Annotated in this window: 68 protein-coding genes and 2 pseudogenes (1 of these 70 running past the window's edge); 55 read left to right on the forward strand and 15 right to left on the reverse strand. The window is 70.2% G+C overall.

Features of this window, described 5'->3' with window-relative positions:
- Positions 1-138 precede the first annotated feature (138 nt).
- From ACZ5NH_RS38615 to bldG, 3 genes are all read right to left on the reverse strand, one after another.
- Entirely contained in the window at positions 139-2,541 is a 2,403-nt protein-coding gene (locus ACZ5NH_RS38615) for a sodium-translocating pyrophosphatase (protein ID WP_468782125.1), read from the reverse strand.
- Positions 2,542-2,810: 269 nt separating this feature from the next.
- Entirely contained in the window at positions 2,811-3,239 is a 429-nt protein-coding gene (locus ACZ5NH_RS38620) for an ATP-binding protein (RefSeq protein WP_388623789.1), read from the reverse strand.
- 201 nt (positions 3,240-3,440) lie between these two features.
- Positions 3,441-3,782 (reverse strand): anti-sigma factor antagonist BldG, encoded by a 342-nt coding sequence (gene bldG / locus ACZ5NH_RS38625; protein ID WP_010986038.1) that lies wholly within the window; start codon positions 3,780-3,782, stop codon positions 3,441-3,443.
- 78 nt (positions 3,783-3,860) lie between these two features.
- Here bldG and ACZ5NH_RS38630 point away from each other — a divergent pair, with 78 nt between their 5' ends.
- On the forward strand, positions 3,861-6,368 hold the full coding sequence (locus ACZ5NH_RS38630; protein ID WP_468782127.1) for a DEAD/DEAH box helicase: 2,508 nt from the start codon (positions 3,861-3,863) through the stop codon (positions 6,366-6,368).
- A 79-nt stretch (positions 6,369-6,447) separates the two neighbouring features.
- Here ACZ5NH_RS38630 and ACZ5NH_RS38635 read toward each other — a convergent pair whose 3' ends face one another.
- The 6 genes and pseudogenes from ACZ5NH_RS38635 to ACZ5NH_RS38660 form a co-directional block, all read right to left on the reverse strand.
- Positions 6,448-6,891 carry an Rv3654c family TadE-like protein gene (locus ACZ5NH_RS38635; protein WP_468782129.1) on the reverse strand — a complete coding sequence of 148 codons (444 nt, stop codon included), beginning with the start codon at positions 6,889-6,891 and terminating at the stop codon, positions 6,448-6,450.
- A gap of 86 nt (positions 6,892-6,977) precedes the next feature.
- Positions 6,978-7,343 (reverse strand): TadE family type IV pilus minor pilin, encoded by a 366-nt coding sequence (locus ACZ5NH_RS38640; RefSeq protein ID WP_450983816.1) that lies wholly within the window; start codon positions 7,341-7,343, stop codon positions 6,978-6,980.
- A 22-nt stretch (positions 7,344-7,365) separates the two neighbouring features.
- Complete coding sequence (locus ACZ5NH_RS38645) at positions 7,366-7,569, reverse strand: DUF4244 domain-containing protein (protein ID WP_451009461.1); 204 nt, start codon at positions 7,567-7,569, stop codon at positions 7,366-7,368.
- A gap of 87 nt (positions 7,570-7,656) precedes the next feature.
- Entirely contained in the window at positions 7,657-8,436 is a 780-nt protein-coding gene (locus ACZ5NH_RS38650; protein ID WP_468782132.1) for a type II secretion system F family protein, read from the reverse strand.
- 179 nt (positions 8,437-8,615) lie between these two features.
- Complete coding sequence (locus ACZ5NH_RS38655; protein WP_468782338.1) at positions 8,616-9,461, reverse strand: type II secretion system F family protein; 846 nt, start codon at positions 9,459-9,461, stop codon at positions 8,616-8,618.
- 7 nt (positions 9,462-9,468) lie between these two features.
- Positions 9,469-10,071, reverse strand: a pseudogene (locus ACZ5NH_RS38660) (ATPase, T2SS/T4P/T4SS family); the annotation flags it as partial.
- A 42-nt stretch (positions 10,072-10,113) separates the two neighbouring features.
- On the opposite strand from ACZ5NH_RS38660, the gene ACZ5NH_RS38665 reads away from it, so the two are divergent.
- Entirely contained in the window at positions 10,114-11,607 is a 1,494-nt protein-coding gene (locus tag ACZ5NH_RS38665) for a recombinase family protein (protein ID WP_468782134.1), read from the forward strand.
- On the opposite strand, the gene ACZ5NH_RS38670 is transcribed toward ACZ5NH_RS38665, so the two are convergent.
- Positions 11,604-12,125 carry a hypothetical protein gene (locus ACZ5NH_RS38670; RefSeq protein ID WP_468782136.1) on the reverse strand — a complete coding sequence of 174 codons (522 nt, stop codon included), beginning with the start codon at positions 12,123-12,125 and terminating at the stop codon, positions 11,604-11,606. The two genes, ACZ5NH_RS38665 and ACZ5NH_RS38670, sit on opposite strands and share 4 nt — an antisense overlap.
- A 1-nt stretch (position 12,126) precedes the next feature.
- Positions 12,127-12,558 (reverse strand): helix-turn-helix domain-containing protein, encoded by a 432-nt coding sequence (locus tag ACZ5NH_RS38675; protein ID WP_468782138.1) that lies wholly within the window; start codon positions 12,556-12,558, stop codon positions 12,127-12,129.
- A gap of 171 nt (positions 12,559-12,729) precedes the next feature.
- Between ACZ5NH_RS38675 and ACZ5NH_RS38680 the strand changes: the two genes are divergently transcribed.
- The 50 genes from ACZ5NH_RS38680 (at position 12,730) to ACZ5NH_RS38925 (ending at position 46,184) form a co-directional block, all read left to right on the forward strand.
- A complete protein-coding gene (locus ACZ5NH_RS38680; RefSeq protein WP_468782140.1) occupies positions 12,730-12,972 on the forward strand; it encodes a helix-turn-helix domain-containing protein in 243 nt (80 codons plus the stop codon).
- Positions 12,969-13,091: a hypothetical protein gene (locus ACZ5NH_RS38685; protein ID WP_468782142.1), complete on the forward strand. Its 123-nt coding sequence runs from the start codon at positions 12,969-12,971 to the stop codon at positions 13,089-13,091. Before ACZ5NH_RS38680 ends, ACZ5NH_RS38685 begins: the two co-directional genes overlap by 4 nt.
- Before the next feature lie 17 nt (positions 13,092-13,108).
- Positions 13,109-13,429: a hypothetical protein gene (locus tag ACZ5NH_RS38690; RefSeq protein WP_468782144.1), complete on the forward strand. Its 321-nt coding sequence runs from the start codon at positions 13,109-13,111 to the stop codon at positions 13,427-13,429.
- Positions 13,426-13,611, forward strand: a complete 186-nt coding sequence (locus tag ACZ5NH_RS38695) for a hypothetical protein (protein ID WP_468782146.1) — start codon at positions 13,426-13,428, stop codon at positions 13,609-13,611. Before ACZ5NH_RS38690 ends, ACZ5NH_RS38695 begins: the two co-directional genes overlap by 4 nt.
- On the forward strand, positions 13,608-13,790 hold the full coding sequence (locus ACZ5NH_RS38700) for a hypothetical protein (protein ID WP_468782148.1): 183 nt from the start codon (positions 13,608-13,610) through the stop codon (positions 13,788-13,790). The genes ACZ5NH_RS38695 and ACZ5NH_RS38700 overlap by 4 nt, the downstream gene beginning before the upstream one ends.
- The gene (locus ACZ5NH_RS38705) at positions 13,787-16,441 is read left to right on the forward strand and encodes a bifunctional DNA primase/polymerase (RefSeq protein WP_468782150.1); all 2,655 of its coding nucleotides are present in this window, start codon (positions 13,787-13,789) and stop codon (positions 16,439-16,441) included. Before ACZ5NH_RS38700 ends, ACZ5NH_RS38705 begins: the two co-directional genes overlap by 4 nt.
- 366 nt (positions 16,442-16,807) lie before the next feature.
- Complete coding sequence (locus tag ACZ5NH_RS38710) at positions 16,808-18,427, forward strand: DEAD/DEAH box helicase (protein WP_468782152.1); 1,620 nt, start codon at positions 16,808-16,810, stop codon at positions 18,425-18,427.
- A gap of 130 nt (positions 18,428-18,557) precedes the next feature.
- Positions 18,558-19,076, forward strand: a complete 519-nt coding sequence (locus tag ACZ5NH_RS38715) for a hypothetical protein (protein WP_468782153.1) — start codon at positions 18,558-18,560, stop codon at positions 19,074-19,076.
- Entirely contained in the window at positions 19,073-19,378 is a 306-nt protein-coding gene (locus tag ACZ5NH_RS38720; protein ID WP_468782155.1) for a hypothetical protein, read from the forward strand. The genes ACZ5NH_RS38715 and ACZ5NH_RS38720 overlap by 4 nt, the downstream gene beginning before the upstream one ends.
- Positions 19,375-19,998 carry a hypothetical protein gene (locus ACZ5NH_RS38725; protein WP_468782157.1) on the forward strand — a complete coding sequence of 208 codons (624 nt, stop codon included), beginning with the start codon at positions 19,375-19,377 and terminating at the stop codon, positions 19,996-19,998. The genes ACZ5NH_RS38720 and ACZ5NH_RS38725 overlap by 4 nt, the downstream gene beginning before the upstream one ends.
- Positions 19,998-20,174, forward strand: coding sequence for a hypothetical protein (locus ACZ5NH_RS38730; RefSeq protein ID WP_468782159.1), 177 nt, complete (start codon positions 19,998-20,000; stop codon positions 20,172-20,174). Before ACZ5NH_RS38725 ends, ACZ5NH_RS38730 begins: the two co-directional genes overlap by 1 nt.
- Before the next feature lie 62 nt (positions 20,175-20,236).
- Positions 20,237-20,446 carry a helix-turn-helix domain-containing protein gene (locus ACZ5NH_RS38735; protein ID WP_468782161.1) on the forward strand — a complete coding sequence of 70 codons (210 nt, stop codon included), beginning with the start codon at positions 20,237-20,239 and terminating at the stop codon, positions 20,444-20,446.
- Positions 20,447-20,539: 93 nt separating this feature from the next.
- The gene (locus tag ACZ5NH_RS38740) at positions 20,540-20,698 is read left to right on the forward strand and encodes a hypothetical protein (protein ID WP_468782163.1); all 159 of its coding nucleotides are present in this window, start codon (positions 20,540-20,542) and stop codon (positions 20,696-20,698) included.
- Entirely contained in the window at positions 20,695-20,973 is a 279-nt protein-coding gene (locus tag ACZ5NH_RS38745) for a hypothetical protein (protein WP_468782165.1), read from the forward strand. Before ACZ5NH_RS38740 ends, ACZ5NH_RS38745 begins: the two co-directional genes overlap by 4 nt.
- Positions 20,970-21,338 carry a DUF6907 domain-containing protein gene (locus ACZ5NH_RS38750; protein WP_468782167.1) on the forward strand — a complete coding sequence of 123 codons (369 nt, stop codon included), beginning with the start codon at positions 20,970-20,972 and terminating at the stop codon, positions 21,336-21,338. The genes ACZ5NH_RS38745 and ACZ5NH_RS38750 overlap by 4 nt, the downstream gene beginning before the upstream one ends.
- Positions 21,335-22,171, forward strand: a complete 837-nt coding sequence (locus ACZ5NH_RS38755; protein WP_468782169.1) for a helix-turn-helix domain-containing protein — start codon at positions 21,335-21,337, stop codon at positions 22,169-22,171. The genes ACZ5NH_RS38750 and ACZ5NH_RS38755 overlap by 4 nt, the downstream gene beginning before the upstream one ends.
- Positions 22,168-22,341 (forward strand): hypothetical protein, encoded by a 174-nt coding sequence (locus ACZ5NH_RS38760; RefSeq protein ID WP_468782171.1) that lies wholly within the window; start codon positions 22,168-22,170, stop codon positions 22,339-22,341. The genes ACZ5NH_RS38755 and ACZ5NH_RS38760 overlap by 4 nt, the downstream gene beginning before the upstream one ends.
- The gene (locus ACZ5NH_RS38765; protein ID WP_468782173.1) at positions 22,338-22,679 is read left to right on the forward strand and encodes a hypothetical protein; all 342 of its coding nucleotides are present in this window, start codon (positions 22,338-22,340) and stop codon (positions 22,677-22,679) included. Before ACZ5NH_RS38760 ends, ACZ5NH_RS38765 begins: the two co-directional genes overlap by 4 nt.
- Before the next feature lie 2 nt (positions 22,680-22,681).
- Positions 22,682-22,888, forward strand: coding sequence for a hypothetical protein (locus ACZ5NH_RS38770; RefSeq protein WP_468782175.1), 207 nt, complete (start codon positions 22,682-22,684; stop codon positions 22,886-22,888).
- A 3-nt stretch (positions 22,889-22,891) separates the two neighbouring features.
- Positions 22,892-23,068, forward strand: coding sequence for a hypothetical protein (locus ACZ5NH_RS38775; protein ID WP_468782177.1), 177 nt, complete (start codon positions 22,892-22,894; stop codon positions 23,066-23,068).
- Between the two features lie 86 nt (positions 23,069-23,154).
- On the forward strand, positions 23,155-25,245 hold the full coding sequence (locus ACZ5NH_RS38780; RefSeq protein ID WP_468782179.1) for an ATP-binding protein: 2,091 nt from the start codon (positions 23,155-23,157) through the stop codon (positions 25,243-25,245).
- Positions 25,246-25,424: 179 nt separating this feature from the next.
- A complete protein-coding gene (locus ACZ5NH_RS38785) occupies positions 25,425-25,664 on the forward strand; it encodes a hypothetical protein (RefSeq protein WP_468782181.1) in 240 nt (79 codons plus the stop codon).
- A gap of 14 nt (positions 25,665-25,678) precedes the next feature.
- The gene (locus ACZ5NH_RS38790) at positions 25,679-25,879 is read left to right on the forward strand and encodes a hypothetical protein (RefSeq protein ID WP_468782183.1); all 201 of its coding nucleotides are present in this window, start codon (positions 25,679-25,681) and stop codon (positions 25,877-25,879) included.
- 126 nt (positions 25,880-26,005) lie between these two features.
- A complete protein-coding gene (locus ACZ5NH_RS38795; RefSeq protein WP_468782185.1) occupies positions 26,006-26,317 on the forward strand; it encodes a hypothetical protein in 312 nt (103 codons plus the stop codon).
- A gap of 23 nt (positions 26,318-26,340) precedes the next feature.
- Positions 26,341-26,691: an HNH endonuclease gene (locus ACZ5NH_RS38800; RefSeq protein WP_468782187.1), complete on the forward strand. Its 351-nt coding sequence runs from the start codon at positions 26,341-26,343 to the stop codon at positions 26,689-26,691.
- A gap of 203 nt (positions 26,692-26,894) precedes the next feature.
- A complete protein-coding gene (locus ACZ5NH_RS38805) occupies positions 26,895-27,377 on the forward strand; it encodes a phage terminase small subunit P27 family (protein ID WP_468782189.1) in 483 nt (160 codons plus the stop codon).
- Positions 27,374-27,568 carry a hypothetical protein gene (locus ACZ5NH_RS38810; RefSeq protein ID WP_468782191.1) on the forward strand — a complete coding sequence of 65 codons (195 nt, stop codon included), beginning with the start codon at positions 27,374-27,376 and terminating at the stop codon, positions 27,566-27,568. Before ACZ5NH_RS38805 ends, ACZ5NH_RS38810 begins: the two co-directional genes overlap by 4 nt.
- Entirely contained in the window at positions 27,565-29,082 is a 1,518-nt protein-coding gene (locus ACZ5NH_RS38815; protein WP_468782193.1) for a terminase large subunit domain-containing protein, read from the forward strand. The genes ACZ5NH_RS38810 and ACZ5NH_RS38815 overlap by 4 nt, the downstream gene beginning before the upstream one ends.
- An 11-nt stretch (positions 29,083-29,093) precedes the next feature.
- The gene (locus ACZ5NH_RS38820) at positions 29,094-29,282 is read left to right on the forward strand and encodes a hypothetical protein (RefSeq protein WP_468782195.1); all 189 of its coding nucleotides are present in this window, start codon (positions 29,094-29,096) and stop codon (positions 29,280-29,282) included.
- Entirely contained in the window at positions 29,279-30,532 is a 1,254-nt protein-coding gene (locus tag ACZ5NH_RS38825; RefSeq protein WP_468782197.1) for a phage portal protein, read from the forward strand. Before ACZ5NH_RS38820 ends, ACZ5NH_RS38825 begins: the two co-directional genes overlap by 4 nt.
- Positions 30,533-31,414, forward strand: a complete 882-nt coding sequence (locus tag ACZ5NH_RS38830) for an HK97 family phage prohead protease (RefSeq protein ID WP_468782199.1) — start codon at positions 30,533-30,535, stop codon at positions 31,412-31,414.
- Positions 31,415-31,579: 165 nt separating this feature from the next.
- Positions 31,580-32,914 carry a phage major capsid protein gene (locus tag ACZ5NH_RS38835; RefSeq protein WP_468782201.1) on the forward strand — a complete coding sequence of 445 codons (1,335 nt, stop codon included), beginning with the start codon at positions 31,580-31,582 and terminating at the stop codon, positions 32,912-32,914.
- Between the two features lie 66 nt (positions 32,915-32,980).
- Entirely contained in the window at positions 32,981-33,304 is a 324-nt protein-coding gene (locus ACZ5NH_RS38840) for a hypothetical protein (protein ID WP_468782203.1), read from the forward strand.
- A gap of 6 nt (positions 33,305-33,310) precedes the next feature.
- Positions 33,311-33,862, forward strand: a complete 552-nt coding sequence (locus ACZ5NH_RS38845) for a hypothetical protein (RefSeq protein WP_468782205.1) — start codon at positions 33,311-33,313, stop codon at positions 33,860-33,862.
- 18 nt (positions 33,863-33,880) lie between these two features.
- Complete coding sequence (locus ACZ5NH_RS38850; protein ID WP_468782207.1) at positions 33,881-34,777, forward strand: hypothetical protein; 897 nt, start codon at positions 33,881-33,883, stop codon at positions 34,775-34,777.
- Positions 34,777-35,253 (forward strand): hypothetical protein, encoded by a 477-nt coding sequence (locus ACZ5NH_RS38855; protein WP_468782209.1) that lies wholly within the window; start codon positions 34,777-34,779, stop codon positions 35,251-35,253. Before ACZ5NH_RS38850 ends, ACZ5NH_RS38855 begins: the two co-directional genes overlap by 1 nt.
- 10 nt (positions 35,254-35,263) lie before the next feature.
- Positions 35,264-35,443: a hypothetical protein gene (locus tag ACZ5NH_RS38860; protein ID WP_468782211.1), complete on the forward strand. Its 180-nt coding sequence runs from the start codon at positions 35,264-35,266 to the stop codon at positions 35,441-35,443.
- A complete protein-coding gene (locus ACZ5NH_RS38865; protein WP_468782213.1) occupies positions 35,436-36,398 on the forward strand; it encodes a phage tail tube protein in 963 nt (320 codons plus the stop codon). The genes ACZ5NH_RS38860 and ACZ5NH_RS38865 overlap by 8 nt, the downstream gene beginning before the upstream one ends.
- Positions 36,395-36,850 (forward strand): hypothetical protein, encoded by a 456-nt coding sequence (locus tag ACZ5NH_RS38870; RefSeq protein WP_468782215.1) that lies wholly within the window; start codon positions 36,395-36,397, stop codon positions 36,848-36,850. Before ACZ5NH_RS38865 ends, ACZ5NH_RS38870 begins: the two co-directional genes overlap by 4 nt.
- A 35-nt stretch (positions 36,851-36,885) precedes the next feature.
- Entirely contained in the window at positions 36,886-37,041 is a 156-nt protein-coding gene (locus ACZ5NH_RS38875) for a hypothetical protein (RefSeq protein ID WP_468782217.1), read from the forward strand.
- A complete protein-coding gene (locus ACZ5NH_RS38880) occupies positions 37,034-37,504 on the forward strand; it encodes a hypothetical protein (protein ID WP_468782219.1) in 471 nt (156 codons plus the stop codon). The genes ACZ5NH_RS38875 and ACZ5NH_RS38880 overlap by 8 nt, the downstream gene beginning before the upstream one ends.
- A gap of 28 nt (positions 37,505-37,532) precedes the next feature.
- Positions 37,533-40,118, forward strand: coding sequence for a phage tail tape measure protein (locus tag ACZ5NH_RS38885; protein ID WP_468782221.1), 2,586 nt, complete (start codon positions 37,533-37,535; stop codon positions 40,116-40,118).
- Positions 40,119-40,133: 15 nt separating this feature from the next.
- Positions 40,134-43,064, forward strand: coding sequence for a LamG domain-containing protein (locus tag ACZ5NH_RS38890; protein WP_468782223.1), 2,931 nt, complete (start codon positions 40,134-40,136; stop codon positions 43,062-43,064).
- Between the two features lie 13 nt (positions 43,065-43,077).
- A complete protein-coding gene (locus tag ACZ5NH_RS38895) occupies positions 43,078-43,608 on the forward strand; it encodes a hypothetical protein (protein ID WP_468782225.1) in 531 nt (176 codons plus the stop codon).
- Positions 43,609-43,621: 13 nt separating this feature from the next.
- A complete protein-coding gene (locus ACZ5NH_RS38900) occupies positions 43,622-43,867 on the forward strand; it encodes a hypothetical protein (protein ID WP_468782227.1) in 246 nt (81 codons plus the stop codon).
- A 73-nt stretch (positions 43,868-43,940) separates the two neighbouring features.
- Complete coding sequence (locus ACZ5NH_RS38905) at positions 43,941-44,378, forward strand: hypothetical protein (protein ID WP_468782229.1); 438 nt, start codon at positions 43,941-43,943, stop codon at positions 44,376-44,378.
- Positions 44,378-44,563: a hypothetical protein gene (locus tag ACZ5NH_RS38910; protein ID WP_468782231.1), complete on the forward strand. Its 186-nt coding sequence runs from the start codon at positions 44,378-44,380 to the stop codon at positions 44,561-44,563. The genes ACZ5NH_RS38905 and ACZ5NH_RS38910 overlap by 1 nt, the downstream gene beginning before the upstream one ends.
- A gap of 20 nt (positions 44,564-44,583) precedes the next feature.
- Positions 44,584-45,528 carry a glycoside hydrolase family 25 protein gene (locus ACZ5NH_RS38915; RefSeq protein WP_468782233.1) on the forward strand — a complete coding sequence of 315 codons (945 nt, stop codon included), beginning with the start codon at positions 44,584-44,586 and terminating at the stop codon, positions 45,526-45,528.
- A 5-nt stretch (positions 45,529-45,533) separates the two neighbouring features.
- Positions 45,534-45,788, forward strand: a complete 255-nt coding sequence (locus ACZ5NH_RS38920) for a hypothetical protein (RefSeq protein WP_468782235.1) — start codon at positions 45,534-45,536, stop codon at positions 45,786-45,788.
- 51 nt (positions 45,789-45,839) lie between these two features.
- On the forward strand, positions 45,840-46,184 hold the full coding sequence (locus ACZ5NH_RS38925; protein WP_468782237.1) for a hypothetical protein: 345 nt from the start codon (positions 45,840-45,842) through the stop codon (positions 46,182-46,184).
- A 731-nt stretch (positions 46,185-46,915) separates the two neighbouring features.
- Here ACZ5NH_RS38925 and ACZ5NH_RS38930 read toward each other — a convergent pair.
- Positions 46,916-47,674 (reverse strand): GntR family transcriptional regulator, encoded by a 759-nt coding sequence (locus ACZ5NH_RS38930; RefSeq protein WP_468782239.1) that lies wholly within the window; start codon positions 47,672-47,674, stop codon positions 46,916-46,918.
- A gap of 60 nt (positions 47,675-47,734) precedes the next feature.
- Between ACZ5NH_RS38930 and ACZ5NH_RS38935 the strand changes: the two genes are divergently transcribed.
- Positions 47,735-48,157 (forward strand): hypothetical protein, encoded by a 423-nt coding sequence (locus ACZ5NH_RS38935; protein ID WP_468782241.1) that lies wholly within the window; start codon positions 47,735-47,737, stop codon positions 48,155-48,157.
- Entirely contained in the window at positions 48,154-48,372 is a 219-nt protein-coding gene (locus tag ACZ5NH_RS38940) for a hypothetical protein (RefSeq protein ID WP_468782243.1), read from the forward strand. The genes ACZ5NH_RS38935 and ACZ5NH_RS38940 overlap by 4 nt, the downstream gene beginning before the upstream one ends.
- A gap of 401 nt (positions 48,373-48,773) precedes the next feature.
- Here the strand turns inward: ACZ5NH_RS38940 and ACZ5NH_RS38945 are convergent.
- Positions 48,774-49,391: pseudogene (locus ACZ5NH_RS38945) on the reverse strand (ATPase, T2SS/T4P/T4SS family); the annotation flags it as partial.
- Positions 49,388-50,494 (reverse strand): septum site-determining protein Ssd, encoded by a 1,107-nt coding sequence (gene ssd / locus ACZ5NH_RS38950; protein WP_468782245.1) that lies wholly within the window; start codon positions 50,492-50,494, stop codon positions 49,388-49,390. The gene ssd and the pseudogene ACZ5NH_RS38945, both read right to left, overlap by 4 nt.
- A gap of 591 nt (positions 50,495-51,085) precedes the next feature.
- Here ssd and ACZ5NH_RS38955 point away from each other — a divergent pair.
- Positions 51,086-51,916: an HAD family hydrolase gene (locus ACZ5NH_RS38955; protein WP_388623639.1), complete on the forward strand. Its 831-nt coding sequence runs from the start codon at positions 51,086-51,088 to the stop codon at positions 51,914-51,916.
- 361 nt (positions 51,917-52,277) lie between these two features.
- On the opposite strand, the gene ACZ5NH_RS38960 is transcribed toward ACZ5NH_RS38955, so the two are convergent.
- Positions 52,278-53,008, reverse strand: partial view of a Fic family protein gene (locus ACZ5NH_RS38960; RefSeq protein WP_468782247.1) — the 3' portion only. Its footprint extends 94 nt past the window's final position; only the last 731 of its 825 coding nucleotides appear in the window; its start codon lies off the right edge, out of view; the stop codon is at positions 52,278-52,280.

Genomic DNA, 53,008 nt, shown 5'->3' on the forward strand with positions numbered 1-53,008 from the left:
TTCCCATCACACGACCCCCCCCCCCCCCTCCCCGCCCCCCCCCCCCCCCCCACCCCCCCCCCCCCCCCCCGCCCCCCCCCCCCCCCCCCCCCCCCCCCCCCCCCCCCCCGCCCGTTGAGCAGGGCCTTCCCGGAAGATCTAGGAAACCACCGCCGTGTTCGGTGAGTTGGAGACCCGCTCGGCGCTCTCGTCGTCGCCGACGGCGATACCGCGCCGCTTGGAGACGTACACGGCGACGACGATCACGGCGAGCGCGAGCATCGCGATCGCGATCCGTACGCCGATGCTCTTGTCGCTGCCGTAGGAGAACTTGATCACCGCGGGCGCGATGAGCAGCGACACCAGGTTCATGACCTTCAGCAGCGGGTTGATCGCCGGTCCCGCGGTGTCCTTGAAGGGGTCGCCGACGGTGTCGCCGATCACCGTGGCGGCGTGGGCCTCGCTGCCCTTGCCGCCGTGGTGGCCGTCCTCCACCAGCTTCTTGGCGTTGTCCCAGGCGCCGCCGGAGTTGGCGAGGAACACCGCCATCAGCGTGCCCGCGCCGATCGCGCCGGCGAGGTAGGAGCCGAGCGAGCCGACGCCGAGCGTGAACCCGATGAAGATCGGCGCCATGACGGCGAGCAGACCTGGTGTGGCCAGCTCCCGCAGGGCGTCCTTGGTGCAGATGTCGACGACCTTGCCGTACTCGGGTTTCTCGGTGAAGTCCATGATCCCGGGCTTCTCGCGGAACTGCCGCCGCACCTCGAACACCACCGAACCGGCCGACCGCGAGACGGCGTTGATGGCCAGTCCGGAGAAGAGGAAGACGACCGCCGCGCCCGCGATGAGGCCGACGAGGTTGTTGGGCTGCGAGATGTCCAGGGACAGACTCAGCGGCGCGCCCGGCCCGGTGAGTTTCACCCCGACGTTCTGCACGTTGGTGGTGATCGCGTCGCGGTACGACCCGAACAGCGCCGACGCGGCGAGAACGGCGGTGGCGATGGCGATGCCCTTGGTGATGGCCTTGGTGGTGTTGCCGACCGCGTCCAGGTTGGTGAGCACCTGCGCTCCCGCGCCCTCGACGTCGCCGGACATCTCGGCGATGCCCTGTGCGTTGTCGGAGACCGGACCGAAGGTGTCCATGGCGACGATCACGCCGACCGTGGTGAGCAGGCCGGTGCCGGCCAGCGCGACCGCGAACAGCGCGAGCATGATCGACGTACCGCCGAGCAGGAACGCGCCGTACACACCGAGCCCGATGAGCAGCGCGGTGTAGACGGCGGATTCCAGTCCGACCGAGATGCCGGACAGGACGACGGTGGCCGGTCCGGTGAGGGAGGTCTTGCCGATGTCCCGGACCGGGCGGCGGTTGGTCTCGGTGAAGTAGCCGGTCAGCTGCTGGATGACGGCGGCGAGCAGGATGCCGATCGCCACCGCGACCAGGGCCAGGATCCGCGGGTCGCCCGCCTTGCCCCTGATCGCCGCGTCCGTCACGCCGTGCAGCGCGGAGTACTTCGAGGGCAGGTAGACGAAGACGGCGATGGCGACCAGCGCGAGCGAGATCACCGCGGAGATGAAGAAGCCGCGGTTGATCGCCGTCATGCCGCTGCGGTCGGCGCGCCGCGGGGCGACCGCGAAGATGCCGATCATCGCCGTGAGGACGCCGATGGCGGGCACGAGCAGCGGGAAGGCGAGTCCGGAGTTGCCGAAGGCGGCCTTGCCGAGGATCAGCGCGGCCACCAGGGTCACGGCGTACGACTCGAAGAGGTCGGCCGCCATGCCCGCGCAGTCGCCGACGTTGTCGCCCACATTGTCGGCGATGGTCGCGGCATTGCGCGGGTCGTCCTCCGGAATGCCCTGTTCGACCTTGCCGACCAGGTCGGCGCCGACGTCGGCGGCCTTGGTGAAGATGCCGCCGCCCACACGCATGAACATGGCGATCAGGGCGGCGCCGAGGCCGAAGCCCTCCAGCACCTTCGGAGCGTCGGCCGCGTACACCAGCACCACGCAGGAGGCGCCCAGCAGGCCGAGCCCCACCGTGAACATGCCGACGACGCCGCCCGTGCGAAATGCGATCTTCATCGCGGTGTGCGAGACGGTGGTGAGATCCTTTTCCGGTTCGCCCGGTGCCGGTGTGGCTTCCCGGGCCGCCGCGGCGACCCTGACATTGCTGCGCACGGCGAGCCACATGCCGATATAGCCGGTGGCCGCCGAGAACGCCGCTCCGATCAGGAAGAACACCGAACGTCCGGCACGCTGATTCCAGTCGTCCGCGGGCAGCAGCATGAGCAGGAAGAAGACGACGACGGCGAATACGCCGAGCGTGCGCAACTGCCGGGCGAGGTACGCCTTCGCGCCTTCCTGGACCGCCTCGGCGATCCGCTTCATGCTGTCGGTGCCCTCGCCCGCCGCCAGCACCTGGCGCACCAGGATCCCCGCGACCACCAGCGCGGCCAGGGCGACCGCCGCGATGACGGCCACCATGATCCGGTTGTCGGCGGTCAGGACTGCGGCTGCGAGGGATGTGAGGTGACCCGATTGAGGGGTAGAAAGCCCCGCCATTCGTCCTCCTTGACGCTTGGGCTGAGCTCAAGATGTGGGGATTCTAGGTACCTCAGTGTGATCTAAACAGAGCGCGGTAAACGGAATTCTCCTCCGCCGACCCATCAGTAAATGATCGAGACCCCGCCCCGACAACCCGAATGGAGTAATGCCCCGAGGGCATTCTTTGATCGTGAATTCATTCACGAATTCGGTCGGGTGCCGCCGCACGCTGGAAAAACACCGAGGGCCCTGCCAGGCAGGGCCCTCGTCAAGTGGTACGGCAGCGCTCAGACCAGCGCCGTGGCCGGGGGTGCGGTCGGCCAGGTCATGCGGATCAGGCCGCCGTCGTGTCCGGTGGTGACCTGGACGTCGTCGACGAGGCCGCTGATGACCGCGAGGCCCATCTCGTCCTCCTCGACCTCCGCCTCGCCGTCTCCGGCTCCGGGCGTGTCGCCGGGGGCGGCGTGCGGCGCCTCGTCGCCGACCTCGATGGAGAACTGTTTCTCCTCTTCGATCAGCGCCACCTTCACGGGCGCGGTGATGCCGCTGCTCTGGTGCAGTCCGACAGCACGGGAGCAGGCCTCGCCGACGGCGAGCCGGACCTCGTCCAGGACGGCCTCGTCCACTCCGGCCCTGCGTGCCACCGCGGCCGCCACCAACCGGGCGGTCCGAACGTGCTCGGGCAGCGCGCTGAAGCGGAGTTCGACGGTGGCCATGCATCCCCCTCGCGACTACGGGCGTGCGGTCGGGGGCGGGGCGGCCGAGAGCCCGCACCCCCTGCTGTGCTTCTGTGCCCGGGCCGCTTCGAAGCCCGGGAAGGACCCGGTCGACGAACCGGCCGCGAACGCAGCGAGCCGGACGTGACCGGCCGACGCCCGGACTCCGAAGGGAGCCCGGCGCCGGTGACCGGTCCAGGGTCAGTCGGTGGCCGCCACCGCTTCCTCGACCGAGGTGTGGATCGGGAACACCTTGGTGAGGCCGGTGATACGGAAGATCTTCAGAATGCGCTCCTGGTTGCAGACCAGGCGCAGCGAGCCCTCGTGGGCACGCACTCGCTTGAGGCCGCCGACCAGCACGCCGAGTCCGGTGGAGTCGAGGAAGTCCACGCCCTCCATGTCGACGACGAGGTGGAAATTGCCGTCGTTCACCAGCTCGACCAGCTGCTCGCGCAGCTTGGGCGCGGTGTATACATCGATTTCGCCACCGACCTCGACGACCGTACGATCGCCGACGGTACGGGTCGACAGGGACAGGTCCACGGATCCTCCAGCACCTTGCTATCGAGCGGACGCCCCTCGGGACACCTCGGCGGCCCCCGGGACGCATCGCCAGCCGCGATGGCATTCAATCACTTACCGGCAGGCGTGCACGACGCCTTGGCTCCATTGTCCGTCACGCCAGTGACACACTCGGTGCCGATGGCCAAGAATCACCGATCCGATCGATCCCCGGCGAACCCGGCGTCCCGCCCGTCTCCGGGCGCGGTCCTCGACCGGCTCGCCTCCGGGCCGAGCCGGTCTGCGCGCATCACTCATACGGAGCACTTGCCCCCGCGCGCGGGCCGCCATGCCGTCTGGCCTGACCGAATCCGGTCCGAGGTGATCGCGGCCGTCCAGGCGTGCGGCATCGAACATCCCTGGGCGCACCAGGCGCTGGCCGCAGAGCACGCCCTGGACGGCGACTCGGTGGTCGTCGCCACCGGCACCGCCTCCGGCAAGTCCCTCGCGTACCTCGTGCCGGTCCTGTCCACCCTTATGGACGGTTCCGAGGCGCCGAACGGCCGAGGGGCCACCGCCCTGTACCTCGCCCCCACCAAGGCACTTGCGGCGGACCAGTGCCGTTCGGTGAAGGAACTTTCACAGCCGCTCGGCACCTCGGTGCGCCCGGCCGTGTACGACGGCGACACCCCGTTCGAGGAACGGGAGTGGATCCGCCAGTACGCCAACTACGTCCTCACCAACCCCGACATGCTGCACCGCGGGATACTCCCCTCCCACCCGCGCTGGTCCTCCTTCCTGAAATCCCTCAAGTACGTCGTCATCGACGAGTGCCACACCTACCGGGGCGTCTTCGGCTCGCACGTCGCCCAGGTGCTGCGCCGGCTGCGCCGCCTGTGCGCCCGTTACGGCGCCTCGCCCGTCTTCCTGCTGGCCTCGGCGACCGCCGCCGAGCCCGCCGTCGCCGCCCGCCGGCTGACCGGCCTGCCGGTCACCGAGGTGGCCGACGACGCCTCTCCGCGCGGTGAGCTGGTCTTCGCCCTGTGGGAGCCCCCGCTCACCGAGCTGCACGGCGAGAAGGGCGCACCCGTACGGCGGACCGCCACCGCCGAGACCGCCGATCTGCTGACCGACCTCACCGTGCAGGGCGTGCGCTCGGTGGCCTTCGTACGGTCCCGGCGCGGCGCCGAGCTGATCTCGGTGATCGCCCAGGAGAAGTTGGCCGAGGTCGACCGCTCCCTGGTCCGGCGTGTCGCGGCCTACCGCGGCGGCTACCTCCCCGAGGAGCGCCGCGCCCTGGAGCGCGCCCTGCACTCCGGCGAGCTCCTCGGGCTGGCCGCCACGACGGCCCTGGAGCTCGGTGTGGACGTCTCCGGGCTGGACGCGGTGGTCATCGCTGGCTACCCGGGCACGCGCGCCTCCCTGTGGCAGCAGGCGGGCCGCGCGGGCCGTACCGGACAGGGCGCCCTCGCCGTGCTGGTGGCCCGCGACGACCCGCTGGACACCTTCCTGGTCCACCACCCCGAGGCCCTGTTCGACCAGCCGGTGGAGTCCACCGTCCTCGACCCCGACAACCCCTACGTCCTCGCCCCGCACCTGTGCGCCGCCGCCGCGGAACTCCCGCTGACCGAAGAGGACCTGGACCTCTTCGGCCCCGCCTGCGCGGACGTGCTGCCGCAACTGGAGGCCGCGAAGCTGCTGCGCCGGCGGACGAAGGCCTGGCACTGGACACGCCGGGAGCGGGCCGCCGACCTGACCGACATCCGCGGCGCGGGCGGGCGCCCGGTGCAGATCGTCGAGTCCGGCACCGGCCGCCTGCTCGGCACGGTCGACGCGGGCGCCGCGCACTCCACGGTCCACGAGGGCGCCGTCCATCTCCATCAGGGTCGCACCTACCTGGTGCGGCAGCTGGACCTGGAGGACTCGGTCGCCCTGGTCGAACAGGCGGACCCGCCGTACTCCACGGTCGCCCGCGACACCACCTCCATCTCCATCCTGGAGACCGACACCGAGATCCCCTGGGGCGCCGGCCGCCTCTGCTACGGCTCGGTCGAGGTCACCAACCAGGTGGTGTCCTACCTCCGAAGACGCCTCATCACCGGTGAAGTGCTCGGTGAGAGCAAACTCGACCTCCCTCCTCGTACCCTGCGCACCCGCGCGGTGTGGTGGACCGTCACCGACGACCAGCTCGACGAGGCCCGGATCACCCCGGAGATCCTCGGCGGCTCCCTGCACGCCGCCGAACACGCCTCCATCGGCCTGCTCCCCCTCTTCGCGACCTGCGACCGCTGGGACATCGGCGGCGTGTCGATCCCGCTGCACCCGGACACCCTGCTGCCCACGGTCTTCGTGTACGACGGCCATCCCGGCGGCGCGGGCTTCGCCGAGCGTGCCTTCCACACCGCCCGCACCTGGCTCGCCGCCACCCGCGAGGCCATCGCCTCCTGCGAGTGCGAGGCCGGCTGCCCGTCCTGCATCCAGTCCCCCAAGTGCGGCAACGGCAACGACCCACTGCACAAGAGGGGCGCGGTACGGCTCCTCACGGTGCTGTTGCGGGGGGCGCCGGAGGAGAAGCCGGACGAACGGGGGGCGGAGGCACCGGCTGCGGGGGGACAGTCGGCGGAGTAGCCGGCTCCGGGGGGGAACAGCCACGGAGGAACCCACTCCGGGCAGGCGCCGCGGGCTTGCGTGTGCTCGGAAGGGGGCTCTACGGCGTGGGGGCTCGCCGTACGGAGGGTCTCGGCGCCGGTCCTCCCGGTGCGGGGGCGGCTTCCGGTGCCGGTCTTCCCGGTGCGGATCCGCCCGGCACCGGTTCCGCCGGCCCCGCTCTGGCCCTGGCCTCCGCCGCGAGCGGTCCTCTTCCCGAGGCCGCCGTGACGTCCGAGGTCTCGCCGACGATGGCGCACCGCACCAGCCGTACCCCCTGGGCCGTCGCCACCCGCCCGGCCCGCGCGCAGGCCGCCGCGCCGCCCTCCTCCCAGTGGGCCGCCGCCGCGAGCGCCGCCAGATCCGCGCCGCCGGCCGCCCGGTGCCGGACGACGACGGCCTGGCCCAGCGCGAGCACGGCGCCGAACACCGCACACAGCACGGCCATCGCCCCCAGGCTCCACACGGTGGCGGAGCCCCGGTCGGAGCGCTGCCGGCTCGGCACCGGGCCGGGCCCCTGCTCGGAGCTCTGCCGGCTCCGCCCAGCAGACGCCTGATCCGAGTGCCGCCGATCCCTCACCGCACCTCGTCTCACGGCTCCGCCTCCCCGGTCGCCCCGGTCGCCGTGGTGGCCCCCGTCGCCGCGGTCTCCTCGGCCGGTGCGACGGCCTGCTCCCGCACCTCGAAGGGCAGTCCGCTCAGCACCGGCGGTCTGGCCACCACCGTCACCCGTACCTGATCGCCCTCGCGCCCGACCGTCACCCGGGCGCCGCGCGGGGCGGCCTCCCGGGTCACCGTCACCACGGCGTCGGCCGGGTCCTGACGGGCGGCGGCCCGGGCGCCGATGCGGGCGGCGTCCACACACTGGATCTGTGCGGCCACCACGAGCAGCCCCCAGACCAGCGCCATCGTGAACGCGACCAGCACGCACAGCACCACGGCCGCCTCCGCGGTCACGAACCCCCGGTCCCTCCCTCGCTCACATCCGCTCACTGAGGGCCTTCTTCACGATGTCCTGCAGCTCCGCCCGGACCTGGCCGCTGGTGACGACCTCATAGAGCAGCAACGCGAACCCGACGGCCGCGATGATCCCCATCGCATACTCGGACGTCACCATTCCGGCGTCCCCGTGGCTCTTCCGGCGCAGCCGTACCGCCACCGCTTCCTTGATCTTCCTGTGCATTCCAACCCCCGTGAGATTCATGGTCTTTGTGTTTCTCCGCGATTGCGCGGTCCGTCGACCGCTCGGGCTCGTTCGCTCTCGTACGCCTCATCTGCCTCCCATCACGCCGCCCGCGAGTCCGATCACGACGGGCAGCACGCCGACCGCGATGAAGGCGGGCAGAAAGCACAGGCCCACCGGCGCGGAGATCAGTACGGCCGCGCGCCTGGCCCGGGCCGTCGCGGTGCGGGCCCACTGCGCGCGTGCATCGGAGGCGAGGCGGGCGGCCGGGCCGGCCGCCGGAAGCCCGGTCTCATCGGCCCGCTCCAGCAGCCGCGCCAGTGCTCCGGCGCCGGGCAGCTCGGCCAGCCGCCGCCAGGCGGCGGCTGGTTCACCGCCGAGCCGCACCTCGGCCGCGCCCCGCGCCAGCGCCTCCCCGACCGGCCCGTCGAGCGCCTCCCCCACCGCCTGCGCGGCGATCACCGGTCCGGCTCCGGCGGCGACACAGGCGGCCAGCAGATCTGCGGCGAGGGGGAGTTGGCGTGTGGCGGCGGCCGTGTCGACCGGTTCCGACCGGTCGGCCGTCAACTGCCGGCTCCGCCACCACCGCAGCACGAGCCCGACGCCCAGCCCCAGCACGGCCCCGGTCGCACCACCGACCAGGATCCAGGCACCGCACGCCGCCCCGGCCGGCGGCAGCCACCGCCGCACCGTGTCCGCCGACGCGAACCGCCGTGCGGGCACCGGCACTTCCCTGCCGAGCAGCTCGGCCACCCGTCGCCGCGCCCGTCGTCGACTCCGGGCCAGCGCCAACCGCTGAACCACCCAGCCGACGGCCGGCACAACGACCCCGACCGTCCCCAACCTGTGGACTACTTCCCCGCTCATGCCGCCCGCCCTCCCCACCCGTCCCAGCCGACGCGCCCCATCACGCGCCCACCTCCCGCACACACCGCTCCCCCACTGATCGCCGCAGGCTCCCGCACGTCCCCGCGCGCTCCTCGCCCCGGATGCCCTGCCCAGCACGCCCCTCGCGCGCCCAACCCCGAAACCCGCACCGCCACCGCTCACACCGCCCCCGCTCCCCGCACGATCCGCACGGCCCACCACAATCCGGCCGTCTCGAAGGCGGATCCGATCGCCAGGCAGCCCAGGCCGGCGCCCGTGTGCAGCAGGACGTGGAGCGGGTCGGCGCCCATGGCCGAGCCGAGGAGGAGGCCGAGGGCGGGGAGCGCGGTGAGCAGCACCGTGGTCGCCCGGGCGCCCGCCAACTGGGCGCGCAGGTCGGCGCGCTGGTCCCGCTCGGCGCGCAGGGCCGCGTCCAGTCGGTCCAGGCCCGCCGCGAGCCCGGCACCCTGGTCCACGGCCACCCGCCAGCACGCGGCCAGCCCGAGCAGGCCCTCGGCGCCCGGCTGCCGGGCCGCCGCGGTGAGCGCGCCGGGCACGTCCCCGCCGAACCGCGCCGCCGCGACCACGGCCGCCTGCGCCTCGCCGAGCCCGCCGGAGTCCCGCGCCGCCCGCAGCAGCGCCTCGCCCGGCTGTCGTCCGGCGCGCACCTCTCCGGCGAGAGCCCCGCACAGGGCGATCACCGCGTCCGCCCGCCGTTCCCGGACCCGCCGGGCCTGCCGGGCCAGCCGCACCCGGCGCAGCACCGGCACCCCGGCCGCCCCCGCGACGACCGGAATCGCCGAGGCCCCCAGCAGCCCGAGCAGCAGACCGGCCGCGAGCGCCCACCACTCGGCCCCCAACCGGCCGCGCAGCCGCCGTAGTTCCGCGAGGGCCCGGGCCCAGGAGGGTGGGCCGGTCGCGACCGCTCCGCCGTCCGCCAGCAGCAGCCGCGCCCGCCGCATGCCGTAGTGCCGGCCGCCCAGCAGCCAGACCAGCGCGCCGAGACAGATCAGCGCAGCGCCCATGGACGTCTCACCGATCACTTCCCGCACTCCTTTCCGAGTCCGCTCCGGCGTCCAGGAGCCGCTCCAGCCGCTCCCAGCCCCGCTCCCGCACGAAGGCCCGCGCACTCCAGCGCAGGGCCGGCACCGTCCGGACCAGCCCCGTGGCGTCCCGCTCCAGCACGTGCACCTCGGCGATCCGGCGCCGCCCGGACCGGTCCCGTACGAGGTGCAGGACCACGGAGAGGGCGGCCGCCAGCTGGCTGTGCAGCGCGGCCCGGTCGAGCCCCGCGGCCGTGGCCAGCGCCTCCAGCCGGGCCGGGACGTCTCCGGCGGCGTTGGCGTGGATCGTGCAACAACCGCCCTCATGGCCTGTGTTGAGGGCCGCGAGCAGGTGCACGACCTCCGGTCCGCGGACCTCGCCGACGACCAGCCGGTCGGGCCGCATCCGCAGCGCCTGCCGGACGAGGTCCTCCAGGGTGACCAGGCCGGCGCCCTCCTGGTTGGCGGGCCGGGTCTCCAGCCGGACGACGTGCGGATGGTCCGGTCGCAACTCGGCCGAGTCCTCGGCGAGCACGATCCGCTCGCCCGCCCCGACCAACCCCAGCAGGGCGCTGAGCAGGGTCGTCTTCCCGAACATGGGACAATGACGCCTCTACTGAGGCACACTCAGCCCATGAAGACCACCCGAACGGACGCCGGCCACCGCACGCGCGCCGTCATCTACGTGCGTATCTCCCAGGACAGGACGGGCGCAGGCCTCGGCGTCGAGCGGCAACGCGAGGACTGCGAGGCCCTCGCCGAACGGATGGGCTGGGACGTCGTCGAGGTGTACGTCGACAACGACGTGAGCGCCTTCTCTGGGAAGCTCCGCAAGGACTACCGGCGCATGCTCGCCGACCTCGACGAGGGCAGGGCCACCGTCGTCATCGCCTGGCACACGGACCGCATCCACCGCTCCCCGCTGGAGCTGGAGGAGTACATCAACCTGTGCGAGCGCCGCGGCGTCGCCACCCACACCGTGCAGGCCGGGGAACTGGACCTCGCCACGCCCACGGGCCGGATGCTGGCGCGGCAGCTCGGGATCATCGCCCGCTACGAGTCCGAACACAAGGGCGACCGTGTCGCCAGGGCCCGCCGCCAGAAGTCGCTGAAGGGAGAGTGGACTGGGGGGATCCGTCCGTTCGGCTGGGGCATGCCCACAGGCGAGATGAAGAAGAAGACCGACCGGAAGACCGGCGAAGAGGTCGAGGTGGCCGAGCTCGACATGAGCAAGGCCGTGCCCGAGGAGGCCGAGGCGCTGCGGTACTGGACGGACACGATCCTGTCCGGCGGGTCGATCCGGTCGCTGGTGCAGTGGTGCGCGGACAAGGGCTTCACCAGCACCCGCGGGAATCCGATCACCCACACCGACGTCCGCGAGATGCTGATGCGACCCAGGAATGCCGGGATCGCCGTCTGGCGCGGCGAGGAGGTCGGCAGGGGCCAGTGGGAGCCGATCGTCGACGAGACGAAGTACAGGGCCGTCTGCTCGATCCTGAAGGACCCGTCCCGGACCACGACCCCGGGCGCCCAGCCGAAATGGCTGGGATCGCTCCTGTACCGGTGCGGCCGCGGCGCCTGCGACCAGTACGTGTACGTCACCCAGTCCGGCGGCCGCAGGTTCCCCAGCTACCGGTGCCAGACCGGGCACGGCGGCGGCCGGCGCGCCGAGGTCACCGACCAGTACGTCGAGGAGACCATCATCGAGCGGCTGTCTCTGCCCGACGCTCACGGCCTGCTTCTGCCGAGCGGCGACCAGGTCGACATCCCGGCGCTGCAGGCGGAGAGCGAGCAGATCCGCCGGCGCATGACGGACCTGGCCGGGCTGTTCGGTGCCGGGCAGATCGACATGGTGCAGTTCACCCAGGGCACCGACACCGCACGGGCGCAGCTGGAGGGTGTGACGAAGCAGCTGGCGAAGGCTGCGATGCGCGATCCGCTCGTCGGCCTGGTGGGGGCGCCGGACGTGCGGAAGGCATGGAAGGCGCTGGAGCTGGAGCAGAAGCGGAACGTCCTGCGGGCGCTGGTCGAGGTGACGCTGAAGACGCCGCGGCCCGGGCGGATGCCCGACGGCGGGTACTTCGACTACGAGGCCGTCGTGTTCGAATGGAAGCGGGGAGGGAGCTAATCGCCGTCCCGCGGCTTAGGCCGCGGCCCGAGAATCCCCCGCTCCACCTGGTCAATTATGAGTGCGTATAGCTCGTTCTGCTTCTCCGCCTGCCATTCTTCGCGCTCTCTCTCCCACTGCGCGCGATCGGCCGCAAGCTTCAGCTCTTTGGCCGCGTACAGGCGTTCCACTTTCTTCTGATAGAAGCGCGCATGATCAATGGAGAGTCGCCTGTCCATGCGAATCAGTCGAGCCTTCAGGTAGACAACGGCTGTCACATTGACCAGCGCAGAAACCGCGCCGAGCAACCCGACCAGCACCGAAAACGAACTGGCATTCGAATCCAGTACGTGGATCTGCACAAGCTGCGATCGCGCGGGTCCCCACATGGCCGCGAGAGCGATGCTGGCCGCCGCCACAAGACCGGCAACGAGTACGGCCCGGCGGAAAGCGCGCCTCTCCCGGGAGAAGAACCAATTGAGAACCTCATCCAGGTCCTTACCGATGGACGGTTCCTCATGCGACATTCCGTCCGCCAATTCATTCCCCATCTTCTTCGGAGCGAAGCGTCTCCACCATCGCCTTGAAGATCTTCACGCTCTTTGGTGACTTGATCCCGAGCTGTCGCGCCGCATCCTCGACAGTGAGGGATGGCGGCGGTGCCGGCCTTTCCCCCCACTCCATGTGCAGCGCACCTTGCACCATCCCAGACCGGATGAGCAGTTCCGTCAGCGGGATACCCAGCACCTGGGCAAGTTGTTCGAGGAGTTGAGGGCCGGGCATCGTCTGCCCTGCCAGCATCCTCCCGATACTGGACTGCGACGCTCCCGTCGCTTGCGCCAGCTCCTTCTTACCTCCGCCGCGAGGGCTGTCGATGTCGAACCCGGCAGCCGCTACCGCAGGGCGGATGTACTCCGCGAAGCGTTGCGCCTGGGTCTTGGGGGTGGCCCGGCCCGTCTCTGTGGTCGGCATACCTACACGCTAGCAAGCAAGTAGTGGCTTGCACACCAGCACGTACTGGCCAAACTTCCGAGCGAATGCACCCCCTCAGGGCGTACTTGCTTGCACGCCTGCAATCTGTGGCGTAAGTTGCTTGCACGGCAGGAGTTAATAGCTCCCGAGCCAGCAAGCAAGGAGACCCGTATGTCCAGCTACCGCCTGCGCAGCGAACGCCTTCATGAGGCTGCCGCCGCCAGGGGTGATCACAGCAACTACGCGATCGCCAAGCGCACCGGCCTGAACCAGACGACGCTCTCGCGCATCTGCCGAGGGGTCGCCAAGCCGGCCACCGAAACCCTGCTGACCTTGGCCGCCACCTACGGCCTGAGCCTCGACGAGCTGATCGCCCGCGAGTGCGAGTCGCAGCCCTCGAGCAGCGCGGCGTGAACGCCACCAAGCAGGTCGCCGCCGGGATCCAGTCGGCAGCGACCACACCCGGAAACGGCGACGCGGCCGGGATCCAGCCGGCCGCGCCTGTCGAGCAATCCGCACCTACCAGCGAGTAAGCGAACGGAACACGCTCATGAGCACAGTATCCGAGACGGCAACGACGCCGTCGACCCCGGCCGATGCAGCGCGTATCGAGAGGCACGTCGACCAGATCGTCGCCGCGCTCCGCCAGCCGACCCCCACCGAGGTCTTCGAGGCCCTGGTCGCCGAGCACGGCTTCGAGGTCGAGGAGTGGGACACCGACGACCTCGACGAGTCGCTGCGCGACAAGTCCTTCGCCTTCTACGTCGAGACCGCCGACCGGAAGACCATCGTCGTCCCCCTCGGCCAGGACCCCGCACACCGGCTGGCCGCCCTCCGCGCGCTGCTCGCCCACCCCGGGGTCAGCGAATGAGCGCCACGCCCACCACCTCGGCGGCCGAGGACACCCCCGGCCGCCCGGCCCGGCCCGAGCGCCCGCCCGGCTACTGGGAGCGCATCGACCGAATCGTCGCCGCCGCTCCCCCGCTATCCGAAGCCCAGCGCATCGCGATCTTCACCGCGTTCCACCAGCCCGCAGCCCGGGGGGCGGCATGACCACGGTCCTCGGCGCCCTGTTCGTCGACTGCGACAACGTCCGAGCCCGCTACGAGTGCCTCCGCCCCGGCTGCACCCACCGCCTCGAAGGCCCCGTCTTCGGCGCGGACGACGTGAAGGCGTTCGTGGACGGCATCAAGACCGAGCACCTGTCCCGCTGCACAGGAGAGTCACGTTGAACGACGCGCAGACCCCAGACCTCCGGGCTTCCGCTCGCGAGCTGGACGACGCTGGCCTGTGCGTCCTCCCCATCAAGGCGGACGGCAGCAAGGCCCCCGCCGTCCGCAGCTGGACCCCATACAAAGTCCACCGCTCCACCCCCGCCGAACACGACCAGTGGTTCGCCGACGACCGCCCGCAGGGAATCGCCGTCGTCTACGGCGCCGTCTCCGGCAACGTCGAGATGATCGAGTTCGAAGGCCACGCCATCCGCGACGGCCTGCTCGAAGAAGTCACCGAGATCATGCAGGCGTCCGGACTCGGAGACACCTGGGACGCCATCCTGAACGGCTGGGCAACCGAGTCGCCCAGCGGCGGCCGGCACTACCGCGTCCGCCTTGACGGCGCGGCCGTTCCCCCGAACCGCAAGCTGGCCTCCCGGCTCGCACGGGAAGACGAGTACACCCCGGAGGAGCACCAGCGGCTGGCCGAGAAGCCGAACACCAAAGTCGTCCGCGTCCTCATCGAGACCCGCGGTGAGGGCGGTTACGGCCTGGTCGAACCGTCCAGCGGCACGGTGCACGCCAGTGGCCGCCCCTATGTCCGCCTCGCCGGTGGTCCGAGCAGCATCCCCGTCCTCGACGCCGACGAGATGGACGCCATCCGGGACGTCTGCCGGATGGTCGACCAGATGCCGACCCCGGAGGCGCCGAAGACTGCGCCCCGGCCGGCTCCGCCGCTGCCCGACGGAGGAGTCCGCCCCGGCGACGACTTCAACGCGCGAGGCGACTGGGCAGAGATCCTGCGCGGAATCTTCCGACCGCTCATCACCCGAGGCCACACCACCTACTGGGGTTGGGCCGACGGCGCCCGCGGGGTGAAAGCGACCACTGGCCGAGACCCGGAGAACGACCGGCTGTGGGTATTCACCACCAGCTCAGAGTTCACACCTGACACCCCGTACAGCAAGTTCGGCGCCTACGCCCACCTGCGCCACAACGGGAACTTCAAGGCAGCAGCGGACGACCTGCGGCGCCAACGCTACGGTTCCGAACCGCCCCACAAGCCGCTCAGGCCCGTCCCCTGGCAGCCCTCCGGGCAGTTCACCGACGGCTCCTCCGCCCTCGACCCCGAGAGCATCCCGGACAGTCCGGAAGAGACGGGCGGCCCGAATCTGCGACTGGTGGAGGCCCGGCCCGAGCTGGACATCACCAACGAGGCCGACGCCATCGACGGACTCCTCGACCTCATGGCCGCCGAGCGGCTCCCCGACCTGTACAAGCGCTCCTCCGGCCCGTGCTGGGTCCACGAGGACGACGAGGGCAACCCGGTCGTCAAGCAGCTGGGCACCGACAACCTCCGCGCCTACCTCGCCGACCACGTCAGCACGTACCAGGTCGTCAAGGACCCGCTCACCGAGGGCACCAAAGCGGTCCGGGAGCTGGTCATGCCCAAGACGTGCGGCACGATCCTGGGACGCAAGGACTGGCCGCTCCTCCCGCTGAAGGGCATCGTCACCTCGCCCGTGGTCCGTCCCGACGGCACGCTGATCCAGGCACCCGGGTACGACCGCCCAACCGGCCTCTACCTGCACCCCCGCATCCCTCTGCGCAGGCTTGCACCGCAGGTCAGCGCCGAGTCCCTGCAGCGCGCCAAGGACATCATCCTGAACCAGATGCTCGCCGACTTCCCGTTCGTCGAGCAATCCGATCGCGCCCACTACCTGGGGGCCCTGACAACCCCGATCCTGCGGCCGTACTTCCACGGGCCCACTCCCGTGTTCATCATCACCGCAACCTCGCCCGGCAGCGGCAAGAGCCTGCTGAAGGACATCCTGAAGTACTGCTACGGCATCGCCGAGACCGCATGGCCCGAGAACGACACCGAGCTGCGCAAGAGCATCACGACCCAGCTCTACACCACCGGACAGCCGGTCGTCGTCCTTGACAACCTGCCCAACGGCTTCGTCATCAAGAGCCCAGTCCTGTCCAGCCTGCTCACCGCTGAACACTGGGGTGACCGCGTCCTCGGCTCCACGGCCTCCGTCACCATGCGGAACGACCGGGTATGGATCATCACCGGCAACGGGCTGCGCACCGGCGGCGACAACGGGCGTCGGGCCATGTGGGTACGCCTCGACCCGGACTGCCCCGACCCCGACCAGCGTGACGGCTACACCGTCGGCGACCTGCGGCCATGGCTCCGCAAGAACGCCTCCACCGTCGTGGCCGCCCTCGTCACCCTCGTCCGAGGCTGGCTCGCCGACGGCGCGAAGACCGTCCGTAAGCGCAAGGGCGACTACTCGGAGTGGGCCAGCATGATGGCCGGCCTCCTCCAGTACATCGGCGTAGAGGGGTGGATGGCCGACAGCCACAACACCGACCACGACGAGGAAGAACTCGAGTGGGCCGCCTTCTTGGCTGCCTGGCACCGCAAGTTCGGAAACCAGCCGATGGCCACTGGCGCGGTCATCGCCGGAGTCGCCGAGCACGTTCCGCGCATCAAGGGTGGCGACATGCCGTCCTCCCAGGCGCTCGGCAGCTGGCTCAGGAGCAGGGAAGGCCGCTACTTCCACGCCCCGGAGCTCGGCAACTACAAGCCCGTCAAGGTCTGGGACTCGCACAAGTGCCAGAACCTGTGGCGCGTCGACGCCCACCAGGACCAGAAGTGACCAGGCCCATTGCAGGGACCTGCAGGGAGTTGCAGGGATCTGCGCAGGGACTCCAGAGGGTCCCTGCAAGTGGCCTGACCTGTACCGATGCAGGGACGCAGGGACTTGCAGGGAGCAGGTCCCAGCCCCTCATACCGCACGCGCATCACACACGCATCGCGCAACACACACATGCATCTGCGTGCGGCACAGAAAACAGAACGGCCCTTCGATGCGTAGGAGTTGAAGAAACTCCCTGCAAGTCCCTGCCTCCCGGCAAAACCCCAGGTCGCAGCGCAATCCACGGTCGAGCCGACTCCCTGCCCGGCTCCCTGCAGGTCCCTGCGCTCCCTGCAAAACCCCAAGACGCCAGTACCGAGGTGACCCATGCCTGAGCAGTTCACCCCGCGCCCGTATCAGGTTGAGGCCATTAAGGCGCTCATCTCCGGCTGGGCAGCGGGCCAGCACAACCGGCTCGCCGTCGTCCTCCCGACCGGCGCCGGGAAGACCGTGGTCTTCGCCAACCTGATCAGCGAACTGCTTCCGCAGCTCAACGGCCGGCGGGCGCTGGTCATTGCGCACCGCGAGGAACTCATCGAGCAGGCGGCCGCCAAGGTCCGGGCCGTCCGCCCCGACCTGCGGGTGGGCGTGGTCAAGGCCGAGCGCGACGAGCACCAGGACGCCGACGTGATCGTTGCCAGCATCCAGACGCTGGCCGTCGAACGGCGCCGTAAGGCCATCGAGAACATCGGCGTCGTCATCGTCGACGAATGCCACCACGCCGCCGCCCAGTCGTACATGACAGTCCTGGACCACTTCGGCGCCTGGCGCGGCCTGCCCGTCGCCGGCTTCACCGCCACCATGACCCGCACTGACGGCGGCCTGGCCGAGGTATGGCAGGAGGTCGTGTTCACCCTCGACATCCTGGAGATGATCGAGGACGGCTATCTGTGCGACGTCCGCGGCAAGCGCGTCATCGTCGACGGCCTCGACCTCGACACGGTCAAGACCCGCGCCGGCGACCTCCAGGACGGCCAACTCGGCCAGGCCCTCGAGGACTCCGACGCCGGGCCCGTCGTCGCCAAGGCCTACAAGGAGCACGCCGGCGACCGGGCGGGCGTTGTCTTCACGCCGACCGTGTCCACCGCGCAGGCCATGGCGGAGTCCTTCACCGCGGCGGGAATCCCCGCGGCCGCCATCTGGGGCGACATGGCCCGCGACGACCGCGCCGCCACCCTTGACCGGTACCGACGCGGTGACGTGCAAGTTCTCACGAACTGCATGGTTTTGACGGAAGGTTTCGACGCCCCATGGACGTCGTGCGCCGTCATCGCCCGCCCGACCAAGTCCGCCGGCCTGTACTGCCAGATGGCTGGCCGGGCACTGCGCCTGCATCCGGGCAAGAAGGACGCGCTGATCCTCGACGTGATGGGCGCCTCCACCCGCCACAAGCTGGCCTCCATCGTCGACCTGACCGGCCGCGACGTGGCGATGCCCGACGAGGACCAAACGCTGCGCGAGGCGGTCAGGGAGGCCGAGGAGAAGGCGCAGCGCCGCCTCGACCTGTCCCGCATTCAGGTCGAGGAGATCGACCTCTTCCACGGCTCGGCGATCCGCTGGCTGCGGACGGAGTCCGGGGTGTGGTTCATCCCCGTCACGGACGCGACCTACGTCTTCCTGATCCGCAACCCGGCCGACCGGACGTACTGGCTGCGCCGGTTCGACGCCAACAACGGCCTGGTCGCCCCCAAGCAGGACGTACCGATGCCTCTGGCCCCGGCGAAGGCGTGGCTGGAGCAGCAGGCCCGGGCAATGGGGAGCCGGTGGCTTGCCACGCGCTCCGCCCCCTGGCGGCTGAAGCCGGCGAGCCCCAAGCAGCTCAACTACTGCCGACTCAAGCAGATCCCGGTCCCGCAGGGCAGCACCGCCGGCGAGGTCTCCGACCTTCAGGCCATCCACCAGTTCTCAACGATCCTCACCCGGCTCAACGCCCGGGCCGCGGCCTGAAGGGGGCACGATGCAGCACGACTTCAGTCGTGGGGATATCCCCACGACTCACGACCCGGATGGTGCAGCGGGCCACGCAGATGTGGGCACCGCGCCCACAACTGTGGTGCAGAGCCCCACGGTTCCCCGGGTGATCGGCCTCGACCTCAGCCTCACCTGCACGGGTGTGGCGGGCGAAGGCTGGACCGACACCATCCGTCCGCGTACCGGACTGCGCGGTCACCTGCGCCTGGCGTGGATCATCGGGCGCGTCACCGAGCACATCCGCGGCGCCGACCTCGTCGTCATCGAAGGGCCGTCGTTCGGCGCCGGCGTCGCCCACCGGCACGAGGACCTCGCCGGGCTCCGCGTCATGGTCCGGCACGCCTGCTGGCGCCGAGACATCCCCTACGCCGTCATCCCGCCCAGCTGCCGCGCCCTCTACGCCACCGGCAAGGGCTCCGGCTCCAAAGGCGCCGTCCGCGACGCCGTCCGCACCCGCTACGGCATCGAGTGCGACGGCCCCGGCCGCTACGACCAGGCCGACGCCTACGTCCTGTGCGCCATGGGCCTGCACCACCTCGGGTGGCCTCTCGTCGTCGTCCCCGACACCCACCGCCGCGGCCTCGATGGAGGCCAGTGGCCCACCTCGGAAGGGCTCACAGCATGAGCATCCACGACCTCCAGCTGCTCGCCGACGGGTTCTCCATCGGCGCGTACAGCCTGCTCGGCATGCAGATCATCGACGGCATCGTCCAGGACCGCCGCGACGCGCGCGCCGTCAAGCGCCAGGAGCGCATCGCCGCCGCCGACTGGTACTACCGCAGCCTGCGCCGGTACCAGCGGCAGGTGCGGTTCGCCGAGCTGTACCCGGCCGGGGTCATCGAAGTGTCAGCGCGCCACATCGAACTCGACCTGAACGACGGCCTGGACCGTGTCGAGCGCGCGGCCCGCGACGAGGGGCTGCTGTGATCGGCTGCGAGCTGTGCGGCGAGGACTCGGCCGGCCGGTACCTGTGCGAGCGCCACACCACGGCGCTCGCCCGGCGGCTGGCCGACCTGCCCACCCTGTACGCCGAGGTCGGCGAGTGCCTGGTGCCTCGCCGGTCCAGCTGGGGCGACATCGTCGCGACGAAGAGCGCGGCCGGCCCCCGGTCCCCGCTCGACGAGGACGTCCTCGACACCGTGAACGTCACCCGGGCCGCCGAGGTGGTCCACCTGTGGCGGGTGGACGTCCAGCGCGAGCGCTGGCCGCGCCACGGCGCGCCACCCCCGGCCGGCCTGGCCGCCGACGCTCGCTGGCTCGGCATGGAGCTGGAGTGGATCGCCAGCCACTACCCGGGCGCCGGCGACCTGGCGCGCGAGGTGCACGAGCTGGAGAAGGCGGCCCGGTCGATCGTCGGCGACCCGGCGCCCAGGCCGCAGCGGCTCGGCACGTGCGTTGCGATATCGGCGGAGGGCGTCGTGTGCGGCGCGGTGATCTCCCGGCTGCCCGGGCAGACCCGGGTCCAGTGCCAGTGGTGTCAGTACGTGTACGAGACGGGCCTGGACTGGATGCGGCTGCAGCACTTCCAACCGAAAGAGGTCGCGTGATGGGTAGCTACGTGACGTGCCGCGTACTGAGCGGGCGCGGCGTGCAGTGCACGGCGGAGGCCGTCGACCCGAACGCCGAGCTGAAGATCTGCGTGCGGCACCTCGCCGAAGCGCAGCGGCTCATCAGTGAGGCGTTCGATCGTGCTCGGCAGCAGGCCCGGGCGAGCCACTCTTGACCGCCATAAGCACCCCTGCTTATCCTTGTGGTCAGGCAGTCACCTCCGGTACGAGGAGGGACGTGACTACGTGGAGAGAACGGCACGACGAGGCCGTCCGCAAGCAGCAAGCCGCACAGCGCGCCTACCAGGAAGCCACCGACGAACGGGCCCTCGCCCTACTCGCCGGCGTCGAAGAACTCGGCTCCCAGGCGGCAGTCGCCAGAGAACTCGGCGTCAAGACACCCAGCGTCAACCAGGCCATTCGCGCCTACCAGAAGAAGACCGAGTAGCCACAACTGAAGACGGCCCAAGGCCGGGATTGCCGTCCCAGCCAAGGGCCTGACCGAACCGCCTTCCTGACCAAACCAGGAGGAGATCCGGCTATGGCCGATCTTGCCATGCCCGCGCACCAGCGCGGCACCATCCCTACCCGCCGCCTGATCGCCGCGGGCATCATCCGCCGGACGCCCGGCCGCACGATCACCGTGCGCGTCACCGCCGCCGGCGCCACCGGGATCATCGCCAAGGCGGTGACCCGATGACCAACCTCCGCGAGCCCCTGTACGGGGCTGCTGCCGACCGCATCCGCGACCAGCTGCGCGAGCCCAGCGACCTCGAGGTGGCCATCAGCGTCGGGCAGCAGCTGCTCAACAGCGACAGCTTCATGGCCGTCCGCGAGGCCCTGCGCCTGCTGCTCCGCGCCCTCGACGCCGAGCCCGTCGACCCGGCCGAGGCCATCCGCCGATCCGTCGACGCACAGTTCCCGGTCGTCGCCACCTTCCTCGCCGAGAACCGCGACGGGGGTGAGGCCCGGTGAGCACCGAACCCCGGACCGCCACGGTCAAGCTGCTCGTCACCAAGGCCCTGGAGATCGACGAGCCCGACTGGTGCACCGGACACCGCACCGACCAGGCCCAGTTCAAGGCGGACCTCACCCACTACGGGCCCGAGCACTCCATCGAGGCCAACGACTTCCACATCCTCACGGCCATGCTCGCCCAGTCCCCCTACGCCGAACTCGCCTCCCGCGACCTTGCCCTCTACGTCGAGTCCGGCGACCTCACCGGCTCCTACACCCCCGCCGAGATTGACCAGCTCGCCGACGCCCTCACCGCGGCCGCCGAGCAGCTGCGCGCCCTCGGACGCGACCTCGCCCGCATCCTCGACGGAGGCGCCGCATGAAGCGCATCCTCGCCCGCTGGTCCCCCAAGCCGGCACCGAGCGGCCGGACCGCGGCCCCGCTGTGGGTCCGCGGCCTCACCGCCGGCGGCCGCCCCATCGTCCTCGGCGTCGCCCTGCTGATGTGCGCGCCCGGCGAGTACCACCTCGCCCGCACCGCCGGATGGAACGACCCATTCGCCTACGGCATGCCGGTCGTCCTGTCCGCCTACGCGGGCATCGCCGCGGCGGTAGCCTCCACCAGGCGCGCCGGAGACCGGGGCCGTTGGTCCGCCATCATCGGCGCCTGCCTCGCCCTGGGCCTCGCCATGGCCGCCCAGGTGGTCAGCCACCTCATCAGCACCGGCCACGTGCTGGCCGACCAGCCCGCGCTGATCGCCGTCACCAGCCTCGTCCCGCCCGCCGTCGTCGGCCACCTCCTGCACCTCGCGGCCACCCCGCCCGACGGCCACCAGGACGCCCAGGACGCCCCCGAGTCCTCACCGGTCCCGAGCGTCCGCCCGGCCCCCGAGGTCGTCCCCGACGGCGTCCGCCTGCTGCCGATCGTCGCCCGCCCCGTGCCCACCGTGACCCTGGAGCGGGCCGACCGGCAGGACGCCGACAGGACGCTGGAGCTGGAGCCCGGGACGGGCCCGGACACCGAGGACGGACCGCGTCCTGAGCCGCCGCTGATGACGTCCAACGACGTCGCCCGGCACTACGGCATCAGCCCGTCCACTGTCCGCAACTGGGTCGCCGACGGACGCATCCCTGTCCACTCCAAGGACGCGTCCGGACGCAACCTCTTCCACCCCGACCAGCTGCCCGTCCTCTCCGGATCGGTGGTCCCCTCATGAAGGCGATCCTGTTCGGCGCCGTCCTCGGCGTCCTCCTGCTCTGGCCGGCCGCGCTGTCGCTCGCCGCCACCGCGGTGGCGGCAGCCGCCCAGCCCCCGGTCCTCGCGTTCGCCGTCGGCGTCCTGGCCCGTCCGGCCATCGGCCGCCGCGTCCGGAGGTGGACCCGATGACCGAGATCACTCCGCTCGCCAAGGCCGAGGCCGCCGTGACCGAGGCGGCGACGAACACGGACGTCGTCCGCCTCGCCCTCGCCGCCGTCGAGCTGGCCAAGACCGCCCAGCAACAGGGGTCCCACGGGGACCTCTGTCAGCACCACCACACGCAGGACTTCAACACCCGGAAGTGGCTCACGATCGGCGGCCTGGTCGTGGCCGGCGGCTGCATTGCCTGCTTCCTCGCCGCCGCGCTCGCCCTCGTCGCCGTGGCCGTCGCCATCGGCGGCACCTGCGCCACCGCCTGCCTGATCATCGTCCGCGCCCTGTGGCGCGACTACCTGAAGGGACGCTGACCATGACCCGCGAACAGGCTCTCGTCGAGGCCATCGACGCCGCTGCCAAGGCCAAGGCCCTGGCCAGGAACGCCGGGGATGCCGCCTACCAGGCCGAAAGCGCCCGCACGTCCGTGTTCGCCACCGCCTCCGGCGCCTGGTCGGATGTCGCCCGCGCGTTCACCGGTATCGCCGCGCAGCTGGCCGCCGCCGAGAAGACGGAGGCCTGACCCATGGCGCTCACCGACAAGGACCCGCACAACATCTCCGAGCTGGCCCGCGTGGTCGTCCTCGGCTTCCGCATCGCCCGCCGAGAGGAGAAGGGCAAGTCGACCAAGCGGCTTGAGCGGCAGGTCGACCGGATCCGCGAGAAGGCCCAGGCCCGCGAGGACGCCCGCGGACGCAAGTAGCTACGCCCCGGGGACGGCGTCCACCGCCAAGCAGACCGCCGTCCCCGGGCCCCGGACCGCCCATCAGAACGACCGGAGAGACAAGCATGACCGTCACCCTGATCAAGCCGGAAGAGGACACCCCCGAGGACGGCCAGGACGCCCCCGCGTCCGAGGCGTCCCCGACCCGTCCCGAACGGCGCCGCGCCCGCTACCGGCGCATCGCCCGCGCGGCACTCGCCGACGAACGCGTCCGCACCGCAGGACGCCTCACCGTCCGCCACGCGTCCTACACCGCAGGAGGCGTCCGCATCGTCGGACGCCGCATCTGGGACGGCCGCACCGCATCCCGGTACGAGCGGATGATCCGCGCCGCCGAAGCAGCCGGCCTCCTCGAAGAAGTCAAGGAATGGGAGGCCCGCGGCCACGCCTTCCGCGCCGCCCGCCACAAGCGGCGCATGGACATGCTGCAGCTCGCCCTCAACGCGCCCAAGGCCGTCGCCTCGGGAGCCGTAGCCGGCGGCGGCATCCTGCTCATGCTCGGCATCCTGCTCGCCTGGGCAAACCACGACATCCACGACGTCCTCACGCCCATCGAGACCGTCATCGACCTCGTGAAGTGGTGCGCGTTCATCGGCGGCGTCATCTGGGGGCCGCTCCTGTTCGCCGCCCCCTGGCTCAGCCTCGCAGCCTGCTGGGCCGTCGGCCGGCACCGCCACACCGCACCCCAGTGGGCTCTTCCCGTGCAGCAACGCGACCTCGGCGGCCCCATCACCCCCTCCATCGTCGTCGTCGCCTTCCGCGACCTCGGGATCGCGCCCCTGCGCAAGGCCATCGACGCCATGGGCGACGCCGGCGCCGCCCTGCTGTCCCCGATCAACCTCGCAGGCTGCGGCGTAGAGGTCGACGTCACCCTGCCCTCCGGCGTCTCCACCGCAGAGATCCAGGCCAAGCGGCGCAAGCTCGCCGAGAACCTCAACCGGCACGAACACGAGGTGTTCATCACCATCCCGCCGCAGCCGCGCACCGTCCGCCTGTGGATCGCCGACAGCGGCGCCCTCGACGAGCCCATCGGCCCCTCGCCGCTCGTCACCGACCTCGACGTCCGCGCGAACTACAAGACCGGCCGCGCCCCCTGGGGCGAGTCCCTGCGCGGCGACGGCGTCTCCCTCAGCGTCTACCAGCGGCACCTGCTCATGACCGGCCTGTCCAACCAGGGCAAGACCGCCTCGCTGCGCGCCGTCGCCCTCTGGCTCGCCTTCGACCCGGCCGTGGAGTTCTGGATCGGCGACCTCAAGGGGGTCGGCGACTGGGCCATGTTCGAGGGCATCGCCAAGGTCCTCATCCAGGGCCCCACCGACGAGCACGCCTGCGCCGTCACCGAGATGGTCGAGGCCGCCGTCACCGAGATGGAGAAGCGCCTGCAGGACCCGCCCGGCACCGTCCACGAACCCCTCGTCGTCATCGTCGACGAGGCCCAGGTCGCGTTCATGAACCCGCTCAAGGGCAACGACGGCCGCCCCTACGGCGGCAAGAAGGCCACATCCCGCTACTTCATGGCCTGCCGCCGCCTCCACAACCAGGGCCGCGCCGTGTCCGTCACCCTCTGGCAGGGCACCCAGGACCCCACCGACGAGAACCTTCCGAAACTCGTCCGCGAGGGCGCCCACATCCGGGCCTCCCTCGTCGTCGGCACCGAATCCCAGGCCAAGATGGCGCTCGGCGACAAGGCCGTGAACGCCGGCGCCGCCCCGCACCTGCTCCGCCAAGGCCTCGACAAGGGAACCCTCGTCGTCGCAGGCGACGGCATCGAAATCCCCGCCGGCGAGCCGTCCATCACCGTCCGCACCCACTTCATCGACACCGACCCCGCCAAGGAGATCGCCGACCGCGCCCGCCAGCTCCGCGACGGCATCGCCACCGTCCACCAGCTCGAAGTCGTCCCCGACGTCGACCACCTCATGGACCTGGCCGCCGCCGTCGGCAACGACAAGCGGGTGCGCACCACCGAGGTGCTGCACCGGCTCAAGACCCGCAACCACGTCGTCTACGAGCACTGGACCGGCGCCCGGCTCAAGGCCCTGCTCGCCGAGTACGGCGAAGAGCCCGGCGTCCTCGACGGCTATCCCGTGGTGCGCCAGGAGAGCGTCCAGCGGGCCCTCGAGCGGCGCGCGGAGGAACTCGCCGAGGCCCAGTGACCCGGCAGTGGGCAGTGACTTTCCACTACGGAGATCACTGCCCCTGCCTCACTGGCGTTGATCAGCGGAAACGGCGATCAAGTGAGGCAGTGAGGCCGCTTTGTAAGGTCCTTCAGGGACCCTGCAAAACGGCCTCTGAAGTCTGCCGCAGCCTCACTCACTTGCCGCATCATGAGGCCATGGAGACCGTCATCAAGGCCCTCGTCGGCTTGAAGCTCGTCGGCCTGGTGCTCTTTGCCGTCGTGCTGGCCATCAGCGTCGTCTACACGCTCGCGGTCGGCCCAGACGACCCAGAGTCGACCCACAGCTCCACCGCCGTCTGCAAGGACGGAACGGTCCTGGAACCCCCGTGGAATGTCTGCGGCAGTGAGCACGGCTACCTCGATCACTGGACGAAGGGGCCAGTGAGCACCCCCTGAGCCACACTGGCCTCATGGAGTCGACCATCCTGCGGCCCGGCCACCTCACCGCCCACCAGACCGCCCGACAGCTCGGCATTAGCCTCGACGGCGTCCGCCAGCTCGTCCGCCGCGGCCAGCTCAAGCGCTCCGGCGGCAGTCCACGACAGCCCTGGTACGCCGTCGAAGACGTCGCAGCCCTGGCCATCAAACGATCCACGCCGACCGCCGCTTGACCGCAGGTCAGACCCCGTGTCACGATCTCGGTGAACAACTGTGCCCTCAACCGGCACCACAGACACCCACGAAGCCCCAGCCACTATCCACAGGCTGGGGCTTTCGCTGTGCATACGGGAGGGTCAGTGCCCATCCGCATCGAGCGCGTCGTACAGACCACCTGCTGCGTACCCGTCCAGTGGGACGCCTGGACCACGGAGGGCCAGTACCTCTACCTCCGATACCGGCAAGGCCACGGCAGCGTCACCCCCTACCCCAGCAACGACTGGGAGAACTGGGACCCCAACACCCAACCCATCGCCGAATGGGACGACGGCACCGACGGATACGACATCACCCTGGACGACTTCCTCGCCCGGTCCGGCATGCAGCTCGGCACCGCCGACAACTGGAAGACCCGCACGGTCAACATGCTGCGCCGGCTCCTCAGATTCTGACCCACCCCACGCGGAGGCCGACCATGGCACGCCGCCGCCTACGTCCTTGCCTGGTATGCAGCACGCTCACCCGCAATGCCTCACGCTGCGATACGCACCAGGCCGAGTGGCAGAAACGCCAGGACCAGATCCGAGGCAGCGCACACCAGCGCGGCTACACCCAGGCCTGGCGCACCCTGGCCGCCCAGACTGTGGCCAACCACCGCGCCCAGTGGGGCGACTGGTGCCCAGGCTGGCAGACGCCCGGCCACCCAGCAGCCGACCTGACCGCCGACCACGTCGTGCCCAAAGCACGCGGCGGCACCGACCACCCGAGCAATCTCCAGGTGCTGTGCCGCTCCTGCAACAGCCGCAAGCGCGACCACCAGCGGTGATCGAAATCTTTTCGCGCACCCCCCGCGACGGCACCGCCCCCTGACAGTGACAGTGCGTCACCGTCTGCGGTGCCCACGCCGCATACCGGGGGGTGGGTAAATCTCGCGCGCATGATCGTCTTCGGACCCGGCCCCCAATCCCCCAGACGCCGACGCGAAATTGAGCCGGTTTTTGATCAAGGTCGTTCTTGGGGGTGGCGATCATGCCCGCAGGTCGACCGCCAACTCCCACGGAACGTAAGCGCCGCACTGGCAACCCGGGCAAGAGGAACCTCCCCGAGCCGGTCGTGCACCTGGCCGCGGTCGCCAGCATTCCGCCGGCGCCCGACACCCTCGGCGAGGCCGGCGCCCGCGCGTGGGAGCGGCTGTGGACGGCCGGGCAGGCGTGGCTGTCCCCGGCGACCGACCTGGACGTGCTGACCCGGCTGTGCGAGGCGCACGACGAGCGTGAAGCGATGCGGGACCAAGTCGCGCAGGACGGCTACATGGTCACCGGGTCGATGGGGCAGCTGCGGGCGCATCCGCTGCTGTCGGAGATCCGGGCGCTGGAGTCGCAGATGACGAAGTGGGAGTCGTTGTGCGGCTTCACACCGTCGGACCGGGCGCGGCTCGGCTACGCCGAGGTGAAACGGCAGTCGAAGCTCGACGAGCTGATCGCCAGACGGCAGCAGAGGAGTGGGACGTGAGCCGTGAACGCCGGTCGTTGGACGTGTCCTTCACCGTCTTGGACCCGGACCACCTGCCGCTCAAGGACGGCGAGCAGATGTACGCCGATGACGTCGTTGGCGAGGTCCAGGACGTCGTGCAAAGGGCAGTGAACGCCTGGCATGCCGAGCGTGGCCACCAGCTGCTCGCCTGTGAGCCCAACGTCGGATGAGCAGGTCGTCACCGTGGCCGCCCCGCTTCCTCACGCCGGTCCCGGCCGCCGACGTGCGCCGCGGGGACGGCCCGGACGTCGCCGACTTCATCGAGACGCTGTGCGTGGTCACGAAGGACACGTTCGCGGGGCCGTCCGGGTCGCCGCTGGCGCTGCGGCCGTGGCAGCACAAGCTGCTGGGGCACCTGTTCGCCCGTCGCGCGGACGGCCGCCGCCGGCATCGCGTGGCCCTGGTCGGCGAGCCGAGGAAGAACGGCAAGTCCGGGCTCGGCGCGGGGATCGCGCTGGACGGGCTGTTCGAGGGCACGGGCGCCGAGGTCTACAGCTGCGCGGGCGACAAGGAGCAGGCCCGGATCGTCTTCGGCGACGCCCGGCGGATGGTCGAGAACAGCCCGGACCTGTCCGAGGCCATCAAGGTCTACAAGGACGCCCTCGAAGTACCGTCGACCGGCTCGGTGTACCGGTGCCTGTCGGCGGAGGCCTTCACCAAGGAGGGCCTGTCGCCCACGCGCGTGCTGTTCGACGAGCTGCACGTCCAGCCCAACGATGAGCTGTTCAACGTGATGGCGCTGGCGGCAGGTGCTCGCGTCGACCCGATGCTGATCGGCATCACCACGGCCGGGGTCAAGACGGACTCGTCCGGCAAGGACTCGATCTGCTACCGGCTGTTCCAGTACGGGCAGAAGATCGCGGCGGGCGAGGAAGTCGACCCGTCGTTCTTCATGGCCTGGTGGGGCGCCCCGGACGACCTGGACCACCGGCTGCGCTCGACGTGGGAGATGGCGAACCCGGCGTTCGGCGACCTGATCGACCCGGAAGACTTCGAGGCCGCTGTCCGACGCACGCCGGAGGCCGAGTTCCGCACGAAGCGGCTGAACCAGTGGGTCAACACGGCCGAGGCCTGGCTGCCCGCCGGCGCCTGGGACGCCTGCCGCGGCGAGCTCAGTGCGATCCCGGACGGTGAGGAAGTCTGTCTCGGGTTCGACGGCAGCTTCAACGGCGACTCGACCGCGCTGGTGGTCGTCTCCTGCGGCGAGGTGCCGCACGTGGACGTCGTCGCCGCCTGGGAGAAGCCGTCGGACGCCGGCCACGACTGGACCGTGCCCATCCTCGAAGTGGAGGCCGCGATCCGGGCCGCGTGCCGCCGCTGGAACGTCCGCGAGATCGTGTGCGACCCGTACCGGTGGGGTCGGACGTACCAGGTCCTCGAGGAAGAAGGCTTGCCCGTCGTCGAGTTCCCGCAGTCTCCGGCCCGAATGATCCCGGCGACGACGCGCTTCTACGAGGCGGTCATGAATCAGTCGTTGACACACTCCGGGGATCCACGGCTGGCACGACATCTGTCGAACTGCGTGATCAAGACGGACAGTCGGGGCTCGCGCCTGTCGAAGGACGCCAAGCACAGCCCCCGGAAGATCGACCTAGCGGTCGCCGCGGTGATGGCCCACGAACGGGCCTGTCAGGAACCCGAACCCCCGCCGGATCCGCAGTTCTGGAGCTGGGACGACCTGTGAGGAGGTGCCGGATGCGCCTGCCGAAGCTGCCCACGTTCCGCATCCCGAAGCCTGCCCGGCCGCAGAGGACCGTCTCAGATCTGGTGGACCTCGCCGGCATCGGCTGCCTGGTGGGCGCGGCCTGGTGGTGGATTCCGATCGTCGGCCTTGTCGTGACCGGGCTGGCGCTGCTGCTGATCGGGTGGGTGATCGACCGATGAGCCTGCTACGACGGGCCACCGAGAAGCGGTTCTTTGCTCCCTCTGGCGCCGGTGATCCGTGGGCGATCCCGTCGAACGGGTCGCTGGCCGCGGTGACGGCGGCCGGCGTGCCGGTGACTGAGGACACCGCGATGCAGTTGCTCGCCGTGGCGGCGTGCGTGCGGATCCTGGCGAACACGGTGGCCGGGCTGCCATTCGATGCGGTCCGGATGCGGGGCGCGATCCGGGAGACGTTGGAGCCTCCGCCGCCGATCATCGCGGACCCGTTCGGAGGCGCCAACAACAGCGCGTTCCCGACCCAGCGGGACGGGTTCGCGCAGATGATGGTCAGCCTGCTGTTGCGCGGCAACGCCTACGGCCTGGTGACGGACCGGGACCGGCTGTTGCGGCCCTCGCGGATCCGGGTGCTGCACCCGGACCGGGTGGCGTGCGTCTTCGACGAGTCCGGCGCCCGGGTGTACGAGGTCAACCGCATCGAGGTGGACGCGAACGACATCGTGCACCTGGTGGGCCTGTCCTACCCGGAAGCCCCGACCGGGATCAGCGTCATCCAGCATGCCCGGAACGCCATCGGGCTCGGCCTCGCGGCCGAGGAGTTCGGGGCGCGGTTCTTCGGCTCGGGCGCGCACATGACCGGGATCATCCAGACGCCCGGCGACCTCGACAAGGAGCGGGCCCGGCAGCTCAAGGACAGCTTCACCGCCTCGCATGCTGGTCTACGGAACGCTCACACTGTCGGTGTCCTGTCTGGTGGCGCCGAGTGGAAGCCCATCTCTGTCTCTCCAGAGGACGCCCAGTTCCTGGGCACCCGCGCCGCCCAGAACCTCGACATCGCGATGCTGTTCGGGGTGCCGCCGCACATGCTCGGTCAGGTCGACCGCACCACCAGCTGGGGCACGGGGATCGAGCAGCAGTCGCTCGGGTTCTTGCGGTACACGCTGTCGAACTGGACCGGCATCTTCGAGGACGCCTGGTCGGCGATGCTGCCCCGCCCCCAGGTCGCCCGGTTCAACCATGACGCGCTGCTGCGCACCGACACAGCCGGCCGGTACGCGGTCTACACGCAGGCCCGCAACGCGGCACTGATGACGATCGACGAGATCCGCGCCCTGGAGAACCTCGCTCCGCTGCCCGACGGCAAGGGCGCCGACCCCTACGCGCCGCTCAACTCGGCGCACACCGACACCCCGACGGACGACCCGGGCGCCAAGTCCGCCAAGAGCGACGCCGAGTCAGGACAGGAGCCGTAGATGAAGGGCACCTTCAGTCAGCACGAGCAGCGGTTCCTTGACGGCGTCGACCGGGCGGCCCGTGCGCTGTACCTGGACGCCGTGAAGGTCCACGCCCTCGACATGCCGTTTCAGGGCGTGGAGATCCGCGAGAAGCCGGACGGTACCGGCGGCACGCGGCTGCTGTTCACCGGTTACGCCAGCGTGACGGAGCAGGGCTATGAGATGCAGGACTGGCTTGGCCCGTTCGAGGAGGTCGTCAGGTCCGGCGCCTTCAAGAAGACGCTCAGCGAGGACCCGGACACCGCGTTCCTGCTCAACCATGGCGGCGCAACCATGGCGCGGACCAAGCCGGGCACGCTGCGCCTGTCTGAGGACTCCACTGGGCTGCACTCGGAAGCCGACCTCGACCCGGCACGGCCGGACGTGCAGATCGTCCGATCCGGCATCGAGGGCGGCGAGTTGGACGAGATGAGCTTCGCGTTCTGGGTGACCCGGCAGCAGTGGTCCCCGGACTACGAGCAGCGGGACATCCTTGAGGTGAACATCGACCACGGCGACGTGTCGATCGTCAACTACGGCGCCAACCCGCACACCGGCGGGACGGTCGACCTGCGGGCACGCCAGGCCGCGAACCTCGCGCGCAGCGCCTTCCCGGCCTTGGCGATGCAACGCGCGCGCCAGCTTCGCGCCGACGGCTTCTCGCCGGAGGTCGCCAAGACCCTCGCCCAGGTCTTGCAGCTGGTCTCCGCCGCGGACGGCGCGGTCGACGTCGCCCAGCCGCTGCTCGCCGAGGTCCTCGGGGTCCCGAACCCCGACACGGTCCTCGATGAGGCCGCGGAGCAGGAGAACGGCGCATCCCTGGCGCTGTACGAGGCCCGCGCCCGCCTGCTCGCCCTGTAGCTACACCCCACTGACCACCCGGAGCCGCCACGGCTGCCGGGTCTTTCGCCTGCCCGGCCACGCGCCGGAGCCCGCGCCGGACCCCATGCATCAAGGGGCACCACCCGGGCCACCACCCGTCACCACGGCAGGCACGCCAACCCGATCCGATGATGGGAGCCCCCCGTGAACAAGCGGGACATGATCAAGGCTCTCCAGGAGAAGCGTGCCGAGCTGCGTACCAGCCTCGACACGATCCTGGAGACTGTCACCACCGAGCAGCGCAGCGCGCTGAACGACGAAGAGCGGGGCCGGTTCGACGCCGGCGAGGCTGAGATCCGCGAGATCGACGCCCGGGTCGCCGAGCTCGACGGGCAGATCCGCGCCGACGAGGCCGCGGCCGAGGTCGCCAAGCGGTACCAGGCCAGCGTGAAGGTCACCTCCGAGCCGGAGGTGTACCGCAACGCCCCGACCAGCCCGTCGTACTTCCGGGACCTGTTCCGGGCCACGAACAAGGGCGACTTCGAGGCGGCCGAGCGGCTGCGCCGCAACGACCAGATGGTCGCCGAGCAGCGCGCCATCTCCACCACGAACGGGGCCGGCGGCGAGTTCGTCCCGCCGAAGTGGCTGGAGGAGCAGTTCATCGCCTACGTCCGCCCAGGTCGCATCACCGCGAACCTGTGCCCGGCGATGGACCTGCCCGGCGGTACGGACAGCATCAACATCCCGAAGATCAACACCGGTACGGCGACGGCCCCGCAGGCCACGCAGAACACCGGTGTGCAGCAGACCGACCTGACCACCACGTCGGTGTCCAGCCCGGTCGTCACCGTCGCCGGTGGCCAGACGGTCTCGCTGCAGCTGATCGAGCAGTCGCCGCTGAACATCGACGACGTGGTCCTGCGCGACCTGTCCGCCGACTACGCCAAGCAGATCGACACGCAGGTCCTCAGCGGCACCGGCACCAGCGGGCAGGTCACGGGCATCTTCACCCTGTCCGGGACGACCGCGGTGACCTACACCTCGGCGTCGCCGACCCTGGGCGCCCTGTACAGCAAGATCGCGGGCGCGATCCAGTCCGTCCACACCACCCGGTTCCTGCCTCCGGACGCGATCGTGATGCACCCGCGCCGGTGGGCGTGGTGTGTCGCTCAGCTCGACGCTCAGAACCGTCCGCTGGTGGTGCCGCGCGCCGGCGCCCCGATGAACGTCGTGGGCAACATGGGCGAGCAGGCGGCGCAGGGCCTGGTCGGCGAGATGCTCGGCCTGCCGGTCTACGTGGACGCGCTCATCCCGACCAACCTGGGTGCGGGCACCAACCAGGACGAGATCCTGGTCGGCCGCATGTCCGACCTGATGCTGTGGGAGGGCAACGTCCGCGCGGAGGCGTTCCAGCAGACCTACGCCCAGAACCTGAGCGTGTTCGTCCGGCTGTACAACTACTTCTCGTTCCAGGCCGGACGGTACGCGCAGTCCCTCGCGATCATCGGCGGCACCGGCCTGGTGGCCCCGACGTTCTGACCGATCTGACGGCCCGGCTGGCGACTCCGCGGCCGGGCCGTCTCTCTGCCCGGGAAGGGGCCAGCAGTGAACCCGATCAACTACGCCAAGGGGCTCCTGCAGGAGCTCGACATGGCTGTGCAGAACGGGGCGAAGGACGTCCAGGCGGCGGTCCGCGGCGAGCTGGAGCGTGTCGCCCCCGAGGTACGGCAGGCGGCGGCCGAGCTGCGCGGCATGGCCGAGGACGCCACGGCGAGCGCCATCGGCTCCGGCAAGGAGGTCGTATCGGAGGCGGCCGCGGAGGTCCGCAACGTCGTGCAGCGCCTCGATGAAGTCGTGGGCGGCGGCTCCAAGCGCACCACGAAGGCCGCGGCCGCGCCGGAGAAGGCCGTCCCGCCGCCGGCCAAGTAGCCGGTCATGCCACAGGAGCTCCAGGCGCATCTGCGGCGGGTGCGCTCGCAGCACCGAGCGCACCGGCCGAAGAAGCACGGTGCCCACCACGCTCACCATCTGCGGCGCCGTGCCGCGCACAACCACCACCACAAGCGGGCCCACCACAAGAAGCACCACCACGTGCATGGGCACCACCTCAAGCACGTGAAGCACCACCCGAAGGGCAAGCACCTCAAGCACCTGCACCGGGCGAAGCACGTTCCGAAGCGGATCGTCCACCGTCGGCACAGCGTGGGCGGCTTCCACACGCTGAAACACCACCGCTACCACGTGCGGCGGATGAAGTTTCACGCGCGGAAGCTGGCCCGTCACCGGCACAAGGCCGCGCACCGTCACACGCTGCGCGCCCACCGCCGTCACCACCTGCACCACCACCGGCATGCGGTCCACCACCACATGCACCACCGGCGGGCGGCGCAGCTTCACGAGCACCGCATCGCCCATCACCACCACCGCAGGGCCGCGCACCATCACCGGCGCGGCTCGACCCACCGGCGGCACCGCCGTCACCGCTGATCAGGGAGGGGGTGGCCCGTGGCGCAGAACCAGACGATCTACTACGTCGGCCAGGACGTCGGCGTCACCACGACGGTCCTGGACGACAACGGCAACCCCGTCACGGGGACGCCGGCGGTCACCCTCACGGTCACGGACCCGAACGGGACCGTGACCACGCCGTCGACGACGTCGACGGGCTCCGGCGGCTACGCCGCGGTCGTGCCCTCGGTGGCCACGGCCGGGATCTGGCTGTACCGGTGGACGGCGACCGGCTCGGGTGTGCAGTGGGCGTCCGAGGGCCAGTTCACCGTCCGGCCGTTGGGTGTCGAGCAGCTCGTTGACCTGGCCTCGGTGAAGAAGCACCTCAACATGAACCCGAGCGACACCCGGCAGGATGACGAGCTGCAGGGCTTCATCCTCGCCGCCGCCGACCAGGCCCGGGACGTGTGCGGGCCGTTCCTGCCCGAGCAGCACACCCAGTTCTTCGATGGCGGGGTCAACACGGTCGTGCCGGACTGGCTGCCGCTCGCGTCGATCCTGTCGGCCACCGAGTACTACGGCCTGAGCGCCTTCCCGCTGACCGAGCAGCAGCTCGGCAGCCAGATGAACGCCTTTGCCTACACGGTCGACTACAGCACGGGCCAGATCACCCGGCGCACGTTCGGCGGCCAGCCGGCGATGTTCGCGATCGGCGCGAAGAACATCAAGCTGGTGTACACCGCGGGGCGGGCCGGGAGCGTGCCGTACACGGTGCGGCTCGGCACGCTGGAGCTGATCCGGCACCTGTGGCAGCAGACCCAGCAGGCGGCTGGACGGTCCTGGAAGGGCGCCGGCATGGACGGCGAGGCGGCCGGGGTGCCGATGGGCTTCGCGCTGCCGGACCGCGTGGTCGAGCTGTGGGCCCCGTACCGCCGACCCCCGGGGATCGCCTGATGACCACGCCCATCAACCAGATCCCCGCCTCGTCGATCCCGGCAGCCCGCGCCTACCTGTTCACGCAGCTGCAGACGCTGCTCACGCCGGACCCGAACGACACGTCCGCTTCGCTGCTGGTCTGCATGGACGGGCCGAGCACCGACATCCCGGAGGACGTCGTCTCGGTCGGCGACGTCCACCAGAACTACAACCCCGAGTCGAACGTCGGCTCCGGCGGCTCGCACTGGCTGCGCGAGGACTACACGATCACCGTCGACGTCCAGGTCACCCGGAACACGGACGACTCGACGGTCACCTTCAACCGTGCCCGAGCCCTCGCCGACCTGGTCATCGCGCTGGTCCGCTCGGATACCTCGCTCGGCCAGGTCGTCGAACGTGCCCGTCCCAGTGCCGTCACCCACGAGACGGACTGGGTCGAGACGGGGCGCCGGACCTCGATCTCCATCGGCATCGACTGCCTGAAATCCCTGTGAGGAGTGCGGCATGCCTGCTTTCACGTACACCGGCGACAAGGGCCGGTACTACCCGCGGCTCGGCCTCACTCCGGTGCCGGGCCAGTCCTACGACCTCGAAGCGGACCCGGCCGACGGCCGGTGGACCGCCGCGAAGTCCAACCCGAAGAAGGCCGGCGCCGCGCCGGAGAAGGAGGGCAGCGATGCCTAAGCCGTCCCATCTCGCGGCGCTCGGCGTCGCCAAGGAGACCACGAAGGGCACGGCTGTCGTGCCCACGATGTGGATCCCGTGGAAGACGCTCACGCCGAAGGACGACGTGCAGCTGATCGACGACAAGGGCCAGCGTGGCGCTGCCGTCGAGTCGTTCGGCATCGTCCAGGGCCAGAAGGGCTCGACGCTCGACTTCGGCGGTGACGTCTTCGCCGACTCGATCGGGTTCCCGCTGGTGTCGCTGCTGCCCGACGTCACGGTCACCGGCGCCTCCGCCCCGTACACGACCACGTTCTCGACGCTCAACACCGGCGACACCCAGCCGCCCGGGCAGACGTACACGATCTTCGATCCGCTGGGGACGTGGCAGTACCCCGGCGAGCAGCTGTCGGAGCTGGGCTTCAAGTGGAACGCCGACGGGCTGCTGGAGTACTCGGCGAAGGCCACCGGCTGGACCTACGTCACAACGACCTCGCCGACCGTGTCGAACACGGCCGTGAAGCCGGTCGCGAACTGGACGGTCCTGACGAAGATCGCCGGCACGACCGTCTTCGTGGTCGACGGTGAGCTGACCATCAAGCGCGGCGTCACCGCGATCCGTGGCGCGAACGGCTCCCAGAACCCCTATGCCATCTGGTCGGGGGACGTGGCGGTCGAGGGGAAGCTGACGCTGGTCATGGAGGACTCCAGCCAGCGCACCATCTTCCAGAACTCCACCGCCCAGACGCTGGACGTGTCGTTCTCCGCCGGCACCGGGGCCGCCGCCACGGGCCTGCAGCTGCACTGCACGACCGCGGTGTGGTCGGAGGGCACGCCGAGCTACGGCAAGGACTACATCGAGCTTCCGGTGTCCTTCAAGACCTACGGCAACACCACCGACATCGGGGCGAGCGGCGGCTACAGCCCGATCAAGGTGACCCTGACCAACGCGATGCCCTCCGGGACGTACAAGTGACGATCAAGCGTGAGAACCTGCCTGGCGGAGGCTGGGCCGACCTGCGCGACATGGCGGAGGTCTCCGAGCGGCTGCGGCGCCCGGTTCGTGCGATCCAGATGAAGCTGGCTCGGGACCCGGCGTTCGCCGGCGTCGTGGCGGAGGCCTCGAAGAAGGGCGTCGACGCCGTCAAGGGCATGGCCGAGGCCGAGGCCGCGCAGATGGTCGCGCAGATGGGCGACGAGTCCGCCGGCCTGCTGGACGAGCTGAACGACCGGCTGATCATCGCCCGGGTCGTGGGCTGGTCCTACGAGGCGCCGGTGAGCCTGGACGCCCTGCTCGACCTGCCCGGCCCGGACTACGACCGGCTCAAGGAGCTGTGCGCCGACGGCGCCCTCGAGGGCACGGACTTCGGGCCGTCCCAGGACGAGAACAGCCCTACCGTGCCCTCTACCGCCTCCGAGCAGCGCTAGAGGGCAAGTTCAACTACCGCGCCGACCAGCTGCCGATGGAGGCGTATCGGGACTGGCGGCTGTGCCAGGTCGTAGGGCCTCCGGACACGTGGATGGACCTGCCGGCCGACCGGCTCGACTGGATCCTCGCCGTCGACGACACCGTGGCCCAGGCGCGCGCCAACAAGGAGAAGGAGGCCGCCAATGGCTGACGTGGAGATCCGCGTCGTAGGCCTACGGGAACTCGAGGCCGCGCTGGACAAGATGAGCCACGACGTGGACAAGGCCACCATCACCGCTCTGAAGGCCACGCAGAACCTGGCGAAGAAGGCGATCCGCTCCAACATCCGGGGGCGTCCCCGCTGGGACCACCGCGGCGCCTCGTCTCGCACCGGTGAGGCCGTGAGCCTCAACCTCAGCCCGCACCACTCCGCCAAGGGTGGCGGTCCGGGCAGGCTCACGGGCACGCTGCGCCGGGGGGTGGGCGGGGTCCGCCGGCCGCGGCGCACGCTGCAGGGATTCCAGGGCGGCGTCGGTGTCGGCGGCGGCGGCGTCCGCAACCTCTACAAGAAGCGCAACGAAGGCAAGTTCCCGTACTTCGAGCCCGGGGTCCGCAAGGTCGAGCCCGAGATGTCGCGGGTCTTCCTGGAGACCTGGGGCAAAGCCGTCCACTAACTCAACAGCGTGAGCGGGGGTGAGCCGCATGGCCAGCTTGCCCCCGGTGTTCGTGGAGTTCCTCGGCAAGTCCAGCGGCGTGAAGACGGCGATGGCCGACGTGCGGCGCGAGTCCCGCAAGACGGCCGACGAGAGCGAGTCCTCGTTCTCCCGGTTCGGCCGGGTCGGGGGCGCGGCGATCGCCGGTATCGGCATCGCGGCCGCCGGCGCTGCGGTCGGCGCGGTGAAGATGGCCGCGGACTTCCAGACCCAGATGACCCGGGTCCGGACCGGCGCCGGTGAGGCCGCCGGGAACATGAAGATGGTCGGCGACGGGGTCCTGGCCATGGCCGGGCAGGTCGGCCAGTCCACCCAGCAACTCACCTCCGGCCTCTACCTGGTGGAGTCCGCCGGCTTCCACGGTGCCAACGCGCTCAACGTGCTGAAGACGGCCGCCATGGGCGCCAAGGTCGGTGCCGCCGACCTGGGCACCACCAGCGACGCCCTGACGACCGCGATGAACGCCTACAAGATGTCGTCCGGCCAGGCGACGCAGGCGATGAACGCGCTGATCGCGACGGAAGGCCAGGGCAAGACCAACCTCGAGGCCCTCGCCGGGTCCATGTCGTCGATCCTGCCGGTGTCGGCGGCCGCGCACGTCGGCCTGAATGAGGTCCTCGGCGCGATGGCGACGATGACCGCGCAGGGCACCCCGGCCGCCGTGGCGGCGACCTACCTGCGGCAGACCATCGGCCAGCTGTCCAACCCGTCCGGCAAGGCCGCGCAGGAGATGCAGAGCCTCGGCCTGTCCGCCATCAAGGTCAGCCAGAACCTGGGCACGCACGGCCTGGCCTCGACGCTGAACATGCTCACCTCGGCGATCGAGTCGAAGATGGGCCCCGCCGGAACGGTGCTGATCGCGCACCTGCAGAAGGCGGCCAAGCAGTCCAACACCTTCCAGAAGGCGCTGGCGAACCTGCCCCCGGCCCAGCAGACCTACATCGGTGCGCTGGCCACGATGGTCGGCGGCACCAAGTCCATGCAGGCCGCGCTGCAGCTCACCGGCCCGCACATGAAGGACTTCCAGAACAACACCAAGACCATCGCCGAGCACGTCCAGAAGGGCGGCAAGAGCGTCGAGGGCTGGTCGGACGTCCAGAAGACGCTCAACCAGAAGCTCGCCGACGCGAAGGCCGGCCTGCAGGCGATGACGATCCAGGTCGGGCAAGCGCTGCTACCCGTCGTCACCCGCCTGATGGGCGTCATCGCCCACGTCGTGTCGTGGCTGACGAAACACAAGACGGTCGCCGAGGCCCTGGCCATCCTGATCGGCACCGCGCTGGTCGCGGCCATCGTCGGGGCGACGATGGCCATGTACGCATGGATCACCTCGGCCGAGGTGCTGGAAGCACTGCCCATGGTGGCCATGATCACCGCGATCATCATCGTGATCCTGTTGCTGGTCACGCACTGGAAGCAGGTGTGGGGCGTCATCAAGGCGGTCGGCCTGGCCGTCGGCCACGCCCTGGTCGACGCCTGGAACTGGCTCGCGTCCTCGGTCACCGACATCTGGAACTCGATCACCACGAACGTCATGTCCGCGTGGCACTCGATCGCCGGGTTCTTCACGTCGGCCTGGCACGCGGTGGTCGACCCGATCGTGGCGGCCTGGCACTGGCTGTCGAGCATCACCACGACCGTGTGGAACGCAATCACCGGGTTCTTCAAGAAGTGGTGGCCGCTGCTGCTGGTGATCTTCCTGCCGTTCGTGGCGCTGATCATGGCGATCTGGAACCACTTCCACAAGCAGATCATGAGCGTGGTCCACACCGTCTGGAACGCGATCAAGGGGTTCCTCAAGGTCGTCTGGGATGCCATCCAGACGGTCGCCGAGGATGCCTGGAAGGGCATCAAGGTCGTCATCATCCAGCCGATGGAGACGCTGTGGGGCTGGCTGAAGTCGCTGTGGCACACCGTTTCCGGCTGGCTTACCTCCGCGTGGCACGGCATCGAGTCGGTGGCCTCGGCGGTCTGGAGCGCCATCAAGTCCGCGATGATCAACCCGCTGATGAGCGCCTGGCGCACGATCAGCAGCACCGTCAGCCGGATCGCCAGCGCCATCAGCAACGGCCTGCACGGCGCCTGGAACGCCGTGAAGAACGTCGGCAGATGGTTCCTGGGGATCGGTTCGGCGATCGTCCACGGCATCATCAACGGCGTCGAGAACGCCGCCGGCGGCCTGTTCGACAGCCTGAAGAACCTCGCCGGAGACGCCCTGTCCTCGGCGAAGAGCTTCCTCGGCATCAACTCGCCGAGCCGGGTGTTCGCCGATCATGTCGGTATGGCCATCCCCGAGGGCATCGCCAAGGGCGTCGACGACCATGCCCACCTGGCCCACCGGGCGGTCGGCGCGCTCGCCGGGTCCCTGTCCGCGCAGACCGTCAGCATCGGCACCGCCGGCGGGTTCTCGACGGCCGGGTACGCCGCCGGGTCGGGTTCCGGGCAGGCGCAGGTCGCCGAGATCACCGTCATCGCCCAGGTCGACAAGGACGTCCTGTTCAAGGTCCAGCAGCGGTCCGCGCTGCAGTACAACCGCCGCAACCTGACCAACGGCATGTCGTTGGCCCGCGGCTGAGAGAAGGGGGTCGCCGTGACGACACCGCCCGGATACGCGCCCGACGGCCCCCTCATCGCTTCCTGGCCGCGCGTCCTGCTCGAAGTGGCCTGGAACGCCGGCGGCAACTCCGCCTCGCCGAACTGGTGGTACAACCTCGGCGGCCGGCTGCGCGGCAGCTGGAAGGCGCAGTTGGCGGGCCGCCAGTACGAGCTGGACGCCGTCCAGTCCGGGAAGGTCGACTTCACCCTCGACAACCTGGACGGCGCGTTCGACCCCGACAACACCAGCTCGTTCTTCAACGGCTACGTGCTGCCGTACCGGCGATGCCGCATGGTCCTGCAGATCAACCCGACCCGGAACCTGCTCTACCCGTGGGTGGCGTCCGGAACCACCACCCAGAACATGCGCGCCACGGTCGGCACGACCAGCACCGCCACCGGGCTGCCCGCATCCGGGTCCGGACTGACCACGGCCCAGACCTGGGCGATCCCCAACGGCTCCAGCTCCGGCGTCGCCTTCGGCCTCAACGGGGACGCCGGAGCGAACTGGTCCACCACCGACTGCGACGGCACCACCGCCACACCCAACCTGACCTACTCCTTCGGGATCGACGTGTCCCTCGCTGCAGGCGGCATGACCAGCCTGCAACTGAAGGCACGCCTCGCGTTCTACAGCCTGTCCGGGACACTGATCACGCGCACGCTGGGCACAGTCCAGTCCGTCACCACCTCGTGGACGCGCCTGACGGTGTCGGCCACGGCCCCCAGCAACGCCGCGTGGGCGCTGGTGTCCATCTCGACGAGCGCCGCCACCACGGCGGCCACCACCGTGCAGACCACCGGCTGGCAGCTGGAGCAGGCTGCCACGCCCACCTCCTGGGCCAGCCCGGGCACATGGACGCAGATCTGGCAGGGCTTCATCGAGCGCTGGCCGCAGACGTACACCCAGAACGGCAAGTACGGCCTGACGAACGTGACCGGGGTCGACGCCCTGGCGCCGCTGTCGCAGTCCACCATCGCCAACGCCATGGCCACCTACATGGCCTCGCAGAACCCGCAGTACCGGTTCGACCTGGCCGCGACGGGATCCCAGCCGGACAGCCCCACCGGCAAAGCGTTCCTCGATCTGGGCGGCAGCGGGGTCGGCCTGGACCTGGTCGGCTCCGCCATCACAACCGGGGTCAGCATCTCCAGCACCAGCCCGCTCGGCACGCTGTGGAACACCCCCGGCCCGGTCATCACTGTCGCCAACAACCAGGCCTCGTCGCTGGGCAACGCGGCCAACGCCAGCTCCTTGCAGTGGGCCAACTCCAGCGGCAGGACCGTAACCCTGCCCTCCGCCGGCTGGACCCGCATGATCTGCTTTCGTACCAGCCTGACCCCAGGAGCTGGGGGCACCTTCGGAACCGCAACTCTGTGGTCAGCTACCGCCCCCGGCTTCCAGTCCGGAACGGGTGACCAATCGGGTGTTCAGCTTGGCATCTACTCAAACGGGTTTGTCGTTGCCAAGGTGCAGAACTCTTCTGGCACAAGCAACTATTTCTACAACTCTTGGGTGCCTGTCTGCGACGGCAACTGGCATTGCGCCATCCTGTCTCTCAGCGCAGACGGAAAGACCACGACGATCGTTGTCGACGGCTACTACACGCAGATCGCGGCAGCAAGCAGCCTGGGGTCATCGACCTACACCAGTGACGCACTTGGCACACTCCTGACGACCAACGGCAGTGGCGAGAACACTCAGCCGTTCAACGGAGATATGGCCTGGGTCGCCCAGTGGAACAGTGAACTCCCTGTGTCCACGTCAGGGGATATCAGCCTCGGATTCTCCCGCGGCTGGCCAGGGGATACCAACGGAACCCGGCTCAACAGGATCATGAATCTGGCCAACTTCCAGCCAGGCTCCTCTAGCAGGATGCAGATTCACGCCTCCGATGTCGCCTTGGGCGGCGGCACCCTCAACGGCCGCTCCCCACTGGACATCATGCAGGAGAGCGCCGACACCGAGGTCGGACAGATCACGATCGACCGCACCGGGGTGCCAACCCTGTACGGGCAGCTCTGGCGATGGATCCAGACCCAGCCCAAGGTCACCTTCGGCGAGAACAGCCCGTCCGGTGAGATTCCATACCAGGGCGACGTCGTCTTCGAGCAGGACCCCGCCCGGCTGTACAACGACGTCCAGATCACGGTCGACGGCGCACAGGACCTGACGAACTCCAACCAGTTGCAGGAGGCCCAGGACAGCGCGTCGCAGACGGCCTACTTCCCGCAGACCCTGACCCGCACCATCAACCCTCAGACGGTCCAGGCCGGCCTCAACATCGCCAACTACCTCTTGTCGCAATACAAGGACCCCCACACCCGCATCCAGGAGATCACGGTCGACCTGGCGCCGAATCCGTCCCTGCTACCGCAGGTGGCGCTGCTCAACTTCGCGGACCGGGTGAGGGTCAACAAGCGGCCGGCCGAGGCACCGATGAAGTCCCTGGACTGCTTCATCGAACAGATGGAGTGGAGCGGAAACGATCAGGGCGCGCTGAACCTGCGCATGCAGATGTCCCCGGCCTCCCAGTACCAGTACGGGGTCATCTCGGCGGCCTGGGGGCAGCTGCAGTCGTCCTATGCGGCCGGCGTCTCCACCATCACCGTCGGGCCCATCTCCGGGGTCAACTCGATCGCCGCCCAGTACGTCATCCCGGCCGGAGCCAGCTACCAGATGACGCTCGGCTACGGCACCGCGAACGCCGAGACCGTCACCATCCAGTCGGTTCAGGCCGTCTCGGCCGGCTACAGCACGGTCCAGATCACGTTCACCGCGCCCACGGCCAACGCGCACAACGCGAACGACTACCTCTGCGACCCGAACCCGGGCACCGTGTCGCTGCCTCCGGAGGGCAGCTTCCCGACCTGTTTCGACGCCGCCTCCCTGACCGGCGGCACGACACCTTTGATCGGCTTCTGACCGGAGGAGACCCATGACCAACCTGCCCGTCCCCAGCCTGGCGGCCCCGGTCACCGGCTTCCCGATCAGCCAGTCGTACCTGACCAACCAGATGTACAACCCGCTGACGTTCCTGCTGAACCCGCCCGCGTGTTACCTGTACGCGAGCGCCACGCAGAACCTGACGACAAGCGGCTCGAACTACCTGATCAACATCAACACGGCGTCCCTCGACCCGTATGGGGGCTACTCCAGCAACGCGTGGGTCGTGCCGGTGACCGGCTGGTACGACATCGAGGGCGTCGTGCATTTCGCGGGCAACAGCTCCGGGAACAGGGGCTGCTGGTTCACCACCGACAAGACCAACCTTCCCGTGATCACCGGCACCGAACGGTTCACACCACCGGGCAGCAGCACCGTGTCGGCTGCCTGCGGTGGGCTGGTCCAGCTCACCCAGGGAACCACGCTGGCCCTCGTCGGATACCAGTCTTCCGGTGGCACCCTCTCCACGACCTCCGTCGGTGGTGTCTGCGCAGCCATCAAAGCGAAATTCGTCCACGCCTGACCGAGGGGAATCCATGCAGACCAGCTCAGGCACCAGCTACTTCATCGAACTCACCTGCGGTCAGAACGACGGGGGCAACCTCAGCTTCAACGCTCAGTCCGGCGCGACTGACGAGTTCGTGCTCGCCGTCGCGGAGGCCCTTAAAGGCGTGGCCTACCCCGCTGGCGAGGACCCGGTGACCGTCAGCGTCTCCAAGGTCCAGAACACCGCCACTGCCAGCTACGTCGACTGGACGCTCAACCCGCCGGCCTTCGACTGACCCGCCCGCCCGCTTCCTGCCGCCCCCGCCGCGCCGGGGGCTTCTTCATGCCCGCGCACCCTCGAGGAACCCGATGACCGCAGACACGCCGCACACGGTGGCGGCCCACGACCAGGCCGAGACGCACCGGTACACGGTCGCATTCCCAGCGCACCCCGCCCGCGAGGACGACCCGCACTACAAGGACTTCGAGCACTACCGCAAGACCCACATCGACACCGCGGTCTGCCACTTCGCCGAGCGCCGCGGCGGCGACACCTCCGAGTGCGCCGGCGGCCTGGAGCTCCACCACGCCCACGTGGAGTTCTCCATGCAGAACGGCGTCGACCTCTCCCTTTTGGAGCGGGACTACCCCGGGATCTCCAACCCGGACGAGGTGGGCGCCTGGGTGGAGAGCGGGGACAACCTCGTCTTCTACTGCGCCAAGCACCACCGCGGGCACGGCGGCGTCCACAACGCATCCGCCAGCGACTTCGAGGCCGAGGTCTACGTCCGGAACCTGATCACCTGATGGGCGCCTGGCTGTGGGGGGCGTGGCTCCAGGTCTGGCCCAACCTCGCCGCGAACGTGATCTGGGTCCCCGTCGTCGGCATCCACCACTGGCTGACCCGCCGCCACCTCCGCGCGCTGCGCGAAGAACAGCGCCAGCTGCACCACCTGATCGAGCACAGAGAGAGCGAGGGCCAGCCGACATGACCGGGCTGAGAGGGGGAGCGATGCTCAAGGGAATCGACATCGCGTCGTACCAGTCAGAGACGTACAGCACCGCTGGCCTGGCGTTCGTGGTCGTCAAGCGAACCGAAGGCGAGGGTTACGTCAACCCGAAGGCCTCGGCGCAGGTCGCCCACGGCCGCGCGGCCGGGCTGCTCATCGGCCACTACCACTACCCCCACATCGGCGATGGTGCGGCAGCCGACGCCGACTACTTCCTCAACCACCTCGGCACCGACCTCCACACCGGGGACCTCCTCGTCCTCGACTGGGAGTGGTACGGGCAGACAGGCGTCACCGGGGCACAGGCCGACGCCTTCAAGGACGCCTGGATCGCCCGGGTGAAAGCGAAGACGCCCGGTCACCGGGTCCTGGTCTACGCGGACCGTAACAACTGGCTGAACGTCGACACCGACTCCAACGCGGGCGACGGCCTGTGGGTCGCCGACTACGTCACCGCCGGCCAGCCCCGCGTGAAGACGAAGTGGGTGTTCCACCAGTACACGGACGCCGCCCCGCAGGGCGGTGACGGCGATGTCGCCAACCCGGCTCTGTTCCCCGACGCGGCCGCGCTGCGCGCCTGGGCCGCCGGAACCCAGCCGGCCCCTACGCCGACCCCCAGCCCCACCCCTCAGGAGGAAGACATGCCCGCGTGGAACTCCGGCACGGTCGCGTCCGGTAAGCAGCCGACCGTCGCTCTCGTACCGCACGGCAGCGCCTGGAAGACGGCCGCCAACCGGCGTCTGCACCTTGGCATGGATCAGATCAGCCCGACTCCGCCGAAGGCGAGCGTGCGCGTCGCCATCCACGACGGCACGAACTGGCGGATCACCACCGTCAACCTGACGGCCGCCGACGGCACCGTCGACGTTCCCATGACCGCCGCCGACCAGAAGGTCAGCATGCAGACCGACGCCGCCGGCGTCGCCTACGCCATCGAAAGCTGGTGACCACCATGACGAAGACCTACTGGCTCGATCTCGCCGAGCGCGTCGGCGCCACCGCGGGCGAGGCCGTCCTCGGTGTCGCCATCACCGAGTTCAGCAACCTGCCCGTGTGGTGGGCCGCGCTCCTCGTGCCTGTGCTGTCCGCAGCGAAGGGCTTCCTGGCCCGCCACGTGGGAAGCCCGTCCTCGGCGTCCCTGCTGCGGCGTCCGGCCGTCGCCCCGGTCCCCGACCCGCCCGGTCCGAGCGCGAGCCCGGCCGCGTAGTACACGGCTTACCGGCCTCGACCAGCACAGCACGATCTCCGAGGGGCAACCGTGGCCGATGACCCGACCCTGGGCGAACTGGCCCGCCGCCTCGATGACCGGGTCGGCGACATCCGAGACGACATCCGGCAGCTCGGCGTCCGGCTCGACAGCAAGGTGTCGCTCGAGCGCTACCAGCTCGAGCAACAGGCTCGCGATGAGCGTGAACGGCAGCTGGTTGAGCGCGTGAAGAGCATCGAGGACGCGCGGAAGCTGGAACACCAGCAAAGGGACCAGGAGCAGCGGGAACGGGAGCAGCAACGCCGCCAAGACCGCCGCTGGGTGATCGCAGCGATCGTAGTGCCGCTGCTGGTGGTGCTGCTCGAGGTGTGGCTCAACTCGAAGGGGCAGAAGTGAGGGATCACTGGAGCTCGGCGCGCCGCGGAGACGTCCTCTTCGCGGTCGCGGTACTGGCCAGTGTTGCCGTGCTGGCTTGGGTCCTCTTCGCGCTGCATTCCCTGTCCGACCAGCTGGGGACACAGGAAGCGGCACGGGACGCTCTGGCGCGCCAGGTCCAGCAGCTCGGGCACACCCCGGTCGCAGGTCCGCCAGGGTCGCGTGGCGAGCCGGGCCAGTCGATCACGGGGCCACCGGGACCACCGGGATCGCCAGGGCCTGCAGGCGCGGCGGGCAGTCCTGGACCGACGGGCGCCCCCGGCAAGGACGGCAGGAACGGTTCCCCAGGACCGGCGTCCACCATCCCCGGCCCGTCGGGGCCGCCGGGCAGCCCCGGACCGGCGTCCACCGTCGCCGGACCCCAGGGCCCGGCCGGACCGCCGGGCAAGGATGGGAAGGACGGCAGGGACGGCGCCCAGGGCCCGAAGGGCGACACCGGACCCGCCGGGCCGCCGCCGTCGGGCTGGACATGGACTTACACCGACGCGCTCGGCCATTCGACGACCTACGACTGCACCCCCGACAGCCCGGGGTCGACGCACTACACGTGCATGCCCGCCAGCTGAACCACGAACGCCCCCTGCACGGCCCAACGCGGGCTGTGCAGGGGGCGTTTCGTCATGCCTGGGGGTGTGGGATTCGAGGTAATAAAATTACGCCGATTCTCACACCTGCCGTGACCTGCCGAGACGCTACTCGTCCAGCTCCATGCGGAAGTCGACGATGGTGGTGTCGCCGCGGCGCACGATCGGGTGGGCGACCTCGACGACTCGGCCTGTGTCGGCGATGTGCTTGCGCGTGTACCGCAGGACTGGCACACCGGAGCCGATACGGAGCGTCGCCGCCTCCAGTTCGGTGGGCATGGCCGCAGTGAACGACTCGGTGATGGTTGTGATGCGGATGCCGAGCGACGCCAGTTGGGCCCGGGTACCGCCCGGCCAGGGCTCGTTGATCGGGTCGGCGACCGGTGTCCCGGCCACATCCGACCAGCGCACGTAGCTCGTGGACATCTGGGTGGGCTGGTCGTTGTCGTAGAAGATGAAGTGACGCGCGAGGAGCCGCTCGCCCACCTCGCACTCGAAGAGCGCTGCCAGTTCGGCATCTGCGTGCACCCGCTCGAACCGCTTGTCGAGCCGGTACTCGGACCAGCCGATGCCCTGGTCCCTCGTGTACGGCGTGGATTTGGCGCCGGGCGTGGTCCGGTAGCGGTCGGCGGCCAGGCGGTGGATGGCCGGCCGGGGCCGGACGCGCGTGCCCGCGCGGGCACGGGTCTCGATGAGGCCTTCGTTCGCCAGCATGCGGAGCGCATTGCGGATGGTGGTCTGGGAGACGTCGCCGTATTCGCGGCAGAGCTCGGGCAGGGTTGGGATCTGGTCGCCAGGTCCCCATTCGCCGGAGGAGATGCGGCGCCGCAGGTCGGCGGCGATCCGCAGGTACTCAGGCTGTGCCACGACGGCACCCCCACTTCGAGCGATCAGGTCAATCTGAGTACACATACTCTCCCCATCCGCTTGACCAGCGCCAATCCCCGCGACAATCTGAGTACAGATAAGCACTACCTGTACTCAGATAACCACCGTTTCCGGGGGACAGCCATGCCCGAGTCGGGACATTCATGGCAGAAGGCCTTCAAGGCCGAGCCGATCGAAGCGCGCCACGTCCGACTCTGGGTGGCAGGCCGGGTGAAGCACCCCGACGTCCCGCCCATCGCGAACGAATTGTTCATCGCCATCCTCAGCTCGGGCGCCCCCGTCGTGGAGATGACCCTCTCCACGGCCGGTGCACGCATCCGCGTCATCGCCGCCGGCCCCGACCCGCTCCCGCTCGCCAGTAGTCACGGGCCCGGCTGGGCGATCGTGTCCGGACTGGCCACGATCGCCGGGCTGTCCACAGACGAGTGCGGCCTGTGGGCGCAGCTGGGGACGAACCGGTGAACACACGCACCCTGCCGTCGGCGAACAAGCTGTCCCGCGCCGTGTACTCCGGCTGGGCCTGCGTCTGGTGCGGCGCCTCCCTGCAGAACGGTGGCGAGCCGGCCGGGCGGGCGCGCGGGAGCGTCGGCGCTCACGTCCTGGACGTCGACGTGTACCAGTGCCTACCCGGTGCGGGCTGCAGCTCCCTCAGATCCAAGCAGTCAGGAGACGACTGATGCCCTTGTGTGCCCGCTGCGACAAGCCCATCGAGGGCGAGCCGGCGACCTACGACCACATGTCCCCCAGTGCGGGTGGGGCCACGGTGTACCTGTGCCCGACCAACTGCAGGCCCGTCCCGCACCAGACCGCCCCCACACGGGGTGTACAGCGCCCCCGGCCGTCCGGCCGCCGTCGAAACCGGTGAGTATCTGACGGCGGGCGGACCCCGCGGCCCCGACCGGAGCGCCGGCCCGGTCGGGGCCGTTTCATGTCTCCCGAGCCCCAGTCGGCCCCAACCTTTGATTCGAAGGCTCGCGCGAAATCGGCGCGACGGGGCCGCAAAACCGCAGGTCAGAGGGGTTTTTCTGGGACTCCAGAAGAACCGAATAGCAAGATCGTTTTAGAGGCGTCATGGTCATAGATTGGGGTTGCCGCTTCCGGTGCCGCCGCTGACGAGGAAGGACAGCCGGGCCGTGAGCAGCGCCCGCAGGATCCGCTCGCCGCCGGGCGGTACCGTGCCAGCCTCGACCAACTCCTCCAGCGTGAACGCCCGGGGCCGTACGACCCGCAGGGCCAGACAGGTGCAGCCGACGGCGACCGGGGGCAGCACCGCGTGCAGCCGGGTGCCGTCGGGCAGCCGGGCGTCCGCCCACGGCCGGGCGTCGTCCAGCCGGCGTCCGGCCACGGCGGCCAGCCGCTGCGCGAGGCGTCGTACGGCCGCCGCATCGGGGAAGGTCACCGGGGTCAGCTCCAGGCCGCCGCCACGGTCCACCCACACCCGGTCGGGGGCGGACACCAGGACGTCGGTGACGTCCGGTTCGGCGAGCAGCGGCTCCAGGGGGCCGGTGCCGACGAGTTCGGACCTCAGCTGCCGGGCCGCGCCGAGGACTTCGGCGTCGCCGAGCACCCTGCCCTGTTCGCGCAGGGCCTGGGCCACCCGCGCGGGGGTGGGTTCGGCGCCACTCTCGGCCAGCCGGCGCCGGACGCCGTCGAGCAGAGTGGCGCCGTCCGCGCGGTCGAGTCCGGGGAGGCTCATCGGGTGCCTCCGACCTCGACCAGCGCGCGCTCCCAGAAGTTCGCACAGAAGCGGGCGAGCGGGCCGCGTCCGGTCGCGGCGGGCGGCTTCGCACCGCCCCGCGGGCGCAGCAGCGGCGGTTCGACCGGCACCTCGCCGGCCAGTGGCAGGCCGAGCAACCGGGACACCTCCTGGTCGTCCAGGCCCGGGGCGTACGGCCCGCGCACCGCCACGCGCAGGTCGCGCACCACCATGCCGACGGCGGAGGCGACCCGCCCGGCCGCGGCGACCGCGCGCAACTCGGCGGGGACGACGAGCAGCGCCAGGTCGAGCTGGGCGAGGACTTCGGCGACCCCGTCGTCGAGCCGGCGGGGCAGGTCCACCACGACCGTGCCGCCCCGCCGGCGGGCCGCGGCGAGCACCGCGCGCACCGCCTGCGGCGGGACGGCGACGCAGTCGCCGCGGTCCCAGCTCAGCACCCGAAGGGAGTGCAGTTCGGGCAGCGACTCCTCCAGGGCGCCGCCGCCGACCCGGCCGCGGGAGGCTGCGAAGGCGGGCCAGCGCAGTCCGTCGACGCTCTCGCCACCGAGGAGTACGTCGAGTCCGCCGCCGAGCGGATCGGCGTCCACGAGGAGGGTGCGCAGTCCCTCGCGCGCGGAGGTGACGGCCAGCGCGCATGCGAGCGTGGAGGCGCCGGCCCCGCCCCGGCCGCCGATCACGCCGACGGTGAGGGCCGGGCGGCCGACTCCCTCGGCGACGTCGGCGATGCGGTCGACCAGCCACTGCTCGCCGTCGGGAAGCATCAGGACGTGGTCGGCGCCGATCTCCATGGCGCGTTGCCACACCCCCGGGTCGTCCTGGTCACGGCCGACCAGCACCACTCCGCGCCGGCGCGTGGCCCCGCCGACCCGGCGGGTGCAGTCGTCGCCGACCAGCACCAGCGGGGCCGTTTCCCAGCCGTCGCCGTGTTCGGGGACGCCGTGGTGGACCTCGGGTGTGGCGCCGGCGGCCGCGCACAGGCGCAGCAGGTCGTCCAGGAGTTCGGCGTCCTCGGTGACGATGAGCGGCCTGCCCGGCCGGTCCGGGGTGCCGGGCGGCGGGTCGTGGGTGACGGCTGCGGTCATGGGTGTCCCCCCTTCGCTGCGTGGGCCGCGCGCCCCTTCGGCCACGCGATTCCCAAAGGTGTGAAGAACCGGCAAGCGGCCCCCCATATGAGCGGCCGGCAGAAACCGGCCATAGGCGCTCCGGCAATCGGAACCGGCCATGAACTCGCCGTGGCCGAGCGCGCTGGAATCACGGTGCAGCGATCCGCGAAATCATGTGGATCTTGGTCGAAATCTGTGGACAACTCGGGGGCTGTGAATATCGCAGTCACCCATACCGGTGACCTCTGCGCCCATCCCTGCGCGACTTCCACAGAGCAGTGCGACGATTACCCGGAGTAACGGATCATGGGCGCGCGGAAGCGGCGGCCGCGGCGCCGTCGTACCGACCCGCGGTCGCGTGAAAAAAAGGGGAGGAAGGGGAAAAGCCGCCCGGACATGCGACGACCCCCGCCGGGGGGGAGAGCGGGGGTCGTCCCCACGGCCGACTCGGGGGGGGAGGAGTCGGACCGGGTTAGCACGGTCGCGAACGATCCGTGACTTCCATGGTGTACCCGAGAGCCCTCTCAGGCAAACCCACGCGCCCCACCTTACGCCGAATGGTGGGCGCCTATGCTCTGGGGCGTGGAAAACCACTCCTTGCCCCGCGCAGCAGCCTTCTTTGATCTGGACAAGACGGTCATTGCGAAGTCGAGCACGCTCACCTTCAGCAAGTCCTTCTACCAAGGCGGGCTGATCAACCGCAGGGCCGCGCTGCGTACCGCATATGCCCAGTTCGTCTTCCTGGTCGGTGGCCTGGATCACGACCAGATGGAGCGCATGCGCGAGTATCTGTCCACCCTGTGCCGCGGCTGGAACGTGCAGCAGGTGCGGGAGATCGTCGCCGAGACCCTGCACGACCTGATCGACCCGATCATCTACGACGAGGCAGCCTCCCTCATCGAGGAGCACCACTCGGCCGGCCGGGACGTGGTGATCGTGTCGACCTCGGGCGCCGAGGTGGTCGAGCCGATCGGTGAACTGCTCGGCGCGGACCGGGTGGTGGCCACCCGCATGGTCGTCGGCGAGGACGGCTGCTTCACCGGGGAGGTGGAGTACTACGCCTACGGCCCGACCAAGGCCGAGGCGATCCGGGAGCTGGCCGCGTCCGAGGGCTACGACCTCGACCGCTGCTTCGCCTACAGCGACTCGGTGACCGACCTGCCGATGCTCCAGGCCGTCGGGCACCCGCACGCGGTGAACCCGGACCGCACCCTGCGCCGCGAGGCGGTCGCGCGCGGGTGGCCGGTTCTGGAGTTCCGCCGGCCGGTCCCGCTGAAGAAGCGGCTGCCCACGTTCTCCGTCCCGGCCCGCCCCACGCTGGTCGCGGCGGCGGCCATAGGAGCGGCGGCCGCAACCGCCGGCCTCGTCTGGTACGCCAGCCGACGCCGGAGCACCGCCTGACACAGAAGCACCGTCGGGGCTGGGCCCGTTTCGCCCTCGTTTGAACCTAAAGGTAAAAGAACCGGAGGCAAGGGTTTCGCTTCCTCCCGGCGCGCGGTACAAAGACCTTAGGCCCGCGAGACCAAAGGGACATCCGAGAGGATCACCTAACACTACGCACTTGGCCCACGGACCACGCATGGACACCGGGCACCCACGCGACGTCGACCCGTCGATTACGGGCCAGCCGCACCAGGTGACGGGCAAAGTCCCCGACCTGATGGGCAGATATCGAGGACGCTTGGTAACCCGGTGAACATGCCAGCGGCGGTACGAAGACTCGTACCGCCGCATTCATGTCCGGGGCCCGCCGGGCGCCTTATCAGGCCGCGCCGCGCTGCAGCGCCTCGCACACCGCCGTCGACTCGCGCGCACCCAGCTCGATCGCCCGGCCGCAGTGCGCGATCCAGGCCCCCATACCCTCGGGGGTGCCGGAGACATATCCGTCCAGCGCCGCCAGATAGGAGGCGCGGCCCAGCTCGGCGTGGCCGACCTCGGCCGGGCAGATCGCCTTCGGGTCCAGGCCGCTTCCGATCAGCACAATCCGTTCGGCCGTGCGTGCGACCAGGCCGTTGTGGGACACGAAGGGCCGCAGCGCGAGCAGCTCGCCGTGCACCACGGCGGCCGTGACCAGCGCGGGCGCGGACGTCCCCGCGATGATCAGGTCCGCGAGCCCCTCCAGCCGCCCGGAGACCTCCGCCGCGTCCGGCAGCGGCAGCTCGACCAGCGGTTCGTCCACCGGCTCGCCGGCCTGGCGCGGCCTGCCGACCTCGTCGTCCTTGCTCGCCGCGGCCACCAGGTGCAGCCGCGCCAGGACCCGGAGGGGCGACTGCCGCCAGATGGACAGCAGCTGTCCCGCCTCCGCCGACAGCCTGAGGGCCGCACCCATGACGCGCGCCTCCGCGTCGCCGCCGAAGTCGGTACGCCGCCGCACCTCCTCCAGGGCCCAGTCGGCGCCGGACAGGGCGGCGGAGGCACGGGCAGCGCGCAGAGCCGCCTCGGAGGTGATCTCGGCACTGCGGCGCCGCATGATCCGGTGCCCGTAGACCCGGT

This window comes from Streptomyces sp. NPDC031426 (assembly GCF_055581585.1).

What these genes read in the sequence shown, in the direction of transcription:
- ACZ5NH_RS38800 (WP_468782187.1), top strand. Translation starts at nt 26,341, where the DNA reads ATGGCACGCCGCCGCCTACGTCCTTGCCTGGTATGCAGCACGCTCACC.
- ACZ5NH_RS38765 (WP_468782173.1), top strand. Translation starts at nt 22,338, where the DNA reads ATGACCGAGATCACTCCGCTCGCCAAGGCCGAGGCCGCCGTGACCGAG.
- ACZ5NH_RS38695 (WP_468782146.1), top strand. Translation starts at nt 13,426, where the DNA reads ATGAGCGCCACGCCCACCACCTCGGCGGCCGAGGACACCCCCGGCCGC.
- ACZ5NH_RS38955 (WP_388623639.1), top strand. Translation starts at nt 51,086, where the DNA reads ATGCTCTGGGGCGTGGAAAACCACTCCTTGCCCCGCGCAGCAGCCTTC.
- ACZ5NH_RS38645 (WP_451009461.1), bottom strand. Translation starts at nt 7,569, where the DNA reads ATGCACAGGAAGATCAAGGAAGCGGTGGCGGTACGGCTGCGCCGGAAG.
- ACZ5NH_RS38620 (WP_388623789.1), bottom strand. Translation starts at nt 3,239, where the DNA reads ATGGCCACCGTCGAACTCCGCTTCAGCGCGCTGCCCGAGCACGTTCGG.
- ACZ5NH_RS38690 (WP_468782144.1), top strand. Translation starts at nt 13,109, where the DNA reads ATGAGCACAGTATCCGAGACGGCAACGACGCCGTCGACCCCGGCCGAT.
- ACZ5NH_RS38740 (WP_468782163.1), top strand. Translation starts at nt 20,540, where the DNA reads ATGGCCGATCTTGCCATGCCCGCGCACCAGCGCGGCACCATCCCTACC.
- ACZ5NH_RS38805 (WP_468782189.1), top strand. Translation starts at nt 26,895, where the DNA reads ATGCCCGCAGGTCGACCGCCAACTCCCACGGAACGTAAGCGCCGCACT.
- ACZ5NH_RS38920 (WP_468782235.1), top strand. Translation starts at nt 45,534, where the DNA reads ATGACGAAGACCTACTGGCTCGATCTCGCCGAGCGCGTCGGCGCCACC.
- ACZ5NH_RS38915 (WP_468782233.1), top strand. Translation starts at nt 44,584, where the DNA reads ATGCTCAAGGGAATCGACATCGCGTCGTACCAGTCAGAGACGTACAGC.
- ACZ5NH_RS38785 (WP_468782181.1), top strand. Translation starts at nt 25,425, where the DNA reads ATGGAGACCGTCATCAAGGCCCTCGTCGGCTTGAAGCTCGTCGGCCTG.
- ACZ5NH_RS38875 (WP_468782217.1), top strand. Translation starts at nt 36,886, where the DNA reads ATGGAGGCGTATCGGGACTGGCGGCTGTGCCAGGTCGTAGGGCCTCCG.
- ACZ5NH_RS38710 (WP_468782152.1), top strand. Translation starts at nt 16,808, where the DNA reads ATGCCTGAGCAGTTCACCCCGCGCCCGTATCAGGTTGAGGCCATTAAG.
- ACZ5NH_RS38760 (WP_468782171.1), top strand. Translation starts at nt 22,168, where the DNA reads ATGAAGGCGATCCTGTTCGGCGCCGTCCTCGGCGTCCTCCTGCTCTGG.
- ACZ5NH_RS38745 (WP_468782165.1), top strand. Translation starts at nt 20,695, where the DNA reads ATGACCAACCTCCGCGAGCCCCTGTACGGGGCTGCTGCCGACCGCATC.
- ACZ5NH_RS38905 (WP_468782229.1), top strand. Translation starts at nt 43,941, where the DNA reads ATGACCGCAGACACGCCGCACACGGTGGCGGCCCACGACCAGGCCGAG.
- ACZ5NH_RS38730 (WP_468782159.1), top strand. Translation starts at nt 19,998, where the DNA reads ATGGGTAGCTACGTGACGTGCCGCGTACTGAGCGGGCGCGGCGTGCAG.
- ACZ5NH_RS38615 (WP_468782125.1), bottom strand. Translation starts at nt 2,541, where the DNA reads ATGGCGGGGCTTTCTACCCCTCAATCGGGTCACCTCACATCCCTCGCA.
- ACZ5NH_RS38630 (WP_468782127.1), top strand. Translation starts at nt 3,861, where the DNA reads ATGGCATTCAATCACTTACCGGCAGGCGTGCACGACGCCTTGGCTCCA.
- ACZ5NH_RS38755 (WP_468782169.1), top strand. Translation starts at nt 21,335, where the DNA reads ATGAAGCGCATCCTCGCCCGCTGGTCCCCCAAGCCGGCACCGAGCGGC.
- ACZ5NH_RS38815 (WP_468782193.1), top strand. Translation starts at nt 27,565, where the DNA reads ATGAGCAGGTCGTCACCGTGGCCGCCCCGCTTCCTCACGCCGGTCCCG.
- ACZ5NH_RS38675 (WP_468782138.1), bottom strand. Translation starts at nt 12,558, where the DNA reads ATGCCGACCACAGAGACGGGCCGGGCCACCCCCAAGACCCAGGCGCAA.
- ssd (WP_468782245.1), bottom strand. Translation starts at nt 50,494, where the DNA reads ATGACCGCAGCCGTCACCCACGACCCGCCGCCCGGCACCCCGGACCGG.
- ACZ5NH_RS38655 (WP_468782338.1), bottom strand. Translation starts at nt 9,461, where the DNA reads ATGGGCGCTGCGCTGATCTGTCTCGGCGCGCTGGTCTGGCTGCTGGGC.
- ACZ5NH_RS38900 (WP_468782227.1), top strand. Translation starts at nt 43,622, where the DNA reads ATGCAGACCAGCTCAGGCACCAGCTACTTCATCGAACTCACCTGCGGT.
- ACZ5NH_RS38665 (WP_468782134.1), top strand. Translation starts at nt 10,114, where the DNA reads ATGAAGACCACCCGAACGGACGCCGGCCACCGCACGCGCGCCGTCATC.
- ACZ5NH_RS38845 (WP_468782205.1), top strand. Translation starts at nt 33,311, where the DNA reads ATGCCACAGGAGCTCCAGGCGCATCTGCGGCGGGTGCGCTCGCAGCAC.
- ACZ5NH_RS38700 (WP_468782148.1), top strand. Translation starts at nt 13,608, where the DNA reads ATGACCACGGTCCTCGGCGCCCTGTTCGTCGACTGCGACAACGTCCGA.
- ACZ5NH_RS38855 (WP_468782209.1), top strand. Translation starts at nt 34,777, where the DNA reads ATGACCACGCCCATCAACCAGATCCCCGCCTCGTCGATCCCGGCAGCC.
- ACZ5NH_RS38790 (WP_468782183.1), top strand. Translation starts at nt 25,679, where the DNA reads ATGGAGTCGACCATCCTGCGGCCCGGCCACCTCACCGCCCACCAGACC.
- ACZ5NH_RS38880 (WP_468782219.1), top strand. Translation starts at nt 37,034, where the DNA reads ATGGCTGACGTGGAGATCCGCGTCGTAGGCCTACGGGAACTCGAGGCC.
- ACZ5NH_RS38860 (WP_468782211.1), top strand. Translation starts at nt 35,264, where the DNA reads ATGCCTGCTTTCACGTACACCGGCGACAAGGGCCGGTACTACCCGCGG.
- ACZ5NH_RS38650 (WP_468782132.1), bottom strand. Translation starts at nt 8,436, where the DNA reads ATGAGCGGGGAAGTAGTCCACAGGTTGGGGACGGTCGGGGTCGTTGTG.
- ACZ5NH_RS38830 (WP_468782199.1), top strand. Translation starts at nt 30,533, where the DNA reads ATGAAGGGCACCTTCAGTCAGCACGAGCAGCGGTTCCTTGACGGCGTC.
- ACZ5NH_RS38895 (WP_468782225.1), top strand. Translation starts at nt 43,078, where the DNA reads ATGACCAACCTGCCCGTCCCCAGCCTGGCGGCCCCGGTCACCGGCTTC.
- ACZ5NH_RS38680 (WP_468782140.1), top strand. Translation starts at nt 12,730, where the DNA reads ATGTCCAGCTACCGCCTGCGCAGCGAACGCCTTCATGAGGCTGCCGCC.
- ACZ5NH_RS38865 (WP_468782213.1), top strand. Translation starts at nt 35,436, where the DNA reads ATGCCTAAGCCGTCCCATCTCGCGGCGCTCGGCGTCGCCAAGGAGACC.
- ACZ5NH_RS38720 (WP_468782155.1), top strand. Translation starts at nt 19,073, where the DNA reads ATGAGCATCCACGACCTCCAGCTGCTCGCCGACGGGTTCTCCATCGGC.
- ACZ5NH_RS38770 (WP_468782175.1), top strand. Translation starts at nt 22,682, where the DNA reads ATGACCCGCGAACAGGCTCTCGTCGAGGCCATCGACGCCGCTGCCAAG.
- ACZ5NH_RS38825 (WP_468782197.1), top strand. Translation starts at nt 29,279, where the DNA reads ATGAGCCTGCTACGACGGGCCACCGAGAAGCGGTTCTTTGCTCCCTCT.
- ACZ5NH_RS38910 (WP_468782231.1), top strand. Translation starts at nt 44,378, where the DNA reads ATGGGCGCCTGGCTGTGGGGGGCGTGGCTCCAGGTCTGGCCCAACCTC.
- ACZ5NH_RS38780 (WP_468782179.1), top strand. Translation starts at nt 23,155, where the DNA reads ATGACCGTCACCCTGATCAAGCCGGAAGAGGACACCCCCGAGGACGGC.
- ACZ5NH_RS38775 (WP_468782177.1), top strand. Translation starts at nt 22,892, where the DNA reads ATGGCGCTCACCGACAAGGACCCGCACAACATCTCCGAGCTGGCCCGC.
- ACZ5NH_RS38885 (WP_468782221.1), top strand. Translation starts at nt 37,533, where the DNA reads ATGGCCAGCTTGCCCCCGGTGTTCGTGGAGTTCCTCGGCAAGTCCAGC.
- ACZ5NH_RS38820 (WP_468782195.1), top strand. Translation starts at nt 29,094, where the DNA reads ATGCGCCTGCCGAAGCTGCCCACGTTCCGCATCCCGAAGCCTGCCCGG.